Consider the following 56,443-nt stretch of genomic DNA (forward strand, 5'->3'; position numbering starts at 1 on the left):
CTGGGCCGGACCGGCACCCCCGACGATGTCGCCGCGACCGTCGCCTTCCTGTTGTCGAACCAGACGGACTGGGTCACCGGAGCCATCTGGGATGTGGATGGCGGGGTCATGGCCGGCCGCAACTGACGGGTCACCGTTACCTGTTGGCGCCAACCTTGAACCAGCCACGGAGGGATGCCTCGAACCTGAGCTCCTGATGACGCTGGCCCGCCGTAACGACGTCGCCGTGCCCTGGGCGACGGCCGACCAACTGCGCTCCGCTTACCGGTTCAAGGGCCTGACGTCCTTCCTCGACCTGTACTTCGCCCGCTGCCAGGTGCTCTGCCGGCCGGTTCGCCCTGCCGGAGCAGGCTGGCGGCGGAGGGGTCCGAGGCGAGCACGGCAGTGGTCAACGTGCCGGTCAGAGATACATGCGGGGAGCGGTCCCTGCCGCGTGCCCACGCAGTTAGTGAGGACAGCAGGCCGGGGCGGAAGGTGTTATGCGCGCGATGCGTTTGTGTCGGCATGCATGAAACACTTCCGGGGCCCGGCGGAAGGAATCAAGAAGGATCGGTGGCTCGTGCCCCGCAGGATTCTCGGACGGTCAGCCGGGGCCGCACCCGGACCTGGCGCAGTTCGGCGTCTGGTTCGTCGAGTCGGCGCAGCAGGGTTTCCATGGCCAGCGAGCCGAGGCGGAACTTCTCGGGTGCGACGGAGGTGAGCGGCACCTGTTCGGTGGCCGCGTGTCGGTCCTCGCAAGAGATCAGGGCGAGGTCGCCGGGTATGCGTACTCCGGCCCGGCGGGCGGCAGACAGTAAGGCGGAACCCTCCATATCGCCGAAGCAGATCAGCCCGGTCGCGCCGCTGTCGAGAACGCTGCCCAGGACGGCGTCCGCGAGCGGGGGCTGGGCGGCAAGGACCTTCTCGAAGCTGTCGCAGTCGGTGATCGGCGGCCAGTCCAACCGGGCAGTCACGCGCAGCCCGAGTGCAGCGGACCCCTCTGTGAAACCCGTCGATATGCCCCGGCTGGGTGCACAGGCAGGGCGGCAGGCGAGCGCCACATCGCGGTGGCCCAATGCGGCCAGGTGCGCGAGGGCGAGATAGACGCCGCCGGCGTGATCGCTGGACACGTGCTCGCTGGGGTCACCAATGCCAGACGGCGTCCGTTCCAAAAGGACGTACGGCAGCGGGAGTTCTCGCAACAGGCCGGTGCGTGCGGCAACAGCGGCGTCGGCGGGGCCCGGGTGCGTGATGAGCAGTCCCTCCGCCCCTTCCAGGTGGTGGGAGAGTCGGCTGAGCCGGTGCCATCCGTGGTCGCCGTAGCCGGTGGTGTGCACGTCGATCGTCGTTCGGGTACGGGCTGCGGCCGCCTCGATGCCTGCGAGCACAGGCGGGAAGTACCAGTCGCGTTCAGGCAACACCACCGCAATCCGCCGCCGCGCACTCGGCGGACGCGGCACTGACCGCGCAAACGTGCCCACACCCTGGCGCCGCTCGACGCTGCCCTCGTCGGCCAGTATCTCCAAAGCACGCCGCACGGTGTTGACCGACAGGCCGTGGACCGCAGCCAACTGCACCTCGGTCGGCAGCTTGCTGCCGGGTGGCCAGGTGCCGCGCCGGATTCTGCGGCGCAACTCGGCAGCGAACTGGAGGTACTTGATCGGAGCGCCGGTTGCCATGGACGCATTCTGGATGACGTGTGATCACCGGGAAAGGGGGCGAAGCACTCCAGGGCACCCGTCACTGCACGGTCGTTGCCCCGGTCCTCGTCTCGTGCCAACACCGCCGGCCAGGGTGGTGCCCGGGCACACATGAGTGTCCGTCAGATTCGGAACGCGATCTTGTGCGGAGTGTCAGTTTTGTCCACGTATACGTCAAGCAGGCATGCAATCTCTTCACACTTCCCACGCCAGCTGCACGACCCAAGGTGGCATGGTTGATCGATTGATCGACTCGATGGGCGGGACAGTCCCCGTCCGCGGTTGGGGGGACTTTCGTGCGTACTCGTATGGCTGCAGCTTCGGTCGTTCTGATCCTGTGCACTGTGATGGGCTCAGCAGCCTGCTCGTCGTCCTCGGACGGCGGCCCGGCTTCGGTCCCCTCGACCTCGGACGATCAGGGGAAGGGCCAGGGGCAGGCGAACAGGGGCGCCCCCGATGTTGATCCCTCGGCCTGCGCGACTTCCAGCGAGAAGATCCCGGAAGGCTGCGCGGTCGACATGGATGTAGCCGAGATGGACCAGGCGACTCCTGCCACGGAGCCGCCTGCGACGAACGCGTGGGTGCCCTCGACGGACTGACTGCGCCCATGACGGACTGCCTGGCTCGACGACTGGCTCAGGGCGAGCGTCGGAGCCTGAGCCGCGCACCGTCTCGGGCTCCTTGATGCCCGCCCGTAAGTGCCCTGCATCGCGAACTTCGAAGCGGTTCCGGGGGATTGGTCTGGGCTGGCCCCACTTGGCTTGGCCAGGGTGAATTGGTGCGTCAGTGTGTTCTCTTGGCGTGCGACTTCCTCAGCTCCTGGAGGCGGTCGAGCTCGCGTTCGGCTGCTTCTTGGTTTCCGAGGTCAAGGGCCATCGTGGCGCGGCCGTAGGTGTAGAAGATGTCCTCACGGACTTGTGAGTCCAGCGCCGGCAGCTGGCGCAGAGCACGGAAATCTACGTCCAGGGAGAGTTGGGTGCCTGACATCCAATCGCGGGCCTCGGTTGGCAGGCGGTTGCGCAGGATGTCCTTGAGGTGGTCGCGGACCAGGCGGTCGGCTTCGTCAGGTCGAGGCTCGCTGGGGCAATGGGGGTGATCCGCTAGACCCTCGGCGCTATCAGCAAGCGTCCATACGATCTCTTGGATCGCCTCAACGTCGTCGAGGTTGGACTCGAGTGCCTGCTGGGCCAATTCCCGGGCCCACCTTGCGCGTTCCTCGTCTTGAGAGCATGCCGCCACGAATGTGGACAAGGTATTACTCCGCCAGCGCAGCTCTGCAACCTGCCATGCGTGGCCCATATCAGTCATTGTCGCGTCTCCCCCCCCGGCCCTGGCCCGCCCCCCCCACCGGCGCGATACGTTAACAGGCGGGCCTCACCACGGTCGTGGCAGGCAAACTCGATGATCAGCCGGTCTCACCGTTCGGCACGCTGCCCTACTCCTTCCAGAACGGTGTGACTCGTCCCATGCAGCGGTGCGCCGTCCACTGTGTCCTCTAGCGGCAGCGAGAGACCCGGCGGTCAGTGGACCGTGGGGGCCGGTGGGGTCCAGCGGTGGGTGCGGGGGACCGTGTTGGAGACGCCGAAGTCCCTTTTGAGTTGCTCGGGGATGGCGTAGTGCATGACGCGTCCGCGGGTGAGGGAGGACAGTTCGAGAACGCTGGTCAGATGGCCGAGGCGGTCCAGCGCCCAGGCGCCGAGCGGGGAGCGGTCCTCGATCGTCTCCAGTACGCCCAGGAGATGGGGCACGGTCTTGACGACGGTGTCCCAGGGGGTGCGGGGAACTGCCAGCCAGTCGGCGCAGGTGTCTCCGACGAGGAAGCGGATGAGAGCGGAGACGATCGGGTCGAGCACGGTCCCGGGCACCACTTCCTCGTAGAGGTCGATGAGTTGCCGGGTCAGATGCGCTCCCTCCTCGGAGGGGCCCATGTGCCGGACCATGTACAGGTCGAGGAAGCGGCGGGCGTCGTCCAGGGTCTTGGGGACGGCATCCTGGTCGACGCCGAGCATGGCGCCGACCACGCGCCAGGCGTAGTAGTACGCTTCCGCGCCTTCTGTCGACATGTGGATGCCCAGGCGGTGCAGGCTGTCCAGCACGAGCATCGAGAAGAACATCTGTCCGCCGATCATGTCCTCCTGACAGATCGGCGTTCCGAGCACGCTGGTTTCCCACCGGTTCTCGCGGGTGAGGTGGTGGCGGATGGAGGCGTGCAGCAGGCGGACTTTTTGGGCGGCTGGAATGAAGCGGCTGCCGCTTTCGAAGGCGTCGGGCTGCATGAGGTAGACGGTGAACTGCCCGGTCTCCGCCATTCGTTTGGACGGGTACTTCAGTCCATGGGTGGTCGACAGCAGCTTCGCCACGTGCGGGACGACGTAGCAGGCGGGCATGGAGGCGAAGGACAGCGCGGTGGAGATGTGCACGTTGTTGTCGATGAAGAACAGCCGCGCCTTCTCCATCTCTCCCCAGTCCACCCAGGCCGGCGGGGTGCGGGTCGCTTCGAGGTACTCGCGAGCGACGTCCGGAAGCCCGTCCGGCAGGGGTGAACCGGCGGTGGAGACGTATCGCATCAGGGTGTTGAACGTGCCGACCTGCCCGCGTTCGAAGAGTTCGGCGACGGTGGCGTCGGCCAGTTCATCCCCCGCGTGGCGCAGGGAGTCCATTGATGCCTCGGTGTACGTCATGGCGGGGTCCTCGTCCTCTGCATCTGCTGCGTCTATACATGTGTCTGCTGCGGGGCCTGCCGGCACCGGCGGGCCAGGAAAGCGCAGGTTCACCCGGCCCCGGTGCGAGAGTCAGGACAGGCGGAGGGCTGCCGAACGCGCCAACACGGTCAGGGCGGTTGTGGCGTGCGTCGGTACATCCAGGGCGTGCAGGGCGTCGAGCGCTTCCTCGACCCGCGCTGTGATCATGGCTTCGATGCGGGCAGGCGCCCCGAGGCTGTCCATCACTTGGCGCACCTCTTGCAGGCCCTCCGCGCCCAGGTCGCGCTTGCCGAGGAGGGCACGCAGCCGCTCCCGTTCGTCGTCGCCGGCCAGCCGCCAGGTCTCCGCGAGCAGTGCGGTCGGCCGATGGCCACGCACATCGTCGGCGTTGGCCTTACCGGTCAGGTCCGGGTTTCCGAAGAGACCGAGCAGGTCGTCCCGGAGCTGGAACGCCTCGCCCAGCGGCAGCCCATACGTTTCGTAGCCCTTACGCAGGCGGGGTCCGGCGCCGGCCAGGGCCCCGCCGATGAGCAGGGGTTGCTCGACGGTGTACTTGGCGGTCTTGTAGCGGATGACTTTCAGCGACGCCGTGATGTCCGGACCGGATCCGGTGCGCAGGATCTCCAGACACTCTCCCGCGATCAGCTCGCGGGCCATCACTGACCACACCGGGCGGGCTCGGGCCAGGTAGGCGGCGGGCAGCCCGCTGGTGGTGAAGAGGTGTCCGGCCAGCGCCATCAGCAGGTCTCCCACCAGCATCGCCAACGACCTCGCCGCGGCGTCGGCGCGCGGGCGACGGCGCACGGCACCGCGCAGGGCACGGTGAGCGGTGGGCCGCCCGTGGCGCAGCGGGCTGTCGTCGATGAGATCGTCGTGCACGACAGCCGCGGCGTGTACGAGTTCCATGGAGGCCGCTGCCCGCACCAAGGCGTCGTTGTCGGGCTGTCCCACCGCGCGCCAGCCCCAGTAGCAGAACGCCGCCCGCAGCCGTTTGCCGTCCGCGACCGCCGCCTCCAATTGCCCGGCCACCGGGCCCAGGAGCGGATCGATGGCCACGAATTGGTCCGCCTCCTCGGCGACGAACCGGCGCAGTGTCTCGTCGACGCGGGCCTTGAACGCGTCCGGCTCCCAGGCCTCAGACGTCATCGGCGGCCCGTCGAGCCAGTGCCCGCTGGGCCAGCACCTCCAGGTGAGCGGGGGGCACGGTCGCGTACCGGTCGATCACCAGGCGGCCGCGCGCCAGCAGGTCACGCTCGGCCTCCGTCGCCAGCTCGGCGCCATCGGAGCGTCGCAGCATCCCGCGAACCGTCCCCAACGCCGAACCCAGCGTGCTCACCGCCAGATCGGCCACTCCGGCCACCAGCAGTACCATCTGGCCGTCCAGGCTCCCGCGCCGTTCCGTCGGCTGTGTCATGCCACGCCCCCGCCCCAGTGGACATCCGGACGGCGCTGGTCACGCGCCGCCCTATTGAGCATCCCGCCATGCCCGGCCGGAGAGCGGAAGAACTCACGATCGAGTGATCACATCGCTCGACAGTACGGATCACGCGACGATACGGATGTCGCAGGAGAGTACGGTGCGTTCGGCGGGGCGGGTGTTGGCCTGTGGATCGCGTACGGGTACAAGGTCGGTCACGACCTGACCGTTCAGGCCGTGGCGACGAGGCTTGTGCTCCACCTACCGAGAGAACGTGCTCGGCGAGGCACATGCACTGCGCTGAGCCGCGGTCATGGAATGACGTCGGGCCCAGCGCTCTCGGAGGTGTGACACCTCGCCCGCCGTCCTGGTCACCGAGGTGCACCACCTGCCAGACGACCAGCGCCACACCATTCGCCGCATCCAGCACGACTTCGTTGGCCGAGGGTCGAACTCGTCTGTCGGGTCCGGCCCGAACTGGACCAGAAACAAGCACAGTTGACCGTACATGGCGTGCTCGGCATGATCAATGACGTACTCAGAATCCCCCGCTTCCGCACCCGCCCACGCCTCAGGGAAGAACTGGCCGACCTGTCCGGCCTGCTCCTGAACGGGCGCTGACCGCGCGAGCCCCAAGCCCAGTTGTCGACGCGCTCGGCCGGTTTCGGGCCCGTCGTGCCATGGTCCCCCGTGGCTTCCCGTCCGTTGTGGCGCGGATCGCGCACACGCTTGGGGGAGACGCCAGTCAGCCTCGGTGGCTAGCCAGGCATCCGCAACGCTCAGGTCCTCAAGGTCTACCGGATGCCGACACTTGGCGCGACCGCCTTGGAGGCGTCGCATTGATCTCAGGAATGGCTCCACGCGAGATGGCTGTCCGGGCGGATCAACGCCGCCCGGACCGTGCTCCAGTCGGCGCGATCTTCCGCCCCGGCCAGCTCCGCCGTGACCCGCACGGCGTCGCCCGGCACGTCATGGCCCGCGGCGCCGCCCGCGATATCCAGGAGGACATGCCGCCCGCCCCGCAGTAGTTCGAACAGGCGGCTTCCGTCGGCGAACCGCAGATCCGGGACGCGTCGGCCGGTGCCGTAGTCCACATCGAGGCCGGACAGCCGCTCGGCCAGCTGACGCGACAGCTCCGGCACCGTGGCGATCAAAGCGGACAGCACGCCGCGCAGCGCCTGGCCGTCGGCCGAGTACGCCGTCATCAGCGCGGTCTGGGCCTGCGTGTGCACGAGCAGGTCAGCTCCCACCGGGTGGCGCTCGGTCTCGTAGGTGTCCAGCAGATCCTCGCCCGCCCTGCCGGTGGCAACCGCCGCCAGCTTCCATCCCAGGTTCATCGCATCCTGCACACCCACGTTGAGCCCTACGCCACCGGCCGGGAAGTGCATGTGCGCCGCATCGCCGGCCAGCAGCACCCGGCCGCTGCGGTAGGCCGAGGCCTGCCGGGACGCGTTGCCGAAGCGGGAGAGCCACAGTGGATCGCGGATCCCGAAGTCCGATCCGGTGATGGCCGCGACTCTCGCCCGCAGCTCCGGCAAGGTCAGCTCGCCCGGCCGTCCCTCCTGGACGCTGTCGCGGTCGCTGCCGACGATGCGGTGGACGCCTCCCGGCATCGGAACCACCATCAGGCCGCCCCGGGCATGGGTGACAGCGGCGAAACCGCCGGTGGGCGGCGAGTCCAGGACCACGTCGGCCAGCCAGCCCCATGCGGTCGCGTCCGTGCCCGGAAAGCCGACACCGGCAGCCTGTCGGACGGTGCTGCCGGCGCCGTCGCAGCCCACCACGTACCGGGCGCGCAGTATCTCGCCGCCGTCGATGACCACGCCCTGCTCATGCAAGGCAGTCACCCGGTGGCCCCGCCGGATGACCGCGCCCAGTTCCCGTGCGCGGCACTCGAACAACTCCTCGGTACGCCGCTGGGGCAGCGCCAGTGTGAAGGGGAACGGCGTATCCAGGACCCTGAAGTCCAGACGCGTCTCAAGCCCTGCGAAGTGACCGTCGGGAATCGGCACACCTTCGGCCACGAACGCCTCGGCGAGGCCGCGGCTCTCCAGCACCTCCAGGGTGCGGGGGTGAATCGTCAGCGCCTTCGAATGCGGGTCCGGTACGGGGCGGGGCTCGATCACCGTGACCGACGCCCCGCCCAGCCGCAACTCCCCTGCCAGCCACAGCCCGACGGGACCCGCGCCCACCACCACTACGTCATCCACGACAACCTCCTCTTGGTCAGTGACCAATAGCTGATGCCGTCAGATATACTTGGTCAGTGAACAAGAGTCAAAGCGAGGTAGTGGCCACCGCCCTTCAAGCCCTCGACGAAGGCGGGCTCGAAGCCGTCTCACTGCGGGCGATCGCCGAGCGGCGGGGCGTGCGGATGAACACCGTCTCCTGGCACGTGAAATCCAAGGGCCGTCTCCTCGAACTCATGGCGGACGCCATCGCGGCCGAGGTCCCGCTGGACGACCTGCCCGCCCGGTGGGACCACCGCGCCGCCGGGCTTCTGCAGCGCTACCGCACCGCACTGCTCGCCCACCGCGACGGCGCGGCTCTCGTCGCGGGCACCTATGCACCCGAGCCCGCCACCCTCGCTCTCGCGGAGACACTGATCGCTGCCCTGCTGGCGGGCGGCTACCGCGACCAGGAGGCAGTGTGGACATGCTGGAACGCCCTCTACTTCACCCTCGGCCTGTGTCGGGAAGAACAAGCAATCACCAGCGCCGAACCCGACCGCCTCACCGAGGCCCTAGCCTCTGGCGCCTACCCGGCTCTCAGCCGAACCCTGCCCCACCTGCTGCAACCGTCCTTCGACGACAGGTTCACCCACGGTCTGCAACGCCTCCTCAACCTCCCCGACGCGTCCTCGCGGTGACACCCGTTCACGCGTGGCTCATGCGTGACTTATCGCGATGTACTCACCGTCGCTGATTTTGGGCGAGGTGGTGTGGGTGGTGGGCGCCAACCACAGCAGCGCCGGGGTATCGATGGCGGGCATGACCTGCTACCAGCCCGGTGCGCGGTCCCGACTCATCTACTCCGTTCGCGAGTACCGGACGCAAGGACCAGCCCAAGGGCTTCGGCTGGGGCGACTTCCGCTACCTGCTGATCCGTGCCCGCCTCCAGCTCGGCGGCCCGAACGTCCTTGTCTGGGACAACGTCCGCTCGCACCTGACCAAGCCCTGCGGGAGTTCTCCGAAACCAAAGCGGGCTGGCTCCCGGTCTTCCAACTGCCCACCTATGCCCCCGACGTGCACCCGCAAGAAGTAACTGATCTCTGGTCAAGCACGACAACGACATCGGCAACCTCGCCGCAGCTGACCTCAGCCGATCACCCGCGCCGTGAAGCGCAAGCTCAAGATGCTGCAGTACCGACCGGAGGACATCGACGGCTGCCTCGCTGGCACCACCCGCGCCCTGGACAGTTAGTTGGCCAACCGAACAGTGCTGGGCCGGGCACTGTCATCATCCAAAGCTGCTGGTCAGATACGGTGACGGCATGACCGAGAGTCTGCCTGCCGATGTAGCCGACGTGCTTGCGCTGGTCCTGAACGCGGAGGATCCGGTTCATGTCGCGCTCCGAAGGCAGGTCCCATACCTCAGCGTGCGAGCGCGCTGCACTTGCGGGTGCGGTACTGCCTATTTCGAACTCGACATCAGCGAGGCGAAACCCGCGCCCACCGGGCCCGGCACCGTCGTGGCGGCCGAAGCGCAGCTGTTCACGGAGACGGGCGAGTGCCCCGGTGAGGTCCTGGTCTTCTCGCAGGGCGGCTACCTGTCATGGCTGGAGGTCTGTTCATGGAGCGACGACATCAAGGTGACACTGTCCGCCTCACGTCACTGGCTGCAGCCTCCCTCCTGATCCTGACCGACATCACGAGTCCAAGTTCAGTAGTCCTGCGGGCGAGTTGACCAACATCCACTGTTAGCCTCGTGCGACTTTGACTGGCCTCAACCGTAAAGCAGGGGGGGGGGTTGAATTGCGTATCAAGCGAATTGTTCAGGGCGGATTGTCCGCACTGGCCATGGGTGCTGTCGCGGTGGCCATGGTGCCGGGCTCGGCGCAGGCGGTGAACTGGGACCACGGACCGCTGTACGACAGGGGCAAGCATGCGGCGGCCTACATCGAGGAGGGCGGCGACTACCTCAGGGTCTGTGACACCAAGAGCGACGGCAAGAAGGCGTGGGTGAACGTCTTCGACTACGACAGCGGCGATCTCGTGTACAGCCTCACCGACAAGACGAACGACGGTAGGTGCAGCTACCGCGACGCCTCGGACGGCGGCAAGTACAACCTCGCCGAACACAGCAAGTACGACGTCATCGTCTCGCATGAGCCCTCGGATAATTCGGGCTCCTACCACTTCAACTTCCTTGACGACCACTAGTTCCTTTGTGACGGGCCATCAGCGGCGCTGATGGCCCGTCGGCGAGTTCTCCGCCTCGTCAAAGAGACACACCTTCGATCCTTCGATGGCGTACCGGACTCGGCGATCAGTGCCAGCGCGCGATGCGAGACATCGTCAAGTCAACTCCCTGCTCTACCAGTCCCGTATCGGCTGTCGCCGCAGGCCGCACGCCAGGTGAAGATCATCGTCAACGCGCAGTACGCACGAAAGACAGCGGACCGACGCTACGATGCCCGGGAGCGGTCGGAAGATCGGCGTCGTCACTACCTACTGCAAGGGCATGGACAAGTGCCCGAGTTGGGTGAACGAGTCATCACCATGGACGAAGAGATCGCGGAGCAGCAGGCGGACATCACGCGACTGCTGCTCCACCATGTCCAGGCGACCTACGCCGGCAACATGCACATCCGGGGCGTCCTACCTGTCCCGGCTCCCGCCGAGGCCGTCCGCGTCGTCACAGGCTGTGCCAACATTTCCGCCCCAGGCCGTTTGATGGCGTACGAGATGCCGCTGCGGGCGGGTGACCACCTCCTCACGGCGTATGACATCACCGGAATCCTGCGGACGCTGACCGCGGGGACCGCGGGGACCGCGGGGACGCACCTCTACCCCAGCGATCGCATCAGCAGCGTGATGGGCATGACCCTCGTCCAGGTGGCCCCCGCCGATGCGGAAGTGGCCACGCTCACAGGAGAGGACAACGCGCTGACGATCCTGCGCACCATCGCCGATCCCTTCACTGAGGAGCTGTTGGACCCGCGGCTGCGCGGCTTCCTCTTCCTGGACCAGGATCGGCTACGGCTCTACCTGGACACTCACGATGCTACTGGGGTCATTGCAGCGGACGTTCGGCCGTCCGGGGCCGTCACCGCCCTGCTCGCCGCACTTCCAACGTTGATCACTGAGGAAGAGCGCAGGGTGGAAGACAGTACGGACCCGCACTGCTCCTACGTTGTGGATCTCACCAGCTGGTGAGGGGCGTTCATCACGTCATCACCCTCACGCCGCGCCTGCGGGCCCGAAGTGAAGCGCTCGGCGGCATCCGCGGCCCGGCCCTCGCCCTTCAGCCGGAGCAATGGACGCAGTTGGAGGCGGCTGGTGGGACTGGAGAATGACCGTGAGGGCGGGCAGCCAAGCGGGCTGCATCGACCGAACTGTGATCTTGTCCACGCTCCTCATCGGTCCGGGAATGCGTGGCCATAAGGTGCATTGATGACCGATGCATCGATGACGGCGGAGCCACGCCGCGCTCGCCAGGTGACCCGATCGGGGCTGGCACGCCGGCATCACCGTAGGGTGCCTGGTCCTCTCCGCTGTCGTGTGCTGGATCAACGTGGTGCTCGTCGTCTTTGGGTACGTGGTCAGCGCCTGGGCCGTGAGTACGGCGCTGCTGTGCGCCGCATTGGTTTCGATGCGTGTCGCCGCCGTACGTCGGCGTGCGACGGCTGGTGCGGATGCTGCGCCGCGCCGTCGGGTGTGGATGCAGGTGCTGCGCGGCCTGCTGGTGGCCGCGGCCGCGATTGGCAGTGCGTTGGGGGCGGCGGGCGACGTTTCCGCGGAGTACCACGTGCTGCAGCCTGAGGGCCCCGACGGCTGCCTGGCCATTGTGCGTGAGTCATCGTTCCTGTCCGCTGGACGCGGCGAGGTGTACACGGTGAGCACTGCCGGACCAGTGGGCATTGTTGGGTGGCCCTCTGGTTCCTGGACTGCTGACGACGGCTACCGCCCCATCGCCCAGGGCACATACGAACTGCGCTGGGGCCGAAGCGATGGCACTCTGACGGTCAGTGGCAGCGAGGTGAACCCAGTGATGGACGGTTTGCACAACCTCAACTGCAACTGATGTGCTCGGTCAGCCAGTGCTCGGCGTTGAAGTCCTCATCCGCGCCCGGCACGGCCGGCGGATCGGAGCGAGTGTCAAATCCTGTGTATCGATGAGTGTGGTCGGACTTCCCATGTCGGCCGTTGGAGCTGATCGTTGTACACGATGATGTCGGCGTGGTCGGTTGGGCGGGCTGTGGCGAAGTAGAGCTGTTGGGAGGGGATGTAGCGGTTACGCCAGGACTGTTCGATGTCGGCGGTGGATCCGGCCAGCGCTGTACCTCGCTCCCGGGCGCGATCTACCGTCTGCTCGAAGGGGACGGAGACGAAGATGCGCAGGTCCCACCGGTCGATGAGTTCTGGGCGCAGGAGGAAGACGCCGTCGAAGAGCAGTACGGCGTCTGCGGTGGCGGTCGTGGCCGGCGGGGACGTTGTGGTGTCGGTGTCTGTGTCGTAGACCGCGTGTTGGAACCTTCGGTCTCCGCCTGGGCCCAGCGGATCGAGCAGGACCCGGCACAGCGCGGCGTGGTCGTGGGCGTCGAAGTAGCAGCCTTCGGCCGAGTACTGGCCGCGTCGGTAGCGCTGTGCACGGGGGAAGAGGTAGTCGTCGATGGTCGCGCGGATGACGTCGCGGTCCTGCGCGCGCAGGACATCGGCGAGCTCGTCGGCCAGCGTGGTCTTGCCGGCGGCGGGCGGCCCGTCAATGGCGACCCGCAGCGGGTGCGTGGTCGTGACGGATTTGATCGCCTCGGCCAGCCGATTGATGAGCTCGCCGCGGGTGCCGTGGTCCATTGCTGCCTCTCTCACGGTGTCTCTGATTAGCGCCGCACGTCAGGCTGCGGTCGCCGGTTCGCGTTCGACGAGGACGCCGCTTGCGAACCGGGCGCCGGCCCGGACGAGGGCGACGAGGTGAGGTGCGGTGATCGCGCGCCAGCATTCCTGGGCGGGCTCGGCGAGCTTGAACACGATCGCGAGGGCGGTGGCCGTGCTGCCCGCGTCGCGGGTGACCCTGGTCCGGAGCTTCACCGTGGAGAAGGGTCGACTCGATGGGATTCGTGGCGCGGAGCATTGGATCCACTGCACCGCCTTGGGCAACTTCGCCCCGTAGTCTTCGGCGAAGTCCTTCACGGCCTTGGCGGCGTGGTCGCGGTCCTCAGCGTCGTAGATCTCCTGCATGGCCCTCTTCGCGCCGGGCTGCGCGGACTTCGGCAGCGCGTTCATGACGGTGCGGACCTTGTGGACCCAGCACCGCTGGTGGCGGGCTTCGGGGAAGACCTCGGCGAGCGCGTTCCACAGGCCCATCGCGCCGTCCCCGGCCACCAGCACAGGGTCCTTCATACCGCGCCGTCGGCAGTCGCGCAGCAGGCCGGCCCACGATTCGGTGGACTCGCGCAGGCCCTCGGCGAGGACTGGCGGCGGGCTCGCGGTCCAGAGACCAGTCGAAGTCGCCTGCGCGTACCGCTGGACCTCTGTGCAGTGCAAGGGCGTCTTCGCACGGCGGTCGCCAAGAGCGCTTAGTCGCGTACGAACGCCTCCAGTGGCTGCTGCCACGCACCCAGTGGCGGGCGGCTCGTTCGCCGCCGGCCTGGCGGAGACCCGACGCCGTAAATTCTCTGGGGGAGGGGTGGCCGAGGGCTGGCAGGGGTAAGGCTTCGCCGCAGCGGCAGACTGGCGGGTCCGGCGTCGCGGTCGCCTACCGTCCGCAACGGACCTCACCTAACCCGGCGGTGCCGCCGGGTTAGGTCGAAAGATCTGAAGCCATACCGCGAATCAGGCCGCGACAAGCTCCCGCTCGCGGTCCGGCGTCTTGACCTTGGCCTTGACCTTCTTGTTCGGCAGCGAGAGCCGGAAGACCTTGTGCCACGCGGAGAACACCTGCTTGGGCAGCGGCCCGGTCACGTACTCGAGCTCGTACTTCTCGAACAGCGCGCGCACCTTCACCGCGACCTCGGCGTACCGGTTGCTCGGCAGGTCCGGGAACAGGTGGTGCTCGATCTGGTGCGACAGGTTGCCGGTCATGAAGTGCATGGCCTTGCTGCCGCTGATGTTCGCCGAGCCCATCATCTGGCGCAGGTACCACTGGCCGCGCGTCTCGCCCTTGATCGACCGGCGCTCGAAGACCTGCACGCCCTCGGGGAAGTGCCCGCACATGATCACTGAGTGGGTCCAGAGGTTGCGGACCAGGTTCGCGGTGAACGTGGCGCCCAGCGTGGGGAGGAACGAGGGGCCCGAAAGCAGCGGGTGGACCACGTAGTCCTTGAGCACCTGCTTGCGAATCTTGCGGCCCACGGCCTTGGCCCGCGCGCGGAACTCCGGGCTCTTGCGGCGGTGCTTGGGCAGGTTCTTGCCCAGCTCCAGGTCGTACGCTGCGATGCCGTACTCGAAGAAGCAGGCGTTGATGAAGTTCCACAGCGGCTGGCCGAGGTGGAGCGGGTGCCACTTCTGGTCCTCGTCGACGCGCATGATGCCGTAGCCGAGGTCGTTGTCCTTGCCGATCACGTTGGTGTACGTGTGGTGCAGCTCGTTGTGCGAGTGCTTCCACTGCTCGGCCGGCGAGACGTGATCCCAATCCCAGGTGGTGGAGTGGATCTTCGGGTCCCGCATCCAGTCCCACTGGCCGTGCAGGATGTTGTGGCCGATCTCCATGTTGTCCATGATCTTCGCCACGGACAGACCGGCGGTGCCGATCAGCCACGCGGGCGGGAAGCTCGAGAACAGCAACACACCCCTGCTGGCCAGCTCGAGCTTGCGCTGCGCCGAGATGACCTTACGGATGTAGGCGGCGTCCTTCTCGCCGCGGCCGGCGATCACCTCGTCGCGGATCGCGTCCAGCTCGCGGCCCAGCTCCTCGATCTGCTCCGTGGTCAGGTGGGCGGTGGGGTCGATGGCGGTCAAGGTACTCCTACCGTTCGATGTCGCAGGGGCCCGCCGCGGCGGACACACAGGTCTGGATGAGGACGCCCGGCTCGGCCTCGGTGATCTCGCCGGTACGCAGGTCACGGACGGCGCCCGCCTTGAGAGGCGTGACGCAGCCGAAGCAGATACCCATGCGGCACCCGGAGGGCATGAGCACGCCGGCTTCCTCGCCGACGTCCAGCAACGGCGTCGCGCCGCCTGCGTCGACGGTCTTGCCGGTGGCGCTGAACGTGACCTCGCCGCCGTCGCCGGCGACGACGATGCTGGGGCGGAAGCGTTCGGTGTGCAGGCGCTCCGGCACGCCGTGCTCGCTCCAGTGCTTCTCGGCGGCGTCGAGCAGGCCCGAGGGCCCGCAGGCCCAGGTCTCGCGCTCGGCCCAGTCGGGTACGAGTTCGTCGAGTCGGGCGATGTCGAGCATGCCGTCGGTGTCGGTGTGCACCTCGGTGAGCCGGAGCTTCTTGTCCGCGACCAGGTCATGCAGTTCATTGCGGAAGATCACGTCGTGCGGCTTTGGCGCGCAGTGGATCATGGCGACGTCGTCGAATTCGGAGTCGCGCAGCATGCCCATCACGGGCGTGATGCCGCTGCCGGCCGTCAGATAGAGCACCTTGGCGGGCTTGGCCTGTGGCAGTACGAAGTCACCGGTCGGCTGGTCGAGCTGGATCAGCGTGCCCGGTCTCGCCCTGCGGACCAGGTGGTTGCTGACCTTGCCGTCCGGGATCGCCTTCACGGTGATCGTGACGCGGCCGTCCTGGCGGTGGGTCGGCGAGGTGATGGAGTAGGCACGCCACAGGCGCACCCCGTCGACGTCGATCCCGATCCGTACGTACTGACCGGCCGTGTGGCCACGCCAGCCCCGCCCCGGCCTGATCACGATGGTCGCGGCGTCACCCGTCTCGGGGTGCACGGCCTCGATGCGCCCACGCAGGTCAGCGCCCGCACGCAGCGGGCTGACCAGGTCGAGGTAGTCCGACGGCAGCAGCGGCGTCGTGACCATCTCCAGCAGTTTCCACGCCCTGCTGCGGAGGGCTGTACTCGTCATGACTTCAGCTTGCTGCGCCTCAAGGCGTAAAGTCCTGACCGCAGGACGTAAATCTGGTCGACTGAATTGTTCGCAGGGAACAAAAACGTGAGCCATGCAATCCAAAGGGCCAGCGAATTGGCCCTCGACGAGACGACGGTCGCCGCACTTCGGGCCACGGTGAGGACCACCGCCGACGAGGTCGTCCAGGCGATCATCGACGAGGTCCCTCCCTACGCCAACGCCCTTTCGGGCCGCATGGGCGGCACCATCCGCCGAGCCGTCCGCACCGCCCTGGGGCACTACCTGGACCTCGCGAGCGGGAAGGCCACAGGCGGCGACGCCGGTGACGCAGCCTACGAGCTGGGCCGCGGCGAGGTCCGCGACGGCCGTTCGATGGACGCGCTGCTCGGCGCCTACCGCGTCGGGGCCCGCGTGGCCTGGCGATGCCTGGCGGCGGGTGCCGTGCCCGCAGGTCTGCCCGCCGCCGAGGTCGCCAAGTTCGCCGAGCTGACCTTCGCCTACATCGACGAGCTCTCCGCCGCGAGTGCCGCGGGCCATGCCGACGAGCTGGCCGCCCGGGGCAGGGCCCACGAGCTCCACCTGGAACACCTGGCCCGCGACCTCCTCGCCGGTGCGAGCCCGGACGTGCTGCTGGCCTCTGTGCAACGGGCCGGGTGGCAGCCTCCCGTTTCACTGACCGCGGTCTTGCTGCCCGCAGCTCAGGCCCGGCCGGCCTACCGCACGCTCGACCCGAGCACCCTCGTCCTCGACGACCTTGTGGACGCCACCGGTCTGCTGCTGGTCCCCGATGCCGACCGATCACATCTCTTGCGGCAGCTGACCGACCGCACCGCCGTGGTCGGCCCGGCCCGTCCGTGGACTCGTGCGTCCGACTCGTACGCACGGGCCGTACGCGCACGCTCGCTCTCCCCTGACATTCGCGACACCGAGGACCACCTGCCCGAGCTGGTACTGAGCGCCGACGCGGACGCGCTCGCCGACCTGCGTGCCCGGGCCCTCGCACCGTTGCGGACCTTGCCTGCCGCGAGAGCACGGCGGCTGGAGGAGACATTGCGGGAGTGGCTGCTGCACCAGGGCAGGCGGGAGGAGGTGGCGGCGGCGTTGTTCGTCCATCCCCAGACGGTCCGATACCGGTTGTCACAGCTACGGGAGCTGTTTCCGGATCTCGCATCGCCGAACCGCGTCCTTGAACTGACGCTGGCGGTCGGTCTTCGGGGCAGCTGACGCGTACTTCGACCGTCTACGACTGGGTCCGTGAGCGGTCAGGGAAACCGTGCGACGCACGGCGGGCGGCAGCTGGGTGACTGGCCGGGCGCCAGGACAGGTCAACCGGACGATCGACCGGGCGGGACCGGCACACCGCGCGAGGGATGATGGGCATGAAATGACGGATGTGAGGTCAGGAGCTTGCATGGCGAAGCGGGTCCACCGCCCTCGTGAGGACGCGGAGTTCAACTTCATCCTGGAGATGAGCGGAGTACCGGTCCTCGCCTACTTCACCGGGACATGGCCCAAGGCAATCGAGCCCTGCCGGGTGATGGACCTCGTCGTCGGTGACATCGCCGACGACTACACGGGCCGCCTGACGGCCGTCCGCGCCGACATCACGCGTTGTCCAGCCGCGACCGAGCGATACGGGATCACCGGAGCTCCGTCCTACGTCCTGCTGAAGGAGGGAGAGGCGGTGGCGCACGGCACGGGACCCATGACCATCGCCGAGGTACGGAAGTTCCTGGACGGCCACCTCTGAGCGGCCGCTGCGGCACGCAGTCCTGACGCCTCTCTCTCGCTCGGGCAGCCCCAGCCGGCGTGGTGCCTGTCCACCTCTGGCAGGGTCGGGTGGTAGGCGCCGATGTCGTCCCCCGTGGTCAGGGGGCAGGCATCGTTGGCTCCCCACGCGCGTATTCGCGTCTGCCGTCCTCATCGCTCCTGCCGTGGTCGGTGGGCCCATGGGGCGCAGGCCATCCGGTCGGATCTGTGCGGCCGCCCCGCCAGACGGACCGGGCCGCAGCTTCAGCCACTGGCGGGTTGTGCGGACTCATGTAGCTGACGGGCCTGGTGCAGGTGTCGAAGCACGTCCAGACGGAACAACGCCAGGCTCATTGCCCGCTGGCGGCAGGCTGTCGTGTAAGTCCGGCGGCAGCAGTGACGACGACAACGCCGGTGATTTTGTCGGCGAAAGTCTGCTTCTTGGTGTCCCAGATGGCCCACCACCACCCCAGTCCGAAAACGGGCCAGTTGAGGAATTGGCAGAGCCGACGGCTGAGGGCCAGGCCAGTGCCGGGCATGAGGCCGTCGTGGTCACGTACGGCTCGGATACCGAAGGCCTTCTTGCCGATGGTCTGCCCCGTTCGGCCCTCGCGAATCAGCTGTACGACAGTCGTGGCAAACATGGCGATGATGCCCACCCAGCTCAGAATTGCCGCGGGGATCTCGCCACTGTCGCCGGAGCTCTTCTCGTCGATGGCGTAACCGATACCTATCAGGAGCCACATCGGCCCGAAATTGATCAGACTGTCCAAGAGGAAGGCGTCTGCCCGCTGCATCCATCCGGCGTATGGAGGGCCCTGCTGGGCGTACGGGGCATCTGGGCGTGGGTACGCCGGATACTGGGCCCCGGCCATGTGTGGCGGTGACGGGTAGTTGGGCAGCCCTTCTGACGCCGGGTGGTGGCTCTGCGGTAGCGGATGGCTCACGTGGACGCTCCTGGTATTTCCCGTGACGGGAAGTCGGCTGTAGATCACACAGAGTACGGATCCGCGGCTCCGGCATGCCAACTGCCCCAGAGGCATCGTTCTTTGAGGCATGACAATGACGCCCTAGGCCACACGCAACATGGCCGTAGGTTCAGCGATGGGTTCTAAGGTGGCCTCGCAACAGTGGCGCAGCGGGTGCGGCGGTTGACCAGGGGCCCCGACACTGGTCCCGTGCCCGGATAGCCTTGCAGTCAGGGCCGGTTGTGGGCCGCGCCGAACAGGGGGCAGAGCGGATCGCCCTCGAATCCCACGACGGTGCAGGAGGTGGCGACCGGCCCCCGGGAGAGTTCTACGAGCCGGGCGAGGACCACCGCCTCGAACGGCAGCCCGGCCGGGTCGAGGCCAAGCGCCTGGGCTGCACGGTCGCGCCGCCGGTCGAGGTCCGGCACATCCTCTCGGTACTCGTCAGCGACCGACAGGAGTTCTTCGGCTGTCCGTCCGGGAGCATCCCGCCACCACGGTGCCACAAGGCACAGCCTGACCAACTCCGGCAGTCCGAGAGCCAGCAGTCCGGCTTCGCCGTCGAGGCTGACGTACACCACCGGACGTTCCTCCCCGCCTTCGCCGACGAAGCAGAACGCATCCCCTGAGCCCGCCCGTGCGAACTGTTCCAGCCGGTCCCCGGAGGCGAGACGAACTCCGGCGGCCAACTCATGGTCGGCCGGATCCGTCGCGTCGAGGTCCGCTACGGAGGACGCCTTCTGACCGCGCGACACGCACCCCGCAGCTCAGCCGTCGGCGACCGTCACGTCCTCGCACGGGTAGCGGCTCGCGCACCCTCCGCTGGACAGGCCACTGGCCTCGGTGACGTACCCCCCCATGACCAGTTGCTCCGCCACCGCACCAGTGGCAGCACCCCGCGCGGAGGCAGCCGCCCTGGCAGATCTCTCCGGCGGCCGCGCGAACACGCAGGTCAGGACCGGTCCGTGTGAGGCAGCGAGTGGCGCAATACTGCGGCAACACCACGACCGCGGCCACGTCGGTATGGTCCCTCGCATGCCAGCCGAACGTATCCGCGAGCACACTGTGCCGGTCGCCGCCGCACGACGGCGTCGGCTGCGCGCGGACCAAGCGCGGCAGCTCGCCGACCTCCTGCGTCACCAGGTGCGCACGGGAGGCTTTCCCAGCGGTGTCCTGCCGCTGGAGGGTGCGATCGGCAGCGACTACCACGTCTCTCGAAACACCGTCCGGCAGGCGCTGGATCTGCTCCGTACTGAAGGGCTGCTGGAACGACAGCCCGGAGTCGGCACCGTCGTGGTGTCCGAGAAGTATCCGCACGGCCTGGACCGGCTGCAGGGCCTCGCCGAGACCCTGCACGAACACGGCGACGTCACCAACGAAGTCCGTACGGTCGGTCCCGTCCCCGCGCCCGCACCCGTGGCGCGGCGGCTCGGCCTGGTGGAGCACACCGACGTGCTCTACATCGAGCGGCTGCGCCGGCTCAACGGCCTGCCGCTCTCCCTCGATCTCACCTACATCCCGATGGACATCGGCGCCGGTCTCATCGGCTGCGACCTGGAGAACACCGATGTGTTCCGGCTGCTCGAGACCCTGACCGGTCAGCCGCTCGGCACGGCCGAGATCACCCTGGAGGCCGTCAACGCCGACGTGCACTCCGCCGCCGTTCTCGAGGCTCCGCGCGGCGTCGCCGTCCTCATGCTCGAACGTCTCACCTCGCTGTCCGACGGGCGTCCCGTGGACCTGGAGTTCATCCGCTTCCGCGGCGACCGCATCGCCATGAGCGGGTTGCTCCACCGGGCGCTCTGAACCACCGGGCACTCTGAACCACCGGCCCGTCCGGGCCACCGGGCCCGCCGGCCCGCCGGTCCCTCTGATTTCTCACTCCGCCACTCTTTCCGGGAGACAGCCATGCCTCTGGCCCCTCAGCGCGCCGACGTGCCCGTGACCATCGACGAGTCGAAGTGCATCGACGGCTGCACGCTCTGTGTCGACATGTGCCCGCTCGATTCCCTCGCGATCAACCCGGACAGCGGCAAGGCCTTCATGCACGTCGATGAGTGCTGGTACTGCGGGCCGTGCGCCGCCCGCTGCCCCACGGACGCGGTCACGGTCAACATGCCCTATCTGCTCCGGTGATGGCGGCGAAGGAAGGCGACGAAGGTCGAGAGGCTCCCACTCCCATGAAACGCACAGCTGCCACCAAACGCACGGCTCCCATGAAACGCACAGCTCCAACCAAACGCACAGCGCTCGCCGCTGCCTCGGCCGTCCTGCTGGCCCTGCCCCTAACGAGCTGCGGCGGCGCGAGCGCGGACGACTCCGGAACCGTCACCGTGACCATCGGCTACCAGTCCAAGACCATCAACACCGTCACCGCAGGAACGCTGTTGCGGTCGCTCGGCTACTTCGAGCGCGAACTCGCCGCGCGCGGCAAGCGGGAGGGCGTCACGTACAAGGTCAAATGGCAGGACTACGCCACCGGCGCCCCGATCACCGCGCAGATGACAGCCGGGAAGATCGACATCGGGTCGATGGGCGACTTCCCCCTCTTGATCAACGCCGCCCGTGGCACCCAGTTGAACCGGCCGACGAAGCTCGTCTCCGTCACCGGATACAACCTCCGCGGAGGGCTCAACACCATTGTCACCGGCACCGATTCGAAGCTCTCGGCACTGAGGGACCTGCGCGGCAAGAAAGTCTCGACGAGCGTCGGCTCGGCTGCCGACGGCACCCTGGTACGGGCGCTGCGGCAGGCCGGCATCGACCCGGAGAAGGACATCCGCAAGCTCAACCAGCAGCCCGCCGTGGGTGCCTCGGCGCTCCAGGCGGGCAGCGCTGACGCGCTCTCGCAGTTCGTGGCATGGCCCGGCCTGCTCGCCTTCCAGGACCGGGCCCGCGCACTGTACGACGGTGCGGAACTCGACCTGCCGACTTTCCATGGGGTCACCGCGCGGGACGACTTCGCGAAGAAACGCCCCGGAGTCCTGGAAGACTTTCTGCGCGCCCAGGCCAAGGCGACCGACCACCTCAACAAGCAGCCCGTCGCGGCCGCGGAGACGGTGGCGAAGGCGACCGGTCTTCCGTCCGAGGTCGTCTACCTCTACAACGGCGCGCACGGCATCGCCACCTTCGACCCCACGATCAAACCCGCGCTGGTGGCCGCGTTGAAGAAGGACGTGCCCGTCCTGAAGTCGGCGAAGCTGGTGGGCGATGTCGATGTCGACGCCTTCGTCGACGAGCGGTACGTGAAGAAGGCGTACGGCGACGGATACGCCTCCGCCCTGACCGCCACCCCCAAGCCCCCGCGCAGCGAGCTCTGGCTGAAGGGCGAGAACAAGACCCGGTCCTTCGCCGAACCGGCCGACATGCTGCGCCAGGCAGCCGCGCACCAGGGCAAAGTGCGTGCCGCGTACGTCCCCGACACCACGACCGGGACGTCCTGGTTCGCCGACAAGGCCGTGTGGGTGGCGGACGGCGAGAAGCTCCTGCCCTTCGTCACGCCCTCCACCGCCACGGCCTACACCAAGGCACATCCGGGGGCGCGCACCATCTCGTACAAGCAAGCCCTCACACACAACGCGGCGCAGGGGCAAGCGTCATGACGGGGCATCATCTGCTGCGCGCCCTGTCGCTCGCTGCCGCGCTCGGCCTGTGGCAGCTCCTGACCGCTCTCGACGTCGAACTGTGGCTGCGCTTCGAGCAGTTCCCCACGGTCATCGACGTCTCGCGGGAGTTCGGGCAGCGCATCGGCAGCGAAGAGTACTGGCAGGACCTCACCGACAGCCTCAGCCGCATCCTGACCGGCTTCGCCCTCGCGGCGGTCGCGGGCGTGGCCGTCGGCACGGCGATCGCCCGCTCTCGCCTCGCCGCCGACCTGCTCGGTCCCGTCCTCGAAGTACTGCGGCCCATACCGGCGATCGCCCTGGTGCCCGTGGCGATCCTGCTCTTCCCCAGCAACGAGCAGGGCATCGTGTTCATCACCTTCACCGCGGCGTTCTTCCCCGTCATGGTCTCCACCCGGCACGCTGTCCGCGCCCTGACCCCGGTCTGGGAGGAGGCGGTGCTCACGATGGGCGGCGGCCGGTGGCGCGTCCTCGGCTCGGTGGTCCTGCCCGGGGCGCTGCCCGGCATTCTCGGCGGGCTCTCCGTCGGCATCGGCGTCTCGTGGATCTGTGTGATCTCGGCGGAGATGATCTCCGGCGAGTACGGGGTGGGCTACCGCACGTGGCAGGACTACACGGTGGTCGACTACCCCGGCGTCTTCGTCGGCATGGTGACGATCGGAGCCCTCGGGTGGATGACGTCGACGGCTTTGGAGGTGCTGGGCCGAAGGATGACGCGGTGGCTGCCACGGACGGAGTCCCGCCTTGAGGTACCGGTGCTGCGGCACCGGACCCGGCCGAGCATTCCGCGACCAAAACCCCGCGTCACCACTGCCGATGGTGCTGAGGCGCCTGCCCCCGTACACGTGCCGGGCCGCCCGTACAAGGAGACGCATGGAGGCGTGAAGCCATGAGCACACCCCCGGAGACCATCCTCGCTCCCGTCCTCGCCCCGCCCCGAGGAACCCGGCTCACCCTGCGCGGCGCCTCGATCGGGCGGGCGGGGGCCGCCGTCCTCGACGGGATCGATCTGGACATCGCACCCGGCGAGGTCCTCACCGTCGTCGGCCCGTCCGGATGCGGAAAGTCCACCCTGCTTCGCACCCTCGCCGGGCTGCTGCCTCCCCTCGGCGGGCAGATCACCCAGGACGGGACCCCCATCACCGCACCCCACGCCGAACGTGCACTGATCTTTCAGGACGACGCGCTGCTGCCGTGGCGTACTCTGCGCGCCAACGTCGAACTGCCGCTGGCCATCCAGGGGTTGAGCCGCTCCAGGCGCCGCGCCCACGCCGAGGAATGGCTGGAGCGTGTCGGCCTTGGCGGGCACGGCCTCAAACTCCCGCACCGCGCCTCGGGAGGGCAGCGGCAGCGCGTCCAGCTCGCTCGCGCCCTCGCGGGAGAGCCGCTGGCCGTCCTCATGGACGAGCCGTTCGGCGCGCTCGACGCCCAGACCAGGGCCGGGATGCAGCAGCTCCTGGCCGAGGTGTTGCGCGGCACGGGCGCGACCGTCGTCTTCGTCACTCATGACGTGGACGAGGCGATCTTCCTCGGCGACCGCGTCGCGCTCCTCGGCACCGGCCGTACTTCGGGGCCCCTGGCCGTCCTCGACGTGCCGCACCCTCGCGACCGTACGTCCCACGACGCCCCCGCCACCGTCGAGCTGCGCCGCACCGTTCTGACGTCCCTCGGCACCTGAGAGGCCCTCCTTCCATGCAGATCCCCGCAGTCACCGACGCCCAGGAGCTCTCCTGCGACGTCCTCGTCATCGGCGGCGGCACGGCCGGCACGATGGCGGCGCTCACCGCGGCCGAACAGGGCCGTGACGTCCTCCTCCTGGAGAAGGCGCACGTCCGCCATTCCGGCGCCCTCGCCATGGGCATGGACGGCGTCAACAACGCCGTGATCCCCGGCCGCGCCGAACCCGACGACTACGTAGCCGAGATCACCCGCGCCAACGACGGCATCGTCGACCAGTCCACCGTGCGCCAGACCGCGACCCGCGGTTTCTCGATGGTGCAGCGACTGGAGTCGTACGGGGTGAAGTTCGAGAAGGACGAACACGGCGAGTACGCGGTGCGCCAGGTGCACCGCTCCGGCTCGTACGTCCTGCCCATGCCCGAGGGCAAGGACGTCAAGAAGGTCCTCTACCGGCAGTTGCGCCGCCGCGAGATGCGCGAACGCATCCGCATCGAGAACCGTGTGATGCCGGTGCGGGTGCTCACGGCGGACGGCCGGGCCGTCGGAGCGGCCGGATTCAACACGCGTACGGGCGAGTTCGTGACCGTGCGCGCGGGCGCCGTGATCCTCGCGACCGGCCCGTGCGGCCGCCTCGGCCTGCCCGCGAGCGGCTACCTCTACGGCACGTACGAGAATCCCACCAACGCGGGCGACGGCTACTCCATGGCCTACCACGCCGGCGCCGAACTCACCGGCATCGAGTGCTTCCAGATCAACCCACTGATGAAGGACTACAACGGCCCCGCCTGCGCCTACGTGGCCAACCCCTTCGGCGGCTACCAGGTCAACCGGCACGGCGAGCGCTTCGTCGACTCCGACTACTGGTCGGGCCAGATGATGTCGGAGTTCGCGGCCGAACTCGCCTCGGACCGTGGGCCGGTGTACCTCAAGCTCAGTCATCTGCCGGAAGAGTCGATCAGCGCCCTCGAGAACATCCTGCACTCCACGGAGCGGCCGACACGGGGCACCTTCCACGCGAACCGTGGTCACGACTACCGCACCCACGACGTCGAGATGCACATCTCCGAGATCGGCCTGTGCGGAGGCCACTCGGCGTCAGGGGTCCGCGTGGACGACCACGCCCGCACCACCGTGCCCGGTCTGTACGCCGCGGGGGACCTGGCCTGCGTGCCGCACAACTACATGATCGGCGCGTTCGTCTTCGGCGACCTGGCGGGCGCGGACGCAGCACGATTTCGCGCGTACGAGGGCGAGTTGCCGACCGAGCAGGTGCAAGACGCCCACGAACTGATCTACCACCCGCTGCGCAACCCGGACGGTCCTCCGCAACCGCAGGTCGAGTACAAACTGCGCCGCTTCGTGAACGACTACGTAGCACCGCCGAAGTCGGGCGCGCGGCTGTCGCTGGCCGTGGACCACTTCGAGCGGATGCGCGGCGAAATCGACGAGATGGGCGCGCAGACACCGCACGAGCTGATGCGCTGCGCCGAGGTGCACTTCATCCGGGACTGCGCGGAGATGGCGGCCCGCTCCTCCCTGGCCAGGACGGAGTCCCGCTGGGGCCTCTACCACGAGCGCACGGACCACCCGAAGCGCGACGACGACGTCTGGCTGCACCACCTGGACCTTCACAAATCCCCAGCCGGAACGATGGAGTTCACCGCCCGTCCGGTGGAGCCATACCTGGTCCCGGTCGAGGAATTCACGCCGGTCGGCGGCGCGTCACGCCATCTGGGCGAGGTGCACCCGGAGCAGGTGGCCACGGCCGGGCAGCGCGACCTGGCCCCGGTCGGATCGCCCACCCGAACGAGCAGCACGGAAACGCGGGACACGACCACCGCCGCCTCCCACTCACCACGCCTCCTGGAGCTGCTCACCCTCATCGAGGAGGAGCCCGAACTCCCCCTCCTGCAACCCTTCTTGACCGACCCGGACCCCGCAGTGCGCCGCGCCGCGGTGGCCGCGCTCACCGAAACCGTCCCCGCGGGTACGGGCCCGGCGCTGGCCAAGACACTCGCGGACCCGGATCCGGGAGTCCGCGGCGCCGCTGCCGCATCCCTGCGCGAACTGGTCGAAGTCCTGCCGCCAGGACCGGAGTTGGGCAGCGGGCTGCACGCGGCCCTAGCGCATGTGGACGCCCTGGTCCGGGCGACGGCCCTGGACGTCCTGCGTGCCCTGCGCCTGGGCGACGCCGCCGCTTACGCCCCTGCCCTCGCCGACCCGGACATCGAGGTCCGCATCGCATCGGTGCGCGCCCTGGTCTCGGTCGGCGCCCTCGACGCCGTCGCCCGCGCAGGAGCAGACCAGGCCCGCGAGGTCCGCGTCACGGTGGCCCGCGGCTTGGACACCCCGCAGGCGCTAGCCCCACTGCTAAGCGACGCGGACATCCTGGTCCGCGCGGCAGCGTTCACCACCCTGGCCTCCGTGGGTTGCCCCACCCCGTACGACCTCGCGGCCGAGGACGCGCTGGCCGCCCCGTCCTGGCAGGTACGCACAGGTGCGGCCACGGCCCTGGGCGCAGCCGACCCGCACCGCGCCGTCCCCGCGCTGTCCAAGGCACTCGGCGACCCCAACGCCGACGTCCGCAAGGCCGCAGTCCTGGCCCTGCTCCGGCACCCGGCGCACGAGGACGCTCGTACGGCACTCGCCACGGCAGTCCTTGATCCGGACGCGGATGTCCGTGCCTACGCGGCTCGGGCGGCCGCGCCTGCCTGACCGGCCGCGCGGACGCACGCCATGGTGATTGTTCTGTTGGCCGGTGGGGTGGGGCGGCGGCACCGGGGAGCAAGTACCGCCGCCGGGGGAGTTGCTCAGTCGACCTGATTGTTCGCGTGCTTGGGCAGGCAGAACATCAGGACCCATAGCAGGGCGAGGAGGCCGCCGACCCACCACAGCACGTGGATGAACGCGTCGCGGTTGAGTGCGGAGTCGGGTGAGCCCTCGGTGGTGGCGAAGAACACCAGGGCGGTCAGCGCGGTGCCTAGCGCGATGCCCAGGTGGATCGCGGTGTTGAACAGGCCCGAGGCAGCCCCGGCGTCCTCGTGCGGGACCTTGGCCAGTGACAGGTCGGCGAGCGGGCCGCCGACCATGCCGAGGCCGAACCCGATCAGTACCACCGGCGCGGTCATCCCCAGCAGGGTCAGGTCGGCCTGAGTTGCGGCGGCCTGGAGCCCGTAGGCGGCCATCGCGGCGATCGTGATGAGCGCTCCGGCCTGGGGAAGGCGCCGGGCGAAGCGCCCGGCGCTCTTCGCCGCGAGGGTCGCGCCGGCCAGCTCTCCCAGGGAGAGCAGCACGAAGGCCAGGGCCGCGTGGACGGGGCTCATGCCCAGCCCGCGCTGGAGGTACAGGGTCCAGGTCATGAAGAACAGCCCGCACAGCAGGCCGTGCATCAGCTGCGCGGCCGTGCCCCCGGAGAACTGCCTGCCCTGGAACAGGGACAGGGGCACGAGGGGGGCGTTGCCCTGCCTTCGCTGCTGGTGGCGCAGGAAGACACCGAGGACGAGGAGACCGGTGGCGAGCATGGCGAAGCACCACAGTGGCCAGTGGTGCAGGTGCCCCTCGGCGAGCGGGAAGACGATCAGGACGATGGCCAGTGCGGACAACGCCATGCCGGCCAGGTCGGGCCGGTCGGCCTTCCGGGCGGTGGACTCGGGGATGAACTTGCGTCCCAGGAGGAGCATGGCGAGGCCGACGGGCACGTTGACCAGGAAGATCGGCCGCCAGGACAGTCCGAACAGGTCGGCCTCGGTGAGCAGGCCGCCCATCACCGGGCCCAGGACGTTCGCGATGGACAGGACGGCCCCGTACAGGCCGAACGCCTTGCTGCGGCTCTGCCCCTCGAACGTGACATGGAGGGTGGCCAGGACCTGCGGGATCATCAGAGCCACTCCCACACCCTGGAGCAGACGGGCGCCGATCAGTACGCCCGGCCCCGCGGCGAGCCCGCACAGCAGCGAGGCCGCGGTGAACACGGCGGTGCCGATGAGGAGGATCCTGCGCCGGCCGTAGAGGTCGCCGAGGCGCCCGCCGGTGATCAACCCGACGGCGACGGGCAATGAATAGCCGGTGGTCAGCCACTGCACCGCGGCCGGCCCCGCGCCGGTCGACTCCTGGATCGCGGGCAGCGCGGTCAGGACAACCGACTGGTCGAGGAGGTTCATCAGCTCGGCACCCAGGAGCACCAAGAGGGCGATCCGGGCCGCCAGGGCCATTCTCGGGTGGTGAGGTGCTGGGTCGTCCGGGGACGGGGTGGTGGTGTTGTGCTGCGGCTCGTTGCCGAGCGCGGAGGAAGACACGACGGGAAGACTCCTGATCCAAAGCAATCGAGGAGCCCTGCCGACAGCCGCACCGGGACCGGAAAACACCAAAGCCCGGGGCAGACGGCAGAGCTGCACCCGGGACGGAAAACTGCGAGGGAGGGTGACGCAACTCAGGCCAGCGCGACGTCCGCCCCCAGAACACGTGCGACAAAACAGCACGCGGGGAACGCGGACGACTACATGGCCTGGTTAATAAGTCGTCACCTCAAGATCGACACAGAAGGAACAGGAAGTCCGGTCGCTGCCACCGACACCTCGGCGGAGCACCCGACTACTCTACGGCACTGTTTCTATGGCCGCAGGTGAAGGCTCCCGGCTGGGCCGGCGCGCTGTGCGCGACGAGGGCCCTGTGGAGGTGCTCAGAAGCAGACAAGCCCCTGAACCTCAGGAACCGGTGCGCCGCGCCCGCAGCTGAACCTCAGGAACCGGTGCGCCGCGCCCGCCGCTGGGCCGCAGTACCGTGCGGCTGGGCAGGAGCACTCAGTCGCCCGCATCGGGCCGGAGCGCCTTGCGTCTGAATGGCCCTTTCACCGCTGCGACACGGCGGCCGCTTGGTGAAGCTGGAGGGAATCCGGTGGACGACGGCGCACCAACTCCTGTGGCGCCCGCCCAGGGGCCCCGGCCACCGGCGTGAGGGGCAGATCGTGGCAAAGGCGTATCTGGTGGGCAGCGGGATCGCGTCGCTGTCGGCGGCGGCGTTCTTGATCCGTGACGGCGGCTTCGCCGGGTCGGACATCGTGATCCTGGAGGAGCAGAACCGTCAGGGCGGCAGCCTGGACGCGGCGGGCTCGCCGGAGACCGGCTACACCATGCGCGGCGGCCGCATGTTCGAGGTTCACTTCGCGTGCACCTACGACCTGCTGGACTCGATCCCGTCCCTGGACGACCCATCGAAGTCGGTCACCGAGGACACCTTCGCCTTCCACGAGGACTTCGCCTGGGACGACCTGGCACGCCTCGTCGACGCCGACGGCAAGGTGGTGCCCTCACACGCGATGGGCTTTTCCGAGCGCGACCGCCTGGAGCTGATCAAATGCTGCGCGACGCCGGAGAAGCAGCTGGACGGGAAACGCATCACCGACTGCTTCAGCCCTGAGTTCTTCACCACCAACTTCTGGTGGATGTGGTGCACCACGTTCGCGTTCGAGCCGTGGCACAGCGCCATCGAGTTCCGCCGCTACCTGAACCGGTTCGTCCACCTGTTCAAGACGTTCGACTCGATGTCGGGCATCTACCGGACCCGCTTCAACCAGTACGACTCGATCGTGCGACCGCTCGTGTCCTGGCTGACCGGCCAGGGCGTGACCATCCAGATCGACACCAGGGTCACCGACCTGGCCCTCACCGACGCAGACAAGCTCACCGTCAAGTCGATCAGCTGGGACCGCGCCGGCCAGACTGAGACCGTACCGGTGGACGAGGAAGATCTGGTCATGGTCACCAACGGCTCCATGACCGCGAGTTCGACGCTCGGCTCCACCGAAACTGCCGCCACGCTGGACACCACCGACTCCTCTGGAGCCTGGCACCTGTGGCAGACCCTGGCTGACAAACGCCCGGGCCTGGGGAATCCGCGGGTCTTCAACTCCTCCATCAGCGACTCCACGTGGGAGTCGTTCACGGTCACGACGAAGGACCCCAAGTTCTTCGAGCTGATGGAGAAGTTCTCCGGCAGTGAGGCGGGCAAGGGCGGCCTGATCACCTTCAAGGACTCGCCCTGGCTGCTGACGATCGTCCTCAACCATCAGCCCCACTTTCGCGAGCAGCCCGAGGACACCTTTGTCTGGTGGGGCTACGCCCTCTTCCCCGACAAGCAGGGCGACTTCGTACGCAAGCCGATGCGCGAGTGCACCGGCCGAGAAATCCTCCAAGAGGTCATGGGGCACCTGCGTTTCGAGGAAGGACCGCAGATCGTCGAGCACTCGACGGTCATCCCCGCCCTCATGCCGTACATCACCAGCCAGTTCCTGGTTCGCAAAGCCGGCGACCGCCCTCAGGTCGTCCCTGACGGTTCCACCAATCTGGCCTTCATCGGCCAGTACGCCGAAGTCCCCGACGACGTGGTCTTCACCGTGGAGTACTCCGTCCGCACCGCCTGGACCGCGGTCGCACAGCTCCTGAAGCTCGACAAGCAGCCCCCGCCCGTCTACAAGGGCCAGCACAACCCCAAGGTCCTGGTCGAAGCACTCGCGACCATGCACCGACGCTGACCATCCCCGCGCCCTCCAGCTGTTTCGTCTCTCCTCTCCATCGCCGTTGTGGCGCCGTCGGTGGCCCCCGCCGCCTTACGAAAGGCATCAGCCGCGCGGCCGGAGGGATACTGATGGTGGCAGTTGTCCCGTCCCGCCCCCGAGGGCTTGCCTCGGAGGCGGGGCCGGGAGCGCAACGCACCTCTATCGATGTCCTCCGAGGGGAGCCGTTCATGACCACGGCGAAAGACCTGTTCCTCATCGCCAGTGACCTGAAGCATTCCGTGGGACAGGGCGATCTGTCCCTCGCCCTCGCGGGAGCCGAGCTGATTGATCTCATCGGTGTGGGGGCGGTCGCCGTGGACGGCGAGCGCATCGTGCCGGGTGGACAGCCGACGCTGGATGATCGGTTCATGGTCGAGGCTGCGGCAGGTCTCACTCGGCGGGCGCCCTATGAGCGTATCGAGGACTGGTTGTGGCGCCGGGGCCGCGACCTCGCGGCCGCGTACCAAGTGGCCTTGGAGGAGAGCGATGAGCTGAAGCCGCAGCGGAGCGGCCGGCTGCCCTTCGGCTCGCAGCGCGTGGAACCGGTCGATACGCCCGCACGCCGACGTGCAGTCGACCGCTGGAAAGAGAGGGAACCCGTCCTGGCCGCCCTCGCCTCGGTCGTGGGCATCGACGACGACCGCTCTGGAGATGAGCCCGGCCTGGAGGACGAGGCGGTGACCACCGTGCTGGCCGTCGTCCATGACGCGGTGATGGAGTTGGAGGCAGTACGCCAGCGGCGGACCATCGAGAACGCTGCCTTCGCCAACCTCTGGCGCGGACCGTGAGCCGAACCCGCCCCGGGGGAGGGCGAGTCCGAAGGCCACGCGGTCGCACGGCCAGCGGGCGGGCGGCGCCTTCAACATGTCCGTGGAGCAGTTCCGGTCGGGGGCGCGGCTACACCTGAAAACGGGGTGTGCGTCCGGCGGCCCACAGCCTGATCGCAAAGTCGCATGAGCCATCGCCGGCTCTGGAGAACGACGGTTGCCGGCGCCTGGCGCGCTCCTGCGTGCAGGAACGGTCTTGTTCCTGTCCTGGCGCGGTGGGCTCCATCAACACTGCGTCTTCGTGAAGGCCAGGTCCGCGTCGGCGCCGCGGCGGCCGCGGCGAACTCCGGGCTGAGGTCTGCGTCTCAGGTGATCTGGTCCGATTCGCTCCTGGTCCCGGGTGATCTGGTGCCGCGTGAGGGCGGCCGTCATCGCGCAGACGTGGATCAGCACACGAGCGAACGCGCGATGCGGAATCCCACGTCCTCGACCTGGAAAGTCGGGTGACTGCGGCGCCGCGCGGATGCCCTGCAGCTCCAGTGCTCGTCGAACCAGCCTCCGCCACGTAGCACTCGGTAGGCGCCGTAGACCTCGGCGTCGTAGATGTCCCAGCACCAGTCCCAGACGTTGCCGAGCATGTCGTAAAGGCCCCACGGGTTGGGCCGCTTGCAGCCCACGTCGTGGATCTGCTCGTGTGAGTTGTCGCGGTACCAGGCGATCTCGTCGAGCGGCCCGTAGTGCGGTCCGGTCGTACCGGCACGGCAGGCGTGCTCCCACTCGGCTTCGGTCGGCAGCCGGTACCCGTCGGCGGACGCGTCCCACTCGATGCCTTCGCCGTCGGCGTGAAGATGGTAGGCGGATGCCAACCCGTCACGTTGGGACAGGGCATTGCAGAATCGGACCGCGTCCCACCAAGAGACGCTCTCAACGGGCAAGGGGCCCCCGTGTGCGGTGCTCGGCCGCAGGCCGGTGACCTGTGCGTACAGTGCTTGAGTGACTGGGAACGCCGCGAGTGCGTAGGGGGCGAGCTCGACAGACCAGCTGCGCTGTGTCCGTCGGTCCGACAGTGCTACCAGCCCTGGTGGGATGGCGATCATCTTTCCTGCGCTCGCATCCATGGGTAAATGATCGCACCGGCGGTTGTTACGGCCACGCGCCCGACCTTCCGCTTTGCGGAGAGGCGCTGCTGATCAACAAACAGGCCGCCCACAAGAACCGGCAGGGCCAGCAACCGCTGGATCAGTGCGAGAAGACCGCCACGCGCTACGCGGACTCCGCACGGGCCCTGTTGGAACAGGCCGCTGTAGCTTGGAACCGGCCCCTGAACAGCACGGTTGATGAAATCTGCTCGCCCGAACGCGCCGCGAAGGGAATCATGGACGAGTGACGTCGACCGAAGCAGCAATGACCGCTCTACAAGACCATGCCGCCCTCTGGAGCATGGGGGAAATTCGCGCCAGCGATGTCGTGGATGTCGCCTGTGATGCGCTCGTCGCCGGACTCGACACCCCCGGTCTTCGAATCCTCGCCGCCTGCACGCGTGCCGAGGCGGACTACGACGTCCACGACCTGCTTCCCGCAGCACTCGACGAACTCGGCCTCACTTTCCATCCGGTCGGCAGCGCGGGTCAGGAAGCCGCCACCCGAGCTTTCGCACGCCGCATGCTCGCCGGAGAGCTCACGCCTCGGGAGTTCACCTTCCGGATTCATGAGCGCCATGGGCATGAGCTGACCCTGACCGAGCGCCTCGCTGAACTCGACGACGAGTACGACATCCTCGATTACGGCGACAGGACCGTGGACCAGGTCGACGCCGAGGTTACGGCCGAAGCCCGCCGCCTCGCAGCGCACCCCACGGTACCCGCTGAACCCACGGATTCGCCCAGCTGATACTCACGGGCCGACCCGTGAGTGCCCTCTGCACAGACTTCGGTTGCCCTGAATCAGTGCGCCTCTCCGGTCGCGAGTAGCAGAGCTTCAGCGGCTGTCGAGGTAATTGACCTTGGTCAGCTAGTGCTCTGACCGCATAGGTTCACCGGTTTGAGCATCTCCGGCCCTGCACCCGCTCAGGAGGCGGCTGTTGTTGCCCAGGTTCGGAACAGAGTGAGGGCCTCGGTGAGGTTTCCGGGACCGCACGCGGCGTGAAAAGTCTTCTCAGCTATCCAGGTGCGGACCCAGTCCTGCGTGCTGCGGTTGACCTCCTGGAGGTTGTAGTCGCGTTCTTCCAGGTCCGTCTCCTCCAAATCGATCTCGATGGTCCAGCCGGGGTTGTCGAGCGTGGCAATTTTCACGCCCCACTCGTGCTCCCAGTCGCCGTCGCACTGCTGCGTGTACCAGTTCTGCAGCCAGTCAAGAAGGGGATCCGAATCGCTCATGGCAGGAGATGCTAGGCGAGTCGCGCGCCGGGTTCGGGCGTGACTGGTCCGTCCTGCAGGGGAGAAGCGATGGCGGAACCGGTGCGAGTACGCAGACTGACCGATCAGGGAGGGGCACCGACTGCAGCAGATCGTGCGTCGGGGCGGCACCAGCTCGGTGCGCTACCGCCGCGCGATGCTGCTGCTGGCGTCGGCCGGCGGGAACCGGGTGCCCGTCATCGCCCAGCTCGTGGCCGCTGACGAGGACACCGTGCGTGATCTCATCCACCGCTTCAACGAGATCGGCCTGGTCTGCCTGGACCCTCGGTGGGCGGGAGGCCGTCCCGCATCGAGCACGTTCTGGATCACTTACCAGACCGTGTTTTCGCGTTCGACGAGTTCGGGCTGCTCGGCATCCGTCCACCGCAGGATCCTGCTGGGCGCCACGAAACCGACCCCAGCGGATCCCGGCCACCTACCACCGCACCCACGGCGTCACCTACTTCCACGGCTGCTACTCCATCAGTGACGACAGCCCGTGGGGCGTCAATCGCCGCCACAAGGGCGCCACGCAGTCCTTGGCCGCGCTGAAGTCGATCCGCGCTGCCCGACCCGATGGCGCCCCCATCTACGTGATCATGGACCACCTGTCCGCCCACAAAGGCGCCAAGATCCGGGCCTGGGCGAAGAAACACCGGGTTGAGCTGTCTTTCACCCCGACCAACGCCTCCTGGGCGAACCCGATCGAGGCCCACCTCGGGCCCCTACGACAGTTCACCCTGGCCAACTCCCACCACCCGAACCACACGGTTCAGACGCGCGCACTGCAGGCATATCTACGCTGGCGCAACACCAACGCCCGCCACCCCGACGTCCTCACAGCCCAGCGACGAGAACGCGCCCGAATACGTAGCGAGAGGGGCAGGCCCTGAGAAGGACGCCCCCTCGCCGTCGCAGCATGACCTGCAAACCCGGTGAACCTATGCGGTCACAGCACTAGCGCAACGTACGCCGGTCGCAGGGCAGTTCGGGCGAGCCCGCTGAACAGGTTCGTGGCGTGGCTGTGGTCGCCGCGTGCCGGTGGAACTCCCTGACTGTGCTTCTTCGATGTGGCCACCGATCGGGTGGCGGTCAGTGAAGCGAAACGAGCGAGGCCCGGGCTGTTGATCGAAATGCCTGACGTCGCAATTACGTTGGGTCAGCGTCTTACGGACTGCCCAACCGGAACGGGCCACTTCCCCCGTTCCGGTTGGGGAGTTCTCGTGTGACAGGCGGCTGTTCGCCCCGATGGCGCTAACGTCGTGCGCGGCTCCGGTGTCTTTGAGCGGTGACACCGCTCGGCCAGGCCCGGGCCTGCTCCTACGTACGCGTTCCGCACCCAGAGCCGACGACGCAAGGGGAATCGATTCCATGACCGTCACAGCAGCACGCCGCACCATGTCACCGCGTCGCTTCGCCGCCCGCACGGCGGCCGTGGCGGCCCTGTCCGCCGCCGCGCTCCTCGGCGGCGGTCTCACGGCTCAGGCCGCCGCACCCGCCCGCACGACGGGCGCGGCTGTGGAGCTCGCGCCGACCGGTGTGCTCGCGACCAAGTGCTACTACAGGGTCAACGCCAGCGGCGGTCTGCTGATCCGCAGCGGGCCCGGCACCGGCTACTCGGTCGTCGGGTCCTATGCCAACGGCTCCACGATCCTCGCGTCGGCGTCCACCACCAACGGTTTCCGCAACGTGGGCACCAACCGCTGGGTCTCCTCGGCGTACACCGTCCGCATCACCAGCTATCCCTGCGAGTAACAGGGACCCGCGCCGAGGACACCGTCCCCCAGCCCTTCAACGACCCGTCGGCCGCCGGAAATCCTTCCGGCGGCCGACGTCTCGATCAACAGCCCGGGGCCTCATGTTCGCCGCCCTGGCGAACTGAAATCAGCCGAACCACGACTCCGTCTGGAGCTACGAGGACCAGGCCGGTCCGCCACCTGCCACGATCCCTCTCAGCGTTGCTGTGGCCCTCGTCCTTGGCAGGACAACCTTCCCGCTACTGGGACGGTCATGCAGTCATGATTCTCTCGTCCGAAGATGCCGGTATCTGGATACTGCCCGTGGTGCTCTTGTTGGGAGCGGCCGCTATCTCGCCGTTCGCCTGCGCAGTGCTCGCTGGGCGAGTGATCCTGCGTGTCGTGCGGTCCGCGGCTGCGGGCGACGTTTGGACTGCGTTCACCCCTGGCACGTGGTTGCTCTCCGCAGGATCGGGTGCCTTCGGTGCAGGGTTCCCGTTCTGCGTCTCACTGTTCGGCAGGCCTGCCACATGGGTTGAGACCGTGGGCTTTGTGTGTGGCTGTTTCGCCCTGGCCGCTGTGACGATGTCGGGACTTACGGCAGCCCTGAACCGGCGACTGAACGGCGGTGCAACCGGCACATGAGGGCGTCCCACATCTGCGAGTAAGGAAACCGGCGGGGCTGCCGTGGTTACGATCCAGAGCGCAGTCCCAGAGCGCTGTGCTCCACTACACCGGAGGGAAGGTCGCTCCTTCCCGAAGCTCGAGCGGTCAACTCCACGAGGGCGGCCCTGAGGTCGGCGGCGGGCTCTCCAAGGACGATCGCGTTGATGACCAACTCCAGCATCAGACGGTCGTACTCGTCTCCTGAACTCCGATAGCGCTGGCGATCGGCCTCCACGACAGCAGAGGTGATCTTCCTGCCACCCTCGGTCACTGGGGCAAAGGACGCCTCATAGATGCCGTGGCCGGTCCAACTACGGTGCAGGAAAAGGACATCGCCTTCAACGAAGATGTTCCACTTCTCATCCATGCTCTGAGCTCGATATCCGCGCCGGATCCGGTCCCATTCCTCGACAGTCCAGACTCGATCCGGCAACTGAGTCACCGTGCGGGGCGTGTTGATCGAATGGAGGCGCCGGAACGACTCTCGGGTGAGCGGGGCATCGGCAGTCATGACGTGATCCTACGGAAGCACCACGGCAACAGGACAGCGGCTTTCCTTCGAAACTCGCCCTGCTCCCTGCCCCAGTCGAGCCTCGTCTGCTCAATCAGTACGGCTTGCGGTTATGCCTCGGCACCGTGGAGGCATGCTCCGTCTGTTCAGCACTGCCGAGTCGGTGTTGTCCACGTAGATCGCGGCGAGCGAGATGATTCCAGAGGCCCCGTTTCTCGTCGTCGGCGTAGAGGGAGATGGGTCGGCTGGAGGCCGGGAGGTGCTGCTGGTAACCCGTCACGTATTGCATCGGGCTACGGCGAACGTTCCGGACGCTATGCGTTCAGCCGCTCTTCCAAGCAGATGGTTACGGTGTCCCCTTCCTCCTTGCAGATCGCTTTGCGCACCTCCGATTTCACGGGCAGCTTGTGCGTGCCATCGCCCAGGGCCATGAAGGAACTCTGGAACGGATGGCCGTCGATCGTGCCCCGGACCTTGACCAGGCCGCGGGTGCCGAAATAGTCAGCCGACTCAGGCCACACGACGTAGGTCCAGCCGCCCTTGTTCGGGCTCTTCTGCAGGGCCGCGGTGAACTGCTTGTGCATCACGGATACCGCCTTTCAAGAACTGTTGATGAGGATGAGATGACGCCAATCCCGATCGTGGCGGCCTGTGTGACGCGGATAGGGGCTGCTCACTCCAAGCCTCCACTTCCTCACGTTCACTAGGGAAGACGGCGGCCGGTGGGAAAACTCATCGCTCGCCAGCAGATCAACCGGGCTGGGCTCCTCATCCCCCGGCTCCGCAACCTCGGCCTCGCGAGGCAAGCCAGCGATCCACAGCAGACGAGCCCGCCCACTTCCCCTCCCTCGCAGATGAGCCGGGGCCAGGCGATGCCGGGGGTGGATGTACACCTCGGCAAGCGGCTCACCACCGCGTCTTATGACCAATCGCTGACAGTCGGCCGGCCGGCCTCAGGGGCTCACCGCCGCATCAGAATGGTCAACCGGACCCGCCCGCCGTCGTCCAGGTGGCCCCATTGTTCATGGAACGACTGCAGACTCCGCGCTGTGCCGTGCATCGCGAAGTACCACTGCGGGTCGTTCGTCGCCTTCTCCTCTTCGTGGCGGGCGTAGTTCTCCATGGTGACGGAGTCCGAGCCACTCGTGGCGACGACTGAAGCGAAGTGGAAGTCGAAGTCGCCTGCCTCGCGCACCGGGCGCTGGGTCTTGGTCATCAGCACATCGCCGACAGCGGCGGGGGGCGTGTACTGGTTCAGCCGGTACTTCTTGATCGCCGCCTCGAGCGGTTCCTCGCCCTGATGGGACAGGACGCCCTCGATGAGCTGCTGCATGACCTGGCTGTACTTCCCGATCTTGGCGGGGTCGCGACCTGCTTCCTTCTTGGCCTTCGCGTAGTCCTTGGCGCGTGGCGCCTTCTTGTGCTTGACCTCGGCCAGGATGTTCGCGAGCGCTTCGAAGTAGGCGTCGGTGCCGTGGTCGGCGAGCCCTTCCTGCCCGGAGACGGCTTTGGCCATCTCGTTGCACCTCTGCGGCAGGTTGACGTCGAGCCCGTGCTCGACCGTTCCTTGCGGGTGCCGGGCGGAGGGCCCGCGTGCCACTACGGGCTGGACGCGCCACAGAGTCGTGGAGACCGATCCCCGGGTGATGGCCAGGTAGTGGCTTCCCGACTTCTCCAGCTTGACTTTCCCCTGCAGAAGGGTGTTGGCCTTGCTGATCTGCTCGTCGGTGGCGAAGAACATCTTGGCCTGGCGGCCATCAGAGGTGTGCTCCACCGCGAGGTCAAGGTTGTCGGAGATGTTCAGCGGGACCTGGCCTTTGTACACGATGTTCGGCTGCCCGGAGTCGTCGACGAAGCTCTCGCGTTCGCTCTCGCCGGCCTGCGTGCGGACCGTACGCGGCTGCATGTCCTGGCCGGGGAAGAAGTCGTCGCCGCTCGTGTCGAAGAAGTCCCCCCGCCGCACGGTGCTTCGCGTGCCGCCAGGGCTCTGCCGCCCCATCTCCGGGTACTCGCTGTCGATCGGATGCACCGTCGTGTACCGCTGCACGGAGTCGTCGCTGCAAGCGGACGACGAGTCCGTGGCCGGGGGATGCCCCGCTGTGGCCCGCTGCGCGACGGACGGCGCGGTGCTCGTCCCGGCGGCGTAGGCAGCGCCGTCCGTCTCCGCCGTACGCTCACTCGCCTGCCGGGGGTCGGTCACGGCCACCCCGGCGCCGTGGTCCGTGCCCGTCTCGATTTCGCCTCGGGTGTTCTTGTCGACGTGCCCGAGTTCGTGGCCGATGATCCTCTCATCGTGTTCGGCCCGCCGACCGAGCAGCACGTGCGTCCCCACGGTGATGGCCTCGGCCCCGAACGCCTCCACGGCGCGCTGTGCGGCGGGCCCGGTGTAGAAGCGCGCGGCGGAGAGACTCTCGTTCCGGTAGAAGGACTGCGCTCGGTGCAAAGACGCCCCCTCCAGCGTCGCACCGGGCGAAGAGGTCGCCTCGTCGACCAGCGCGCTCGGGTCGGCGTACTCCGAGTCCTCCGCGGCGCGCTGTTCGGCGCGTCGCTGCGCGAGTATCCGCGAGGCCGCCTGGTTGCCGGCCGACCTCTGGAGCGCGGCGATCTCGTCGGCGGTGACCGGTCTCGCGGACGCCCCGGACGACTTGAGCTGTGCGGAGGAAGCTGTCGGGGACTGCCGGTTCGGCGCCTCCGCCTTCTCCTGGGGCATACGCACCCGCTCGTACATGCTGCGCTCCTCCATTGGCATCGCACGGCGCTGTACTGATCACCCAAACAGAGGGAACGCGAAAAGCCACGGGTTCAAAGTGCAGACGTGGGGGCAGACCTGGTTGCCTCCGATTTCTCAACAGCGGCGGAAGGGTACTGGGTGCCGGTCGCGCCTAGCACTCCAGTAGTACTCCAGCTGTAAATCGTGATCTTCGATCCGACGCAACCGCACCACCGGCGAACTCGCCTACTACCGCTGCCATTCCACCGTGCCGGTCCCGTTCCCGTTGCGTACCCTGGTCCGGACTGCCGGATCCAGGTGGCGGGTGGAGGAGACCTTCCAGACCGAGAAGGGCTGGCCGGACTCGACGAACGCCGGGTCCGCCGCTACGCGTCCTGGAGCCGCTGGGTCACCCTCGCCATCCTCGCTCATGCCTTCCTCGCCATCGTCCGTGCAGACGAACGCAGGCGTTGCACCGGACCGGACGACGTGGTCCCGCTGACCTGCAACGAGATCCGGCACCTGCTGCTCGCCGTCACCGTCCGGCCGCTGACCGACCTATCCCACCGGCTCGGCTGGTCCGACTGGAGACGCCGCCACAGGCTCAAGCCCAGGCCAGCCATTACCGGCGGCAAGCTGCACATCAGGCATGAATGATCTCTCGCTGCGAAGATCGAGCATTCTCACCGAAGACCGGAATCAGGTCCGGCGGCGTCGGCGTCGGCGTCGGCGTCGGCGTCGGTAATACGCGTACGTGAGAACCAGAAGCAGTGGACCCCACAAGTTCATCAGCCCGCTCATCGCCATCGCGAGGACATCCCAGCCCTCGTCATACGGCCAGGCCGCCGTGCCGGCGGTAGCGGCTTCGTACAGCCAGTGGATGCAGAGCGCGGTGAAGAAGAGGCCGCCCACGAACTCGGCATCCAGCCCGAGGCGTACGACCCGAAACTCGACGTCGACTTCACCCAGCTCCGCGATCAGGACCTACGCGCCGAGGGCTTCGGGGCCGCAGCCTGACCGGGCCAGGCCGGACGGCAGTGCAGCCAGGCCGATTCCTTCGGATGTAGCCCGTTGGTGCCGTCCACTGCTCCGGCTACCGATCTGCCGGGCCCCGGGTCCCGCCGGGGGACTGGGCGACGAGCCGGGTCTCGATGTGCTGAAGGGTTGTGATCACGGCATCGATCTCGTGGGAATCGGTGACCGTGCCGTCGAGCAGGCGGCTCCAGGCGTCACGCAGTCGCTGCAGGTTCTCCTGTGCCTTTTCGGTGGGGTAGAGGCGTACCCGGCGGGCGTCGCGCCGGTCGACGTCGCGGCGCACCAGGCCCTTCTCCTCCAGGCCGCGTACCGCCCTGCTGAAGTTGCTGGAGATCAGCTGGGTGGCCTCGGCCGCTTCGCCGGCCGTCGTGCCGGGATGCCGGTCGATGAAGCGCATCACCGCGCCTTCCAGGGGCGTCCCGGACTCGGCCGCGGTTTCCTTTGACGCCTCGATGTGCCGCCCCACCGCCAGGATCAGGTCAGCCAGCTCGAAGAGCTGCGAGGTCTGGTTCTCTTCCATCGCCCCACCCTAACTTCCCTGTCGAAAGATAGCTGTCATTTGACAGGTAAATCTTCGGCTCGTAATGTGACTGGTGTCCGAATTGCATAGATTCAGGGTCGGCGCTCAAGGCCGACCTTCTGGAACGAGGAACAGCCATGACAGCAACTGACAGCAAGACCGCTCTGATCGTCGGTGCCTCCCGGGGACTGGGCTACGCGCTGACCGCCGAGCTCCTGAGCCGGGGCTGGCAGGTCACCGCGACCGAGCGCAAGCAGTCCGACCTGCACACCCTGGCCCAGTCGGCGAACGGCCACCTCACTGTGGAGAACGTCGACATCACAGCACCCGAGCGGGTCGCAGCGCTGCGCGAGCGTCTGGCCGGCACCACGCTCGACCTGCTGTTCGTCAACGCCGGCACGAACTACACCACCGACCCCTCGGCGACCTTCACCGATGTGTCCACCGACGACTTCACCCGCGTCATGGTCACTAACGCACTGAGCCCCATGCGCGCCGTCGAGACGCTGAAGGACCTGGTCCCCGCGAGCGGAACCATCGGCGTGATGTCCTCGGGACAGGGCAGCGTCGCCGACAACACGAGGGGCGGCTTCGAGGTCTACCGGGCGAGCAAGTCCGCGCTGAACCAGCTCATGCGCAGCTTCGCCGCCCGGCACGCCGATGACCCGCGCACGCTCCTGCTCATGGCCCCGGGCTGGGTCAAGACCGACCTGGGCGGCCCCAGCGCCCGCCTGACCATCGACGAGAGCATCCCCGGCGTCGTCGACACGATCGAGGCCCACGCAGGCAAGGGTGGACTGCACTACCTCGACCGTGAGGGCCAGACCGTCCGCTGGTAGTACCCCAGCTCCGCCCCCGACCGCCCTGGAGGCCGCCCACATGAAGATCATCGCCGTCGAAGAACACTGGAACAGCGCCCGCATCCGGGAAGCACTGGAACGCCTGCCGTCCGGGTCCCGGGACGAAAGCGTCGCCTTCAACGCGAGGGGCGACAATCAGGCGCGCCTTGAGGACATCGGCCCCGGCCGCATCGAGGCGATGGACGCCGCCGGGATCGACGTCTCCATCCTGTCGGTCGTCACCCCCGCCACCCAGCCCCTGCCACCGGCCGAGGCCGTCGCACTGGCACGGGAGGCGAACGACGAAGCCACCGACGCCGTCCGCGCCCACCCCGACCGCTTCCGCGCATTCGCCACCCTGCCGACCAGCGACCCCCAGGCCGCAGCCGCCGAACTCGAACGCTGCGCGACCGAGTTGGGGCACGTCGGCGCGATGATCCACGGACGCAGCGGCAGCCGCACCCTCGACGATCCGGCCTACGAGGACCTGTTCGCCACCGCGGCCCGCCTGCACCAACCCGTCTTCATCCACCCGCAGATCACCTCCAACGAGCTGCGCGACGCCTCCTACCGGGGCCTGGACCCACAGATCGAACTCGGCCTGGCAAGCTTCGGCTGGGGCTGGCACATGGACACCGGCCTCTCCGCCCTGCGCCTCGTCCTCAGCGGCACCTTCGACCGCCACCCCGATCTGCAGCTCGTCCTCGGGCACTGGGGCGAGATGCTGCTGTTCTGGCTGGACCGCGTCGACAGCCTCTCGAACGTCGCCACACACCTCGAACGCCGAGTGGCCGACTACATCACCACCAACATCCACATCACCAGCAGCGGAATGCTCCAGGAACGGCTCCTGCACCACACCCTCGACTTCACCCACGCCGACAAGGTGCTGTTCTCCACCGACTACCCCTTCCACCGACCCGACGCAGCGGCCGTCCAGAAGTTCTTCGAGGCCATCCCCGACCCCGCAGACCGCTCCAAGATCGCCTCAACCAACGCAGAAGCCCTGTTCCGCCTTACGTCACGGACCTGTACACGGTCGTCCCTGTCGTCAAACGAACGAATGACGGCAGGTGCGGCGGGCGTCCAATGAACCCGGTCGTTCAGGGACCTGACGGCGGCGCAGATCCATTCAGATCCGATGAAGGATGATGACAGGGTTTGCTGACAGCTAGGGTCGAATGCGACCTCCGCAACGGGGAGCGGCATGGCCAACCTGGTCTACAAGAGGGTGTCACCCAACAGCAGTCGACCGACCGACAGATCCTCGTCCTGGACGAGGCTGGGATCGAGGACCCGGTCGTCTTCGAGGAGCAGGCCGGGACCTCCAGCCGCCTTCACCCGCTGGAGCAGCCGAAGTTCGCCGAGCTGCTGACGTACGCGCGGCCGGGCGATGCCGTGGACATCTCCGAGATGTTCCGCCTCGTGCGCGGCACCGGCCACATCCTCGACGTGCTCGACGTCCTGCACCGCGACCGCCTCGCACTGCGCATCCACGACGGCGCGTTCTCCGCGATGGACCTCACCGCCCGCCACCCACGTACCGGCGAGCTGCTGTCCACCGTGAAATTCATGGTGCAGACCCTCGCCGCCGCCGGCGAACTCCAGCGCGACCTTCAGCGAGAGCTGACCTACGACGGACTGCGCGCCGCCGAGGCATAGGGTAACAAGGGCGGACGCCGCCCCGCCGTCGCGGCCGACAAGACCGACGCCGTGCGCACCGCGTACCTGGAGGGCCGGTCCATCGCCGCCCGCCCGCGACCACGACGTCAGCCGCGGCGCCATCCGCACCGCCGTCGCAGACCTCTTGCCCGAGTACACGGCCGCCGCCCGGGCCGCCCCGATCCCGGAACTGTCAGTCGTCCTCGACATGCCGGGCACGGTCGCCGACTTCCTCCGCGCTGCCGAACTGGAGCCCGTTGAGCGCGTCACGCTCGAACAGGGGGTGACCGTACGGCGCGGCCAGGGCTACACCTTTCGCGTCACCGCCGTGCCCGCGGTCCACCGGCAACTCCTTGCCCGCTGCCAGCTCCTCGACGGCGCCACGGCGGTCCGGACCAGCGCAAGGCCCGCCGTGAGTACGAGAATCGCGTCAACGCGCTCCCTGTTGCCAGCATGCCCAGCGCCGTCATGCGGAAGTGCGGAAACAGGACGATCAGGCCGCGAGGATGGCGGGCACATGATCACCCGGTGACATCCGCCGGATCGTCAAGGGCAGGGGCAGCGAGTCATCCCGACCCTGAGGGGCCGCTCACCTGGACGAAGGGCGGTGGCTAGGCGTACGTCACCGCCCTTCGCACCCCGCGGCCGCCGGTCAGGCGGCGCTCCCGTCGCCCACCACACGGGTGAAGCCGAGCTTGTCGACGGCCTGGTAGTACGTCCAGGCCGTCCCGTTGCAGGTGGTCTTCGTCGCGCCGCTGTAGCTGGCGCACACTCTCTTCAGGTCCTCGTAGAAGGCGCTGTCGACGCGGGCTTTGTTGGCGTTGAAGGTGCCCGCTTCCTTGTAGTTGCGGTATCCGAAGTCATGGCGCGCGCAGGCCGTCTTGAAGGGAAAGCCGAGAGGGTTGTCGGGGGAGCTGGAGCAGTAGTCGGTGGACCAATTGAACTGGTAGGCGCTCCAGGCCCCTTGGTTGCCGTTGGCCGACACCCAGGCGTTGTAGCTGCCTGCGTCGGTCTGGGTCCACCGGCTGAGGACCTGTGCCTTGTCGGCGGGCACGGCCGAAGCGGGGGCGGCTGCTACGCCGACGGCCAGGGTGAGGGAAGCGGTGCTTACGGCGAGAGCGGTCAGTCGACGGCGCATGTGGCCTCCTGTGGGGGATGGAGCTTCCGTCTCAACAAGGCTTGTCATGCCCACAGTTGGCACTTCAACAAACGAGACAGCTACGTGAACTCCGCCTGACAGGCGGGTATTTGGGCGTCGTCCGTGACTGTGCGTGCACCACTGCGTATGACGGAGACCTGGGCCGTCGTGCCCTATCGCTTCCGCAACTCCCAGACGGTGGGGGTGCGGGGGCGTTTCACAGCAGTTCGGAGTAGGCGCCGCAGCTACGGCCGCACTAACGTCTTCACCTCACGTCGATAGGATTCTTCCGTGCAGATCAGAAATTTTGTCGTCCCGGTTGACGGGGAGCTCATTTCGTGTGTCACCTTCCCGGCCGCCAACCCAAGGGGCCATGCACTTCTGCAGTATCAGGGACTTGTCACTCGCGAAGCGGAGGCTGCAGGCTGAATCCGTGCTGGCTGCGGCTACTGCGGAGCAGCGCCTGCCAGTGCTGGTGATCGGTTTCAGTATGAGTGGACAGACAGTGTGCGATCTTCTGCCGCGTTGAGTGCCTTCACTGGTTCCGTCATGGTGGTGCGGCCGCCCGTCGACGAGGTGATTCCGCTCGCCGTGACGGAGCGGATCCTTGACAGCTGTCCTCCAGGTGCCCAGGACGTGGTGCTCGAGGGAGCGACGCACGAGATCTACCGGTGGCTTGAAGATCGCCCCCGACAGCGCCGCGATATGGCGAAGCGGATGGCGCAACTGCTCAGTTGACCGATCTGCGCAGCAAGTGTCCCCGTGCGGCTGAAGCGCGCGGTCCGTCGCGCGTCAACACGTCACTGGCGACCGCCGTCCGGTGTGCCGCGTCCACGTCCCCCTGGGTGCCTAAACTTGCCGCTGACATCGTCGATCGTCAGGCGCAGTGCACGGATCTCTCGCAGCCGGTGCTCGTGACAGAGGGGTCCGCGATCCCGCTGTCCGGCTCCGACTGGCGGACCTGTTGTCGCAGCACGTCTCCTGCGTAATTGACCGTCGGGATACCCGGTGAGGGACCCTCACCGCTGATCGCTTTCCAGCCGTCGGGAACATACGCCTGACACCGATGGCGAGGTCTTGCCTACCGATGTCAGATTCCGCCACTAGTCGGGGCGTGGAGTCCAGAGCAATGTTGGATGAGCCGTCGCGTATCGAGGCGAGGGCGTCGCCGGGGCTAAATCTCACGTTGGTGGCTTACCAATGCCATTTGGTAGGTCTGAAGTTGACCCCTTCGGAGACGAATCCGCGTTGTTGGCTGGCGAACAGCGTCACGACGATGCCCACGACGGGAATCAGGATGCCGGCAATCCACCAGGCATGTTCCCGGGAAGCGCTGCTTTCCCGTGGCGCCGTAGCCTTCACACGTCCCTACGGCACGCGGTGAATCGCGCAGTCATGGCGGGTCCAGTCGCTGAGGGGCACGGTCTCTAGGGTCTTGCCAGGTCGGGGGCGTGGACCATCCTTCCGCCACCGATGGCGAGACTCGCTGCGAGAGACGGAGCCTGTGGGGCGCACCCACGCGCGACGCGTTCGACCTCACCCGCCCTTACAACTCGAAGCCGATCAGGCCGAGTAACGCCACCGATCTGCAACGCTTGCCGATGCCGTGTGGGCTGGACCGTGGTCGACGAGCCGCGCGCCTCGCTCCTCCGCGACGACCCGCCCTACATCTCCCACCGCGCGGCCGAACACCGGCGAGCCGGGAGCAATCTCGCCTCGCTCATGCTCCTCGCGCTACGGGACCCCCGAGGTCATCTACCGGGACCGCCAGGCACCGTACCCGCGCCTGCGGACGCTGCTCCGCGTTGTCGCAGACGCCGATCACGCAGACTCTGTGGCGGACGGCCGTGCCTTCTCCAGCCGGCGAGAGGGCGACGGGCCCCCGCCCGGCCCCCCTCGCCTGCACTCGGGGTCAGGCGGTGAACTTTTGCCACCCCGAACAGTAGTCAGATGCGCCATCCACCTGCACGCAACCCCTGATGTTGTAGACCGTCCCTTCGGGAAGGTTCGTGTTGCGCTTCGTGCGGTCGCCCGGGTTCAGGCCGCCCTCAATCGTTTTCCTCCCGTCGGGGACTCCGTCCTTGTCGTACTGGACATAGATGCGGTTGCCAGGGCTCTTCTGGCGGTAGGTGTGGAACCAGTCGCCCTTGTGCTTGAACTGCACGTAGCCCGCGTAGTCCTTGTAGCCGTTGGAGTAGTCGTAGACGTTGACCTTCTCGTTGCTGCCCATCGCGACCGGCCCGTCGCCGGGCACGGCAGCACCGGCATCGCCAGCGCGCACACCACACCGAGCGCCGCCAGCGGCGTCGCCGCAGCCTTCAAGATCCTGCGCATGATGGAACTCCCCCTTTAGTAAGAAGCTGTGTCGATGACGAGCCTTCTGCGCAGTGACTGCAGTGACTCGTTTACTTCCTGCGATCACAGTAGGAAGCCAGGGGGCGGATGCCCATGTGTTTCGGACGTAGCCGAAACACAGCCGAGTTCCCACTGGTGAGGTTCCATCGCGCTGCTCGCCGCGACAGGCGGGGCAGTTGTCGGCGCCGGTCGTACGGTGCCGGTGTGGGCAGGGACGGAGGGCCGGGCACAGCTGGTGCCGTCGTCTGTGAAGGACAGCGATGTGCGCGCTGCTGTGCCGTGAGTGCGGGAATCCGTTGATACCGCGGGCGAAGGCGACCGCGGTGTTCATGCCCGTGAGCGTCCAACGCACCTGTTCACTGAGCGGGGGGTACCCGGGCCTACATCGTTCCTTTGGGCCCGCCGCCCGCCGCCCGCCGCCCGCCGCCCGCCGTCCGCCACCCGCCACCAGGCACCCGCCACCAGGCACAGCGGATACAACTTGGTTGGCCTTCTCAAGGTGGGAGAAGTCCTCGTAATCCCTGATGGGACGTGTGGCGCCCCGCTCGGGGGCGACGACAAGTTACGGCCGATCTCGGTTTCGGTGCCGTTGAGGGAGATCCATTGCTCCATCACCTCCCATGGCAAGGGACGCAGTTCAGCGGCTTCTTGCTCGGCGCATTCATCCGTACCTACCTCTGCAGATTCGCGAGTACGCCGACGGCAGCGTCTTTGCCGACATGAGCCGATAGCCACGTATGGGGCGGGTGGGCAGCGCGCTGTTTTCGCGGTCCGGTAGAGCTGCGCAGCTGGGGGGGGGGCTGGTGCTTGAGGTGATTCCTCACCCCGAAAGGGCGGTCAAGCTCCCGCGTTGAAGCGGTGTGTGCAATGCCTGACGAGACAGCGCGATCTTCGTCATCGTGGCTCCTATGGCTGGGTGATCGAAAACAAAAGAGGGCTCTAGGCGCGCGCCCCGCGCCGGGGTCCGCGGCGCACAACTGGCGGTCCGCGACGGAGTGTTGAGGGGAGGGAGCGCGGGCGTACTTACGTCCGCTGGCCTAGCGCCGGGGCGGGCTGGTGCGGGAAGCGGGAAGCGGGAAGCGGGACGTGTCGCCCCGCCCCGCCCCTCCCGTCCAGCGCCGGCGTACGGCCGTCGCGGGTTCGCGGACTTCGTACACCGGTCCAGCAGTGCTCGGCCCCCTGCGGCAGCAGGTGTTACTGGACTGGCGACCCGGTGGTGAAGAACGCCACCATCTGCTGCAGACCCTGCGGACCGAACATCGTGTCCAGGCTCTCGGCGGAGTCGGCGGCAGAGGTTTCGCTGCGTGGGAAGAGCGCCTCCTCGTAGGCGGCGAGGGCAGCCTCCGTGTCGCCGGGGTGGGCGGCGATCGCCGCAGCGAGTTCGGCGCCGTCGAACATGGCCAGGTTCGCGCCCTCGCCGGCGAAGGGGGACATCAGGTGGGCGGCATCGCCCAGCAGCGTCACGCCCGGTACGCGTTCCCAGCGGTGGCCCACCGGCAGCGCGTGGATGCGACGCGGAGTCATCGTGTCCGCGTCCGCGACCAGTGCTCGCAGGCCCTCGTCCCATCCCTCGAAGTGCGCGAGCACGGCCGCTTTGGCAGCTGCCGGCTCACTGAAGTCGATCGTGTCCAGCCAGTCTTCGTCCGCCTTGAGCGCGGTGTAGATGTGGAGGCTGCCGTCGGTCTCCCGGTGGGCGAGGAAGCCACGCCCCTCGCCGAGGCAGATGAAGAACCCGCCGCCGATCAGGGCGGCGCTGCGCGCGTGGCGGGCGTCGGCCTCAAGCAGGTCTGTCTCCACGAAGGAGATGCCCGTGTACGTGGGTTTGGCGTCCGAGACCAGCGGCCGGATCTTCGACCAGGCGCCGTCGGCGCCGATCAGGAGGTCGGTGGTGAGGGTTGAGCCGTCGCTGAAGGTCACCTCGTGGCGGCCGCCACCGAGCGGACGGGCGCCGGCGGCCTTACTGCCCCAGCGGATGATGCCGTCGGGCAGGGAGTCCAGCAGCAGGTCACGCAGATCGCCGCGGTCCACCTCGGGACGGCCTTTGTCGCCCTCGTCCTCCTCGGCGACGTGGACGGTTCCGTCGGGGCCGAGCAGGCGCATGGCCTGGCCGCCCTCATGGATGAGCTTGCGGAAACCGTCGTACAGTCCGGCGGCAAGCAGTGCTTTCTGCCCGTTTTCCTCGTGGATGTCGAGCATGCCGCCCTGCGTGCGGGCGTGTCGCGAGGGTTCGAGGTCGAAGACGGCGGCTTCGATGCCGTGGTGGTGCAGGACGCGGGCCAGGATGAGGCCGCCGAGTCCGGCGCCGATGATGGCGATGGGGTGGTGAGGGGCGGGGGTGGTCATGGTCGTACTCCTTGCTGTGCAGAGACTTGAAGGTGCAGGAGGCAACGGGCTCTTGTGCCGCCTTGGAGACGCTTGGTCAGGCGGTTTTGATTTCGGCCTTGGCCGGGGGCGTGGCACCGGGCTTGCCGCGCAGCGCGACTTCCTCGATCAGTACGGCGGCGATCAGGGCGAGGACCGCGATGCACGCGCCGGTGAGGAAGATGAGGTGGGTGGCGTGGGCGACGTCGTGGATGTACGCCGAGCGGGCGGCGGAGGTCAACTGCTCCGTGGCCTGCCCGGCGGCACCCTCGCCAGGTCCCTGTTCACCGGCGCCGGACCCGGCGCCGGAGACGGCACCGGTGAACAGGGAGGCGAAGACGGCGATGCCCAGTGAGCCACCGAGGTTGCGGAAGAGGTTGGTGGCGGCCGAGGCGGAACCGATGTCGCGCAGTTCGACGGCGTTCTGCGCGATGGTGCTCGACATCTGCAGACAGAAGCCGATCCCGGCGCCCACGAGCGCCATGTAGACCGAGGTCGTCACGCGCGAGGTGTCGGTGCCCATGGTGGACAACAGGCCCATGCCGACGATCAGGCAGGCAGCGCCGATCACCGGGAAGATCTTGTAGCGGCCCGTAGCGGTCATGACCTTGCCGGCGATGTTCGACGTGATCAGCGTGGCGATCATCATCGGCAGCAGGAGCAGCCCGGAGTTGGCGGCTGAGGCCCCCTGGACCACCTGCTGGTACAGCGGCAGGTACAAGGTCGCGCCGAACAGGGCGATGCCGGTGACGGTCAGCAGGACGGCCGTCATCGGGAAGTTGCGGTGCCCGCTGTAGATGCGCAGCGGCATCAGCGGCTCCTTGACCCGCCGCTCGGTGGCGATGAACGCCGCCAGCAGCCCGACAGCGGTCACGGCCAGGCCGATGATCTGCCACGAGCCCCACGCGTAGGTGCTGCCCGCCCAGGTCGCGGCCATGACGAACGCGGAGATGGCGCCGGTCAGGAACGTGATGCCGAGCCAGTCGATGGAGGCCCTGCCCTGCCGCTGTACCGCCGGAACACGCAGCAGCATCCAGCACCAGGCGATGCACATGATGCCGAGGGGCACGTTGACGTAGAACGCCCAACGCCAGCCCCAATGGCTGGTGACGAACCCGCCGACCAGCGGCCCGCCGAGCTGGCCGATGGCCATCACCCCGGCGACCATGCCCTGGTACCTGCCTCGCTCGCGCGGCGGCAGCAGTGCGCCGATCAGCGCGAATGCGCCGGCGCCCATGCCGCCCGCCCCCAGGCCTTGGAGAACCCGGAAGGCGATCAGTGCGTTCATCGAGTCGGCTGTACCGCACAGCACTGACGCCGCAAGGAAGAGCGCGATCGAGGCGAGGAACATCGTCTTGCGGTTGAACAGGTCGCCGAGCTTGCCCCACACCGGGGTCGAGCAGGCGGTCGCCAGGGTGTAGCCAGTCACCACCCACGACATGTGGTCGATGCCGCCGAGATCGGCGACGACCGTCGGCATCGCCGTACCGACGATCAGGCCGTCCAGCATCGACAGGAGCAGGGCCAGCATCACGCCGAGCAGAACCCAGCGGACGTTCTTGGGGATCGTGATGCCGTCGGCGCTCGCTGCGCCGACCGGTCGGGAAGAGGCCGTCATGACACCTCACTCCTTTCGCGAAACAGGTGATGGATGGGATGTCCGTGCACCCGGGCGGGCACCTCACCACCGTAACGAACATGTTCGCAACGAACAAGTTCGTCAGCAATCGGTGACCGTAAGGCGCTGATCCTTTATGAGCAGGTAGCGTGCGGGCCAAACCCTGGTGCCGGACCGCGCCCTCGCGGCGGTCGACCTGCACGGTGATCCGGCCGGCGAGCCACAGCGACGGCTGGAGGCCATCCTCGACTCCTACGTGGCCACGCTGCTGCGCTACGAAGGGCTGGCCGAACTGGCCGCGTGCCGCATGGGGGGCGCCGAGGCCGACCGCTTTCCAAAGATCAACGCCCTGCGCCGCGAGCTGTTCTCCGGCACCGGCGCCGATCACTTGGACGCGCTGCAGGCCGGGATCGAGGGGGCGCCCGAGCCCCGGAGTCCGGGATTGACTGGCGTGCGCGGCCAGATCAGTAACGAGCGCAGAGGCTCCCTGGCGAACGTGTTCGCCGCGAACGCGTTCCACCTCTAAAGTACGTGGCATGCCTGCCCCGCAGAGTCGCCGAGAGCGGCCCGCCAAACCCGCCCTGACCCGCGACGGAATCGTCGACACTGCCGTCCGCCTGATGGAGGAGGAGGGCCTGCAGCGCGTCACCATGCGCCGCCTGGCACTCGCCCTCGACACCGGCCCGGCCTCGCTGTACGTGTACGTGGCCAACGCGGCCGAACTGCACGCAGCCATCCTCGACCGGCTGCTCTCCCAGGTCGACCTGGCCGCAGCTGCGGCGACGGGCGACTGGCGCCATCGTCTCGATGCTGTCCTGGCCAGTTACGAACGCGTTCTGTTCGCGCACCCCGCCCTGGCTCACTCCGCCCTGATCAGCCGTCCGAGCGGCCCCCACTACCTGGCCCTGCTCGAGACCCTGCTGAACCTGCTGGACGAGGGACAGGTGCCCTCCGGCCAAGCGGCCTGGGGTGTAGACCTCTTGCTGCAGACGGCGACGACCTCAGCCGCCGAGCACTCCGCGCGCCGGGAGAACGCCCGTGCGGACGAGGAGTGGAGCCAGCTGACCACAGCACTGGCTGACGCCTCGCCCGACATCCACCCGCACATCCACGCCCAGGCCGCCGACCTCGTTTCGGGCACGCCGGACGAGCGCCGCCGCTGGAGCGTCGCGATGCTGCTCAACGGCATTACCGGCACGCCGCGCCCGTAGCCGAACAGCGAGCCGGGGGACCGATTCGCGCCGAGTGACATGGCCAGGCTTCGGCGCCGCTGCAGGATTCCCACCGAGGATCTGCAGCGGCCCCGCCGCAGGCCCCTTCCATCCGGCTCTAGCGGTGACGGACCGTGAACTCCTCGGCCGTGAGGGTGCCTCCATCGATGCGGATCCCGAAACCGTAGTGGTACTGCTGGCGGACCTGCGGGTCGTCGAGGCGCGCGTAACGGCCGATGTCGGTGGTGAAGAGGTACTGCCATGCGCCATCAGAGGCAGCGGCGTAGGCGGTGAGTTCGTCGCGGTGGGTGACACAGGCCAGCCGGGCGTTGGGCCCTGGATAACTGATCTTGCCGTCGAGCTGGACGATGCGTTGGTCGGCCAGTTCGCCGTTGACGCGGGCGTCCCAACCGGTGCGCCCCTGACGGTGGTTGTACCAGACCAGCAGGTAGTTCTGTGCATCCTTGATCAGTCCAGTGAACAGGGAGTCCTGTGCCTCGGCATCCGTCCCGGCGTACGAGCGCTGGCTGATGGTGATCGCGGCTGATGCCTCGCGGGCGATGCGATCGGAGCGCAGTAGGGCGAAGGCGGACGCCCCGCCGGATTCGACGGCCAGTGCGCCTCCGGTGGCCCGCACTGTTCCCGGCCGGTTCTCCGGCTCCGGCGCCAGCACCGTGAACCCGGTGAGACCGTTGCGGAATTCGCGTTCCAGAACCGGGGTCGGAAAGTTCGACGGCCTGGGCTCCGGCGGCAGAAGGTCGACGTCACGCAAGTGGGCGTCGAGAGCCGCGTGCAGTCGCCGCCGGACGTCCGGGCGACGGGCGGCGAGGTCATGCGCCTCGCCGGGATCGGCAGCTAGGTCGTAGAGTTCGCTCCGCCCGTCGTGCAGGTAACGCAGCAGCTTGTAACGGCCGCGCCGGACCGATGCGCTGGGCGCGCCGGGGTCGTGCCAGTGCGGGTACACCCAGAACAACTCGGTACGCCGCGGCGCAGCCTCCCCGGCCAGCAGTCCGGCGAAACTGACGCCGTCGAGATGCTGCCCGGGTGGTCTTGCAACCTGGGCGGTGTCGAGCAGGGTAGGCATGAAGTCGATGGTGCTGAAGGGCGTTTCGACGACGCGTCCGCTGGGGCCTGCCGGATGATGGGCGATCATCGGGATGCGGACCCCGCCCTCGTAGAGGGTCGCCTTGCTGCCGCGTAGCGGGCTGCTGGTGGCCACGGCGCTGTCCCCGCCGTTGTCGGACAGCAGAAGGATCACGGTGTTGTCGGCGATGCCGAGCCGACTCAGCGCTTCCCGGATCGAACCGATGCCGTCGTCGATGGCCTCCAGCATGCCGGCGAGGACCGGGTTTTTCCCTGGCTGGCCGGCGCCCGGTTTCGCGGCGTACTTGTCGATCAGATGCTGGGGCGCCGCCAGTTTCGTGTGGGTGGCGTAGTGAGCCAGGTAAAGGAAGAACGGCTGCGCGTCGTCGCGGGCGCGGGTGATGAAGTCCACGGCCTCTCGGCTGAGCCGGTTGGTGAGGTACTCGTGGTCCTCGCGAGCGGACAGGTCGGGCAGCATGAAGTAGGGGTGGAAGTAGTCGCCGTCGGCGATGTACTTCTGCTCCGAGGCGATCACCTCGGTGAAGCCGTGCGACCACGGATTGCCGGGGCGGTCCCGTACCGCTCCGGTGTAGGTCTCGCTCAGGTGCCATTTGCCGATAAGCCCGGTGCGGTATCCGGCGTCGCGCAGTGTTTCCGGCAGTGTCCGATGGCTGGTGGGCAGGTAGTCGTCGCCGGCGGCCCCGAGAAACTCCGTGATGCCTACGCGGGCGGGGTATTGGCCCGTCATGATGCTGGCCCGGGTCGGCGAGCACACCGGTGAGGCGGCGTAACCCGCGTCGAATCTGGTTCCGTCCGCGGCGAGACGGTCGATGTGCGGCGTCTCGTTGAACCTGTTGCCGTAGCAACCCAGTTCGCGCTGGGCGAGGTCGTCGATCAGGACAACGACGACGTTGGTTCTTGCAGCGGTCTCAGCGGTCTCAGCGGTCTCAGCGGTCTCAGCGGCGTGTGCGCCGTCTGTCGAGGCCGCCGCGCTACTGAGGCCCACGACGGCCAGCCCTCGCAGCACTGTTCGACGGTCCGGCATCGCTGCTGTCATGGGCGAAGGCCTCCGGTCTTGTTGATGACTGTGCAGTTTGGTTGGAGTCTGCGGGAGTTGGACGATCGTCAGTATCCGAGGGCGTCGGTGCTCGCGTCCACCGTGCGACGTACGAAGATCCGCAGCCGAGTCGATGTCGGCCGGCGGCGGGTGTCGTCTCAACTCACCTTTGAGGACGGCTGCTTGCAGGTGGATGGGCTCTCGGGGCATGCGACCCGCCCGGGGGAGCACGATGCCGTGTGCCCGCTCCGGGGGTGCGAGGAGGTAGATGCTTCGATGATGCCCTCAAGGCGGTTGGCTCGGCCAGCAGCGTCAGGTCCACCGGCGAGGTCTCTGGCCCGTCCTCGCAGAGCAGGCCTACCGAAAGTGGGACGTGAAGTCGAATGCCCAGGTGAGTGAACCTGTGCGACGCGACGTTCGAGCTCGAGTCTCCGGGCGAGGGCCCTGATCAGGTGCCCTCGAGCGTCGAGTGGTCAGGGCTACGGAACCAGTCACCGGCACCCGCCGTCGTGTCTGGTACTTGTGATTCGTTAGGGGTGCACTGTGGAAGCCGATCCACCGTGGTGGGCCATCATCGTGATTTCAGCCGCGGCGACGGTGGTCCTTGGGACAATCCTTCTGTTCACGATCGCCGCCGCTGCTCTCGGAGCGGGCTGGGTGCGGAGGAGGTACCGCCGCTAGCCCGCTGCCCTCGGCAAAGTCCGCTGGCACAGGGATTCCGAGCACAAGAGGCAAGCTCAAAGCTTGTTTCTGAACCTCGGATGCATGACGATCGTCAGCCTTGCGGTCCGTGGCAGTTCTTATACGCCGGAAAGGTTGGGGGATGGCGACTCGTCGATGGCTGACGGTCCTGGCCTACGTTCTGGTCATCGTGGGGGCCGCCATGTTCTTCATCAACGCCGAGGCGGTTCTGAACGGCAGCGCCGTCGAGTGCGACGGCAGCGCGATGAGACCAGGTCAGTGGTGCTCAAGCTTCAGCGGCGGCGGAAGCGTCAGCTACGACGAGGAGAAGAAGAACGAAGCCCGGGGCGAACTCGTCGGTTACGTCGGGGTGGGTCTCGGTAGCCTCGGCATCCTTCTCTTCGTCAGCCATGGGATCGCCGCGCGACGCCGAACCCGATGACGCCTCGGCCAGCCGTTTGCGCATCGGTCACGGTGACGGCTTCGCGAACGGCGCACCTTCGGTCGGATGGGCCGAAAGCTGCTCTGATCTGCGCGAACGAGGTTCAAAAACAGGCACACAACTTGTTCTTTACCTTTCGCCGTTGTAGGCGAGGAGGGCCCTCTCGCGGTGGACGGTTTGCCCACGTCCTAGCGGGTGCCCGGTGTTTGTTCGGGGTGCCGGGCAGTCTTCCGGGGCCGGGCCGGTGGGGTTTCGGTGCTTTGGCGGGGCAGGGCAGATGCTGGCGGAGGTTCCGAAACGTCCGACGGACCCGCGCGGGTGTGAGCCGGTGTGGTGCGGCGGGCTTCTCCCACGGGTGCCGCAGGTCACGGGTGACCGGGCGGGCGAGCCGGAGCGGGGTGTAGGAGGCGATGACCAGTGCTACACCTGAAGAGACCTTGCGGCGATTTCGCGAAGTTGTCGCCGGGCCCGCCGGGCCGACGGAACATACTGCGGCCTGGCTGGGCGAAGTAGTCGTCCACGGCGAGGACATCCGTCGGCCATTGGGCCTTGCGCGGACACCCCTGGTCGCCACGACGACCGCCGTGGCCCGGGTCTTCGCCAGCCGCGTTTTCACCGTCGCGAGCAACACTGCGATCGCAGGCAGGCCCGGGACCAATTTGTGACTGAGCGCTTCAATCGGCGAGTGTGCGTGTTAGTTGGCCGACTGAGCGCGGGGGCTTGGCTGCGGCCGGCCGACGGCCCGTACCTGCGGCCGGGTTGGTGCCCGGCGCCCGACCGCGATTGATCGGGGGACGCCAGGAACTCCTTCGACGATCTGGCAACGACCTTGTGCGCGACCCTGGGGGCCGTCCCCCTACCCGGCGGCTGCCTGGGCGTCCAGGGCCATCGCGGTTTCCAACGAGATCAAGCGCGCGTTCTGCAGTGTCGCGACCTCCCAGCGGTCGTTCTGCCACACGAGTGCGAGCAGTTGCATGAAGGATCGGCTAGACAGCGGCTCCTCCTCGCCAGGCATCACCATGGAGACGCGGTGGTGGACCACGCCCCAACCCGGGCGGACGATGCGGGCGAACGGCACCTCACCGCGCACCATCCGGGAACC

Annotated in this window: 52 protein-coding genes and 4 pseudogenes (2 of these 56 running past the window's edge); 29 read left to right on the plus strand and 27 right to left on the minus strand. The window is 67.8% G+C overall.

The annotated features are described in order from the left end of the window. A protein-coding gene (locus ACIBCK_RS35020; RefSeq protein ID WP_399396847.1) for an SDR family NAD(P)-dependent oxidoreductase crosses the window boundary here: on the plus strand, positions 1-126 show its end. 657 nt of this gene lie to the left of the window's left edge; 126 of the gene's 783 nt are visible here — the last part of the coding sequence; the start codon falls outside the window, past its left edge; the stop codon is at positions 124-126. Between the two features lie 413 nt (positions 127-539). Here ACIBCK_RS35020 and ACIBCK_RS35025 read toward each other — a convergent pair whose 3' ends face one another. From ACIBCK_RS35025 to ACIBCK_RS35050, 6 genes are all read right to left on the minus strand, one after another. Continuing rightward, positions 540-1,658: a substrate-binding domain-containing protein gene (locus ACIBCK_RS35025; protein WP_399396848.1), complete on the minus strand. Its 1,119-nt coding sequence runs from the start codon at positions 1,656-1,658 to the stop codon at positions 540-542. An 804-nt stretch (positions 1,659-2,462) separates the two neighbouring features. Beyond that, positions 2,463-2,987 carry a hypothetical protein gene (locus ACIBCK_RS35030; RefSeq protein ID WP_399396850.1) on the minus strand — a complete coding sequence of 175 codons (525 nt, stop codon included), beginning with the start codon at positions 2,985-2,987 and terminating at the stop codon, positions 2,463-2,465. A gap of 212 nt (positions 2,988-3,199) precedes the next feature. Beyond that, entirely contained in the window at positions 3,200-4,360 is a 1,161-nt protein-coding gene (locus ACIBCK_RS35035) for an oxygenase MpaB family protein (RefSeq protein WP_399396852.1), read from the minus strand. A 111-nt stretch (positions 4,361-4,471) separates the two neighbouring features. Continuing rightward, on the minus strand, positions 4,472-5,527 hold the full coding sequence (locus tag ACIBCK_RS35040; protein WP_399396854.1) for a polyprenyl synthetase family protein: 1,056 nt from the start codon (positions 5,525-5,527) through the stop codon (positions 4,472-4,474). Beyond that, on the minus strand, positions 5,517-5,795 hold the full coding sequence (locus ACIBCK_RS35045; RefSeq protein WP_399396855.1) for a polyprenyl synthetase: 279 nt from the start codon (positions 5,793-5,795) through the stop codon (positions 5,517-5,519). Before ACIBCK_RS35045 ends, ACIBCK_RS35040 begins: the two co-directional genes overlap by 11 nt. A gap of 848 nt (positions 5,796-6,643) precedes the next feature. Beyond that, entirely contained in the window at positions 6,644-8,008 is a 1,365-nt protein-coding gene (locus ACIBCK_RS35050; RefSeq protein ID WP_399396858.1) for an FAD-dependent monooxygenase, read from the minus strand. Between the two features lie 56 nt (positions 8,009-8,064). Here ACIBCK_RS35050 and ACIBCK_RS35055 point away from each other — a divergent pair, with 56 nt between their 5' ends. The 5 genes from ACIBCK_RS35055 to ACIBCK_RS35075 all read left to right on the plus strand — a co-directional run bounded on the left by ACIBCK_RS35055 (position 8,065) and on the right by ACIBCK_RS35075 (position 12,044). Next, the gene (locus tag ACIBCK_RS35055; protein WP_399396860.1) at positions 8,065-8,667 is read left to right on the plus strand and encodes a TetR/AcrR family transcriptional regulator C-terminal domain-containing protein; all 603 of its coding nucleotides are present in this window, start codon (positions 8,065-8,067) and stop codon (positions 8,665-8,667) included. Between the two features lie 624 nt (positions 8,668-9,291). Beyond that, entirely contained in the window at positions 9,292-9,654 is a 363-nt protein-coding gene (locus ACIBCK_RS35060; RefSeq protein ID WP_399396862.1) for a hypothetical protein, read from the plus strand. Positions 9,655-9,817: 163 nt separating this feature from the next. Next, a complete protein-coding gene (locus ACIBCK_RS35065) occupies positions 9,818-10,180 on the plus strand; it encodes a hypothetical protein (RefSeq protein WP_399396864.1) in 363 nt (120 codons plus the stop codon). A gap of 195 nt (positions 10,181-10,375) precedes the next feature. Beyond that, positions 10,376-11,176, plus strand: a complete 801-nt coding sequence (locus tag ACIBCK_RS35070; RefSeq protein WP_399396866.1) for a hypothetical protein — start codon at positions 10,376-10,378, stop codon at positions 11,174-11,176. Positions 11,177-11,519: 343 nt separating this feature from the next. Next, positions 11,520-12,044 carry a hypothetical protein gene (locus tag ACIBCK_RS35075; protein WP_399396868.1) on the plus strand — a complete coding sequence of 175 codons (525 nt, stop codon included), beginning with the start codon at positions 11,520-11,522 and terminating at the stop codon, positions 12,042-12,044. 74 nt (positions 12,045-12,118) lie between these two features. On the opposite strand, the gene ACIBCK_RS35080 is transcribed toward ACIBCK_RS35075, so the two are convergent. The 4 genes and pseudogenes from ACIBCK_RS35080 to ACIBCK_RS35095 form a co-directional block, all read right to left on the minus strand. Further along, positions 12,119-12,814, minus strand: coding sequence for a cytidylate kinase family protein (locus ACIBCK_RS35080; RefSeq protein WP_399396870.1), 696 nt, complete (start codon positions 12,812-12,814; stop codon positions 12,119-12,121). Positions 12,815-12,853: 39 nt separating this feature from the next. Continuing rightward, positions 12,854-13,429 (minus strand): annotated as a pseudogene (locus ACIBCK_RS35085) (transposase); the annotation flags it as partial. Between the two features lie 363 nt (positions 13,430-13,792). Next, positions 13,793-14,917, minus strand: coding sequence for a fatty acid desaturase family protein (locus tag ACIBCK_RS35090; RefSeq protein ID WP_399396872.1), 1,125 nt, complete (start codon positions 14,915-14,917; stop codon positions 13,793-13,795). Between the two features lie 7 nt (positions 14,918-14,924). Continuing rightward, positions 14,925-15,980: a ferredoxin reductase gene (locus ACIBCK_RS35095; RefSeq protein WP_399396874.1), complete on the minus strand. Its 1,056-nt coding sequence runs from the start codon at positions 15,978-15,980 to the stop codon at positions 14,925-14,927. 87 nt (positions 15,981-16,067) lie between these two features. On the opposite strand from ACIBCK_RS35095, the gene ACIBCK_RS35100 reads away from it, so the two are divergent. Both ACIBCK_RS35100 and ACIBCK_RS35105 read left to right on the plus strand, forming a co-directional pair. Further along, positions 16,068-17,207 carry a PucR family transcriptional regulator gene (locus ACIBCK_RS35100; RefSeq protein WP_399396876.1) on the plus strand — a complete coding sequence of 380 codons (1,140 nt, stop codon included), beginning with the start codon at positions 16,068-16,070 and terminating at the stop codon, positions 17,205-17,207. Between the two features lie 187 nt (positions 17,208-17,394). Then, positions 17,395-17,733 carry a thioredoxin family protein gene (locus tag ACIBCK_RS35105; RefSeq protein ID WP_399396878.1) on the plus strand — a complete coding sequence of 113 codons (339 nt, stop codon included), beginning with the start codon at positions 17,395-17,397 and terminating at the stop codon, positions 17,731-17,733. A gap of 349 nt (positions 17,734-18,082) precedes the next feature. Here the strand turns inward: ACIBCK_RS35105 and ACIBCK_RS35110 are convergent, their stop codons facing one another. After that, positions 18,083-18,529: an RDD family protein gene (locus ACIBCK_RS35110; RefSeq protein WP_399396880.1), complete on the minus strand. Its 447-nt coding sequence runs from the start codon at positions 18,527-18,529 to the stop codon at positions 18,083-18,085. Between the two features lie 401 nt (positions 18,530-18,930). Then, on the minus strand, positions 18,931-19,455 hold the full coding sequence (locus tag ACIBCK_RS35115) for a hypothetical protein (protein ID WP_399396882.1): 525 nt from the start codon (positions 19,453-19,455) through the stop codon (positions 18,931-18,933). Between the two features lie 280 nt (positions 19,456-19,735). Here ACIBCK_RS35115 and ACIBCK_RS35120 point away from each other — a divergent pair, with 280 nt between their 5' ends. The 6 genes from ACIBCK_RS35120 to ACIBCK_RS35145 all read left to right on the plus strand — a co-directional run bounded on the left by ACIBCK_RS35120 (position 19,736) and on the right by ACIBCK_RS35145 (position 26,718). Then, on the plus strand, positions 19,736-20,506 hold the full coding sequence (locus ACIBCK_RS35120; RefSeq protein ID WP_399396883.1) for a GntR family transcriptional regulator: 771 nt from the start codon (positions 19,736-19,738) through the stop codon (positions 20,504-20,506). Positions 20,507-20,608: 102 nt separating this feature from the next. Next, the gene (locus tag ACIBCK_RS35125; protein WP_266533934.1) at positions 20,609-20,836 is read left to right on the plus strand and encodes a ferredoxin family protein; all 228 of its coding nucleotides are present in this window, start codon (positions 20,609-20,611) and stop codon (positions 20,834-20,836) included. A gap of 80 nt (positions 20,837-20,916) precedes the next feature. Next, the gene (locus ACIBCK_RS35130) at positions 20,917-22,302 is read left to right on the plus strand and encodes an ABC transporter substrate-binding protein (RefSeq protein WP_399396885.1); all 1,386 of its coding nucleotides are present in this window, start codon (positions 20,917-20,919) and stop codon (positions 22,300-22,302) included. Continuing rightward, positions 22,299-23,216 carry an ABC transporter permease gene (locus ACIBCK_RS35135; RefSeq protein ID WP_399396887.1) on the plus strand — a complete coding sequence of 306 codons (918 nt, stop codon included), beginning with the start codon at positions 22,299-22,301 and terminating at the stop codon, positions 23,214-23,216. The genes ACIBCK_RS35130 and ACIBCK_RS35135 overlap by 4 nt, the downstream gene beginning before the upstream one ends. Further along, positions 23,213-24,001 carry an ABC transporter ATP-binding protein gene (locus ACIBCK_RS35140; protein WP_399396889.1) on the plus strand — a complete coding sequence of 263 codons (789 nt, stop codon included), beginning with the start codon at positions 23,213-23,215 and terminating at the stop codon, positions 23,999-24,001. Before ACIBCK_RS35135 ends, ACIBCK_RS35140 begins: the two co-directional genes overlap by 4 nt. 14 nt (positions 24,002-24,015) lie before the next feature. Further along, complete coding sequence (locus ACIBCK_RS35145; RefSeq protein ID WP_399396891.1) at positions 24,016-26,718, plus strand: fumarate reductase/succinate dehydrogenase flavoprotein subunit; 2,703 nt, start codon at positions 24,016-24,018, stop codon at positions 26,716-26,718. A gap of 95 nt (positions 26,719-26,813) precedes the next feature. On the opposite strand, the gene ACIBCK_RS35150 is transcribed toward ACIBCK_RS35145, so the two are convergent. Further along, a complete protein-coding gene (locus ACIBCK_RS35150; RefSeq protein ID WP_399396893.1) occupies positions 26,814-28,298 on the minus strand; it encodes an MFS transporter in 1,485 nt (494 codons plus the stop codon). A gap of 668 nt (positions 28,299-28,966) precedes the next feature. Here ACIBCK_RS35150 and ACIBCK_RS35155 point away from each other — a divergent pair. After that, on the plus strand, positions 28,967-30,532 hold the full coding sequence (locus ACIBCK_RS35155) for an oleate hydratase (RefSeq protein ID WP_399396895.1): 1,566 nt from the start codon (positions 28,967-28,969) through the stop codon (positions 30,530-30,532). Positions 30,533-30,744: 212 nt separating this feature from the next. Next, positions 30,745-31,344 (plus strand): GPP34 family phosphoprotein, encoded by a 600-nt coding sequence (locus ACIBCK_RS35160; RefSeq protein WP_399396897.1) that lies wholly within the window; start codon positions 30,745-30,747, stop codon positions 31,342-31,344. Positions 31,345-31,769: 425 nt separating this feature from the next. On the opposite strand, the gene ACIBCK_RS35165 is transcribed toward ACIBCK_RS35160, so the two are convergent. Then, the gene (locus tag ACIBCK_RS35165; RefSeq protein ID WP_399396993.1) at positions 31,770-32,420 is read right to left on the minus strand and encodes a formylglycine-generating enzyme family protein; all 651 of its coding nucleotides are present in this window, start codon (positions 32,418-32,420) and stop codon (positions 31,770-31,772) included. Here ACIBCK_RS35165 and ACIBCK_RS35170 point away from each other — a divergent pair. Both ACIBCK_RS35170 and ACIBCK_RS35175 read left to right on the plus strand, forming a co-directional pair. Next, the gene (locus ACIBCK_RS35170) at positions 32,390-32,710 is read left to right on the plus strand and encodes a hypothetical protein (protein WP_399396996.1); all 321 of its coding nucleotides are present in this window, start codon (positions 32,390-32,392) and stop codon (positions 32,708-32,710) included. The two genes, ACIBCK_RS35165 and ACIBCK_RS35170, sit on opposite strands and share 31 nt — an antisense overlap. Beyond that, positions 32,707-33,213: a hypothetical protein gene (locus ACIBCK_RS35175; protein WP_399396898.1), complete on the plus strand. Its 507-nt coding sequence runs from the start codon at positions 32,707-32,709 to the stop codon at positions 33,211-33,213. The genes ACIBCK_RS35170 and ACIBCK_RS35175 overlap by 4 nt, the downstream gene beginning before the upstream one ends. Positions 33,214-33,389: 176 nt before the next feature. On the opposite strand, the gene ACIBCK_RS35180 is transcribed toward ACIBCK_RS35175, so the two are convergent. Next, positions 33,390-33,698, minus strand: a complete 309-nt coding sequence (locus tag ACIBCK_RS35180; protein ID WP_399396900.1) for an immunity 53 family protein — start codon at positions 33,696-33,698, stop codon at positions 33,390-33,392. A gap of 69 nt (positions 33,699-33,767) precedes the next feature. On the opposite strand from ACIBCK_RS35180, the pseudogene ACIBCK_RS35185 reads away from it, so the two are divergent. Beyond that, positions 33,768-34,609, plus strand: a pseudogene (locus ACIBCK_RS35185) (transposase). 478 nt (positions 34,610-35,087) lie between these two features. Then, complete coding sequence (locus ACIBCK_RS35190) at positions 35,088-35,471, plus strand: SH3 domain-containing protein (RefSeq protein ID WP_399396902.1); 384 nt, start codon at positions 35,088-35,090, stop codon at positions 35,469-35,471. Positions 35,472-36,143: 672 nt separating this feature from the next. Here the strand turns inward: ACIBCK_RS35190 and ACIBCK_RS35195 are convergent. The 3 genes from ACIBCK_RS35195 to ACIBCK_RS35205 all read right to left on the minus strand — a co-directional run bounded on the left by ACIBCK_RS35195 (position 36,144) and on the right by ACIBCK_RS35205 (position 39,357). Then, complete coding sequence (locus ACIBCK_RS35195; protein WP_399396904.1) at positions 36,144-36,629, minus strand: hypothetical protein; 486 nt, start codon at positions 36,627-36,629, stop codon at positions 36,144-36,146. A 314-nt stretch (positions 36,630-36,943) separates the two neighbouring features. After that, positions 36,944-37,213, minus strand: coding sequence for a DUF1905 domain-containing protein (locus ACIBCK_RS35200; protein WP_399396994.1), 270 nt, complete (start codon positions 37,211-37,213; stop codon positions 36,944-36,946). Between the two features lie 377 nt (positions 37,214-37,590). Continuing rightward, the gene (locus ACIBCK_RS35205) at positions 37,591-39,357 is read right to left on the minus strand and encodes a DUF4157 domain-containing protein (RefSeq protein ID WP_399396906.1); all 1,767 of its coding nucleotides are present in this window, start codon (positions 39,355-39,357) and stop codon (positions 37,591-37,593) included. Positions 39,358-39,553: 196 nt separating this feature from the next. On the opposite strand from ACIBCK_RS35205, the pseudogene ACIBCK_RS35210 reads away from it, so the two are divergent. Both ACIBCK_RS35210 and ACIBCK_RS35215 read left to right on the plus strand, forming a co-directional pair. Beyond that, positions 39,554-39,992, plus strand: a pseudogene (locus ACIBCK_RS35210) (IS701 family transposase); the annotation flags it as partial. A gap of 223 nt (positions 39,993-40,215) precedes the next feature. Beyond that, positions 40,216-40,356 carry a hypothetical protein gene (locus tag ACIBCK_RS35215; protein WP_399396908.1) on the plus strand — a complete coding sequence of 47 codons (141 nt, stop codon included), beginning with the start codon at positions 40,216-40,218 and terminating at the stop codon, positions 40,354-40,356. A 76-nt stretch (positions 40,357-40,432) separates the two neighbouring features. Here the strand turns inward: ACIBCK_RS35215 and ACIBCK_RS35220 are convergent, their stop codons facing one another. After that, complete coding sequence (locus tag ACIBCK_RS35220; RefSeq protein ID WP_399396909.1) at positions 40,433-40,894, minus strand: MarR family winged helix-turn-helix transcriptional regulator; 462 nt, start codon at positions 40,892-40,894, stop codon at positions 40,433-40,435. Positions 40,895-41,031: 137 nt separating this feature from the next. Here ACIBCK_RS35220 and ACIBCK_RS35225 point away from each other — a divergent pair, with 137 nt between their 5' ends. The 3 genes from ACIBCK_RS35225 to ACIBCK_RS35235 all read left to right on the plus strand — a co-directional run bounded on the left by ACIBCK_RS35225 (position 41,032) and on the right by ACIBCK_RS35235 (position 43,395). After that, entirely contained in the window at positions 41,032-41,733 is a 702-nt protein-coding gene (locus tag ACIBCK_RS35225) for an SDR family NAD(P)-dependent oxidoreductase (protein ID WP_399396911.1), read from the plus strand. A 40-nt stretch (positions 41,734-41,773) separates the two neighbouring features. Next, entirely contained in the window at positions 41,774-42,826 is a 1,053-nt protein-coding gene (locus ACIBCK_RS35230; protein WP_399396912.1) for an amidohydrolase family protein, read from the plus strand. Between the two features lie 68 nt (positions 42,827-42,894). Beyond that, on the plus strand, positions 42,895-43,395 hold the full coding sequence (locus ACIBCK_RS35235) for a recombinase family protein (RefSeq protein ID WP_399396914.1): 501 nt from the start codon (positions 42,895-42,897) through the stop codon (positions 43,393-43,395). Positions 43,396-43,588: 193 nt separating this feature from the next. Here ACIBCK_RS35235 and ACIBCK_RS35240 read toward each other — a convergent pair whose 3' ends face one another. Continuing rightward, entirely contained in the window at positions 43,589-43,738 is a 150-nt protein-coding gene (locus ACIBCK_RS35240) for a hypothetical protein (RefSeq protein WP_399396916.1), read from the minus strand. 309 nt (positions 43,739-44,047) lie between these two features. Then, positions 44,048-44,533, minus strand: coding sequence for a phospholipase (locus ACIBCK_RS35245; RefSeq protein WP_399396917.1), 486 nt, complete (start codon positions 44,531-44,533; stop codon positions 44,048-44,050). Positions 44,534-45,058: 525 nt separating this feature from the next. On the opposite strand from ACIBCK_RS35245, the gene ACIBCK_RS35250 reads away from it, so the two are divergent. Next, a complete protein-coding gene (locus ACIBCK_RS35250; RefSeq protein WP_399396918.1) occupies positions 45,059-45,271 on the plus strand; it encodes a hypothetical protein in 213 nt (70 codons plus the stop codon). Positions 45,272-46,445: 1,174 nt separating this feature from the next. Here ACIBCK_RS35250 and ACIBCK_RS35255 read toward each other — a convergent pair. The 3 genes from ACIBCK_RS35255 to ACIBCK_RS35265 form a co-directional block, all read right to left on the minus strand. Further along, the gene (locus ACIBCK_RS35255; RefSeq protein WP_399396920.1) at positions 46,446-46,955 is read right to left on the minus strand and encodes a hypothetical protein; all 510 of its coding nucleotides are present in this window, start codon (positions 46,953-46,955) and stop codon (positions 46,446-46,448) included. Positions 46,956-48,082: 1,127 nt separating this feature from the next. Beyond that, positions 48,083-49,231: an FAD-dependent oxidoreductase gene (locus ACIBCK_RS35260; RefSeq protein ID WP_399396922.1), complete on the minus strand. Its 1,149-nt coding sequence runs from the start codon at positions 49,229-49,231 to the stop codon at positions 48,083-48,085. Positions 49,232-49,307: 76 nt separating this feature from the next. Further along, entirely contained in the window at positions 49,308-50,867 is a 1,560-nt protein-coding gene (locus tag ACIBCK_RS35265; RefSeq protein ID WP_399396923.1) for an MDR family MFS transporter, read from the minus strand. Between the two features lie 166 nt (positions 50,868-51,033). Here ACIBCK_RS35265 and ACIBCK_RS35270 point away from each other — a divergent pair, with 166 nt between their 5' ends. Together ACIBCK_RS35270 and ACIBCK_RS35275 are read left to right on the plus strand one after the other, a co-directional pair. After that, a complete protein-coding gene (locus ACIBCK_RS35270) occupies positions 51,034-51,393 on the plus strand; it encodes a hypothetical protein (protein WP_399396925.1) in 360 nt (119 codons plus the stop codon). A 10-nt stretch (positions 51,394-51,403) separates the two neighbouring features. Further along, complete coding sequence (locus ACIBCK_RS35275; protein WP_399396927.1) at positions 51,404-52,078, plus strand: TetR/AcrR family transcriptional regulator; 675 nt, start codon at positions 51,404-51,406, stop codon at positions 52,076-52,078. 118 nt (positions 52,079-52,196) lie between these two features. On the opposite strand, the gene ACIBCK_RS35280 is transcribed toward ACIBCK_RS35275, so the two are convergent. Further along, positions 52,197-54,218 carry a sulfatase gene (locus tag ACIBCK_RS35280; RefSeq protein ID WP_399396928.1) on the minus strand — a complete coding sequence of 674 codons (2,022 nt, stop codon included), beginning with the start codon at positions 54,216-54,218 and terminating at the stop codon, positions 52,197-52,199. 823 nt (positions 54,219-55,041) lie between these two features. Here ACIBCK_RS35280 and ACIBCK_RS35285 point away from each other — a divergent pair. Then, positions 55,042-55,341, plus strand: coding sequence for a hypothetical protein (locus tag ACIBCK_RS35285; protein ID WP_399396930.1), 300 nt, complete (start codon positions 55,042-55,044; stop codon positions 55,339-55,341). 193 nt (positions 55,342-55,534) lie between these two features. Here the strand turns inward: ACIBCK_RS35285 and ACIBCK_RS35290 are convergent. Both ACIBCK_RS35290 and ACIBCK_RS35295 read right to left on the minus strand, forming a co-directional pair. Then, a pseudogene (locus ACIBCK_RS35290) lies at positions 55,535-55,759 on the minus strand (transposase); the annotation flags it as partial. A gap of 438 nt (positions 55,760-56,197) precedes the next feature. After that, positions 56,198-56,443: the 3' portion of an SgcJ/EcaC family oxidoreductase gene (locus ACIBCK_RS35295; RefSeq protein WP_399396932.1), read on the minus strand. 192 nt of this gene lie beyond the right edge of the window; 246 of the gene's 438 nt are visible here — the last part of the coding sequence; its start codon lies beyond the right edge, outside the window; it ends in the stop codon at positions 56,198-56,200.

The organism is Streptomyces sp. NPDC051218 (genome assembly GCF_044455475.1).
Classification (GTDB): domain Bacteria; phylum Actinomycetota; class Actinomycetes; order Streptomycetales; family Streptomycetaceae; genus Streptomyces.

Bases quoted from the DNA above. Each gene is read 5' to 3' on its own strand.
- ACIBCK_RS35280 (WP_399396928.1), bottom strand. From the start codon at position 54,218: ATGACAGCAGCGATGCCGGACCGTCGAACAGTGCTGCGAGGGCTGGCC.
- ACIBCK_RS35140 (WP_399396889.1), top strand. From the start codon at position 23,213: ATGAGCACACCCCCGGAGACCATCCTCGCTCCCGTCCTCGCCCCGCCC.
- ACIBCK_RS35245 (WP_399396917.1), bottom strand. From the start codon at position 44,533: ATGCGCCGTCGACTGACCGCTCTCGCCGTAAGCACCGCTTCCCTCACC.
- ACIBCK_RS35200 (WP_399396994.1), bottom strand. From the start codon at position 37,213: ATGCACAAGCAGTTCACCGCGGCCCTGCAGAAGAGCCCGAACAAGGGC.
- ACIBCK_RS35205 (WP_399396906.1), bottom strand. From the start codon at position 39,357: ATGTACGAGCGGGTGCGTATGCCCCAGGAGAAGGCGGAGGCGCCGAAC.
- ACIBCK_RS35195 (WP_399396904.1), bottom strand. From the start codon at position 36,629: ATGACTGCCGATGCCCCGCTCACCCGAGAGTCGTTCCGGCGCCTCCAT.
- ACIBCK_RS35065 (WP_399396864.1), top strand. From the start codon at position 9,818: ATGGGTGCTGTCGCGGTGGCCATGGTGCCGGGCTCGGCGCAGGCGGTG.
- ACIBCK_RS35260 (WP_399396922.1), bottom strand. From the start codon at position 49,231: ATGACCACCCCCGCCCCTCACCACCCCATCGCCATCATCGGCGCCGGA.
- ACIBCK_RS35105 (WP_399396878.1), top strand. From the start codon at position 17,395: ATGGCGAAGCGGGTCCACCGCCCTCGTGAGGACGCGGAGTTCAACTTC.
- ACIBCK_RS35180 (WP_399396900.1), bottom strand. From the start codon at position 33,698: ATGAGCGATTCGGATCCCCTTCTTGACTGGCTGCAGAACTGGTACACG.
- ACIBCK_RS35125 (WP_266533934.1), top strand. From the start codon at position 20,609: ATGCCTCTGGCCCCTCAGCGCGCCGACGTGCCCGTGACCATCGACGAG.
- ACIBCK_RS35135 (WP_399396887.1), top strand. From the start codon at position 22,299: ATGACGGGGCATCATCTGCTGCGCGCCCTGTCGCTCGCTGCCGCGCTC.
- ACIBCK_RS35265 (WP_399396923.1), bottom strand. From the start codon at position 50,867: ATGACGGCCTCTTCCCGACCGGTCGGCGCAGCGAGCGCCGACGGCATC.
- ACIBCK_RS35160 (WP_399396897.1), top strand. From the start codon at position 30,745: ATGACCACGGCGAAAGACCTGTTCCTCATCGCCAGTGACCTGAAGCAT.
- ACIBCK_RS35120 (WP_399396883.1), top strand. From the start codon at position 19,736: ATGCCAGCCGAACGTATCCGCGAGCACACTGTGCCGGTCGCCGCCGCA.
- ACIBCK_RS35285 (WP_399396930.1), top strand. From the start codon at position 55,042: ATGGCGACTCGTCGATGGCTGACGGTCCTGGCCTACGTTCTGGTCATC.
- ACIBCK_RS35080 (WP_399396870.1), bottom strand. From the start codon at position 12,814: ATGGACCACGGCACCCGCGGCGAGCTCATCAATCGGCTGGCCGAGGCG.
- ACIBCK_RS35045 (WP_399396855.1), bottom strand. From the start codon at position 5,795: ATGACACAGCCGACGGAACGGCGCGGGAGCCTGGACGGCCAGATGGTA.
- ACIBCK_RS35030 (WP_399396850.1), bottom strand. From the start codon at position 2,987: ATGACTGATATGGGCCACGCATGGCAGGTTGCAGAGCTGCGCTGGCGG.
- ACIBCK_RS35025 (WP_399396848.1), bottom strand. From the start codon at position 1,658: ATGGCAACCGGCGCTCCGATCAAGTACCTCCAGTTCGCTGCCGAGTTG.
- ACIBCK_RS35145 (WP_399396891.1), top strand. From the start codon at position 24,016: ATGCAGATCCCCGCAGTCACCGACGCCCAGGAGCTCTCCTGCGACGTC.
- ACIBCK_RS35190 (WP_399396902.1), top strand. From the start codon at position 35,088: ATGACCGTCACAGCAGCACGCCGCACCATGTCACCGCGTCGCTTCGCC.
- ACIBCK_RS35035 (WP_399396852.1), bottom strand. From the start codon at position 4,360: ATGACGTACACCGAGGCATCAATGGACTCCCTGCGCCACGCGGGGGAT.
- ACIBCK_RS35110 (WP_399396880.1), bottom strand. From the start codon at position 18,529: ATGCAGCGGGCAGACGCCTTCCTCTTGGACAGTCTGATCAATTTCGGG.
- ACIBCK_RS35275 (WP_399396927.1), top strand. From the start codon at position 51,404: ATGCCTGCCCCGCAGAGTCGCCGAGAGCGGCCCGCCAAACCCGCCCTG.
- ACIBCK_RS35040 (WP_399396854.1), bottom strand. From the start codon at position 5,527: ATGACGTCTGAGGCCTGGGAGCCGGACGCGTTCAAGGCCCGCGTCGAC.
- ACIBCK_RS35165 (WP_399396993.1), bottom strand. From the start codon at position 32,420: ATGATCGCCATCCCACCAGGGCTGGTAGCACTGTCGGACCGACGGACA.
- ACIBCK_RS35130 (WP_399396885.1), top strand. From the start codon at position 20,917: ATGAAACGCACAGCTCCAACCAAACGCACAGCGCTCGCCGCTGCCTCG.
- ACIBCK_RS35095 (WP_399396874.1), bottom strand. From the start codon at position 15,980: ATGACGAGTACAGCCCTCCGCAGCAGGGCGTGGAAACTGCTGGAGATG.
- ACIBCK_RS35060 (WP_399396862.1), top strand. From the start codon at position 9,292: ATGACCGAGAGTCTGCCTGCCGATGTAGCCGACGTGCTTGCGCTGGTC.
- ACIBCK_RS35220 (WP_399396909.1), bottom strand. From the start codon at position 40,894: ATGGAAGAGAACCAGACCTCGCAGCTCTTCGAGCTGGCTGACCTGATC.
- ACIBCK_RS35225 (WP_399396911.1), top strand. From the start codon at position 41,032: ATGACAGCAACTGACAGCAAGACCGCTCTGATCGTCGGTGCCTCCCGG.
- ACIBCK_RS35230 (WP_399396912.1), top strand. From the start codon at position 41,774: ATGAAGATCATCGCCGTCGAAGAACACTGGAACAGCGCCCGCATCCGG.